This is a genomic window from Aquabacter spiritensis, assembly GCF_004346185.1.
GTDB lineage: Bacteria > Pseudomonadota > Alphaproteobacteria > Rhizobiales > Xanthobacteraceae > Aquabacter > Aquabacter spiritensis.
Genome location: NZ_SMAI01000017.1, coordinates 30,779 through 88,449, shown reverse-complemented (window position 1 = coordinate 88,449; position 57,671 = coordinate 30,779). Strand labels below are relative to the sequence as shown.

50 protein-coding genes (1 of these 50 cut by a window edge) are annotated in these 57,671 nt (G+C 67.9%); 36 read left to right on the top strand and 14 right to left on the bottom strand.

From position 1 onward, the window contains the following. The 10 genes in view from EDC64_RS20865 to EDC64_RS20820 are tightly spaced (at most 51 nt apart) and all read left to right on the top strand, a layout consistent with a single transcriptional unit that may run on beyond the window. A protein-coding gene (locus EDC64_RS20865) for a chemotaxis protein CheW (RefSeq protein ID WP_132035029.1) crosses the window boundary here: on the top strand, positions 1-940 show its 3' portion. The gene continues 581 nt to the left of window position 1, outside the view; only the last 940 of its 1,521 coding nucleotides appear in the window; its start codon lies off the left edge, out of view; the stop codon is at positions 938-940. Further along, entirely contained in the window at positions 937-2,025 is a 1,089-nt protein-coding gene (gene cheB / locus EDC64_RS20860; RefSeq protein ID WP_132035027.1) for a chemotaxis-specific protein-glutamate methyltransferase CheB, read from the top strand. The genes EDC64_RS20865 and cheB overlap by 4 nt, the downstream gene beginning before the upstream one ends. Beyond that, on the top strand, positions 2,016-2,621 hold the full coding sequence (locus EDC64_RS20855; protein WP_132035025.1) for a HEAT repeat domain-containing protein: 606 nt from the start codon (positions 2,016-2,018) through the stop codon (positions 2,619-2,621). Before cheB ends, EDC64_RS20855 begins: the two co-directional genes overlap by 10 nt. Position 2,622: 1 nt before the next feature. Continuing rightward, positions 2,623-3,471, top strand: coding sequence for a CheR family methyltransferase (locus EDC64_RS20850; protein WP_165933835.1), 849 nt, complete (start codon positions 2,623-2,625; stop codon positions 3,469-3,471). Continuing rightward, a complete protein-coding gene (locus EDC64_RS20845; RefSeq protein WP_132035021.1) occupies positions 3,464-3,853 on the top strand; it encodes a response regulator in 390 nt (129 codons plus the stop codon). Before EDC64_RS20850 ends, EDC64_RS20845 begins: the two co-directional genes overlap by 8 nt. Further along, positions 3,850-6,060 (top strand): chemotaxis protein CheA, encoded by a 2,211-nt coding sequence (locus EDC64_RS20840; protein WP_245504821.1) that lies wholly within the window; start codon positions 3,850-3,852, stop codon positions 6,058-6,060. The genes EDC64_RS20845 and EDC64_RS20840 overlap by 4 nt, the downstream gene beginning before the upstream one ends. Then, complete coding sequence (locus EDC64_RS20835; protein WP_132035018.1) at positions 6,060-6,335, top strand: hypothetical protein; 276 nt, start codon at positions 6,060-6,062, stop codon at positions 6,333-6,335. The genes EDC64_RS20840 and EDC64_RS20835 overlap by 1 nt, the downstream gene beginning before the upstream one ends. A 51-nt stretch (positions 6,336-6,386) precedes the next feature. Then, positions 6,387-6,773: a response regulator transcription factor gene (locus EDC64_RS20830; RefSeq protein WP_132035017.1), complete on the top strand. Its 387-nt coding sequence runs from the start codon at positions 6,387-6,389 to the stop codon at positions 6,771-6,773. After that, positions 6,770-7,408 carry a chemotaxis protein CheX gene (locus EDC64_RS20825; RefSeq protein ID WP_132035016.1) on the top strand — a complete coding sequence of 213 codons (639 nt, stop codon included), beginning with the start codon at positions 6,770-6,772 and terminating at the stop codon, positions 7,406-7,408. Before EDC64_RS20830 ends, EDC64_RS20825 begins: the two co-directional genes overlap by 4 nt. 4 nt (positions 7,409-7,412) lie before the next feature. Continuing rightward, complete coding sequence (locus EDC64_RS20820) at positions 7,413-9,734, top strand: PAS domain S-box protein (protein ID WP_132035015.1); 2,322 nt, start codon at positions 7,413-7,415, stop codon at positions 9,732-9,734. A gap of 13 nt (positions 9,735-9,747) precedes the next feature. Here EDC64_RS20820 and EDC64_RS20815 read toward each other — a convergent pair whose 3' ends face one another. After that, positions 9,748-10,650: a LysR family transcriptional regulator gene (locus EDC64_RS20815; protein ID WP_132035013.1), complete on the bottom strand. Its 903-nt coding sequence runs from the start codon at positions 10,648-10,650 to the stop codon at positions 9,748-9,750. A gap of 112 nt (positions 10,651-10,762) precedes the next feature. Between EDC64_RS20815 and EDC64_RS20810 the strand changes: the two genes are divergently transcribed. The 3 genes from EDC64_RS20810 to EDC64_RS20800 all read left to right on the top strand — a co-directional run bounded on the left by EDC64_RS20810 (position 10,763) and on the right by EDC64_RS20800 (position 12,443). After that, the gene (locus EDC64_RS20810; protein WP_132035011.1) at positions 10,763-11,500 is read left to right on the top strand and encodes an SDR family oxidoreductase; all 738 of its coding nucleotides are present in this window, start codon (positions 10,763-10,765) and stop codon (positions 11,498-11,500) included. An 88-nt stretch (positions 11,501-11,588) separates the two neighbouring features. Further along, positions 11,589-12,119, top strand: coding sequence for a DUF1097 domain-containing protein (locus EDC64_RS20805; RefSeq protein ID WP_132035009.1), 531 nt, complete (start codon positions 11,589-11,591; stop codon positions 12,117-12,119). Between the two features lie 108 nt (positions 12,120-12,227). Then, positions 12,228-12,443, top strand: coding sequence for a hypothetical protein (locus EDC64_RS20800; RefSeq protein WP_132035007.1), 216 nt, complete (start codon positions 12,228-12,230; stop codon positions 12,441-12,443). Between the two features lie 83 nt (positions 12,444-12,526). On the opposite strand, the gene EDC64_RS20795 is transcribed toward EDC64_RS20800, so the two are convergent. Continuing rightward, a complete protein-coding gene (locus tag EDC64_RS20795; protein WP_132035005.1) occupies positions 12,527-13,408 on the bottom strand; it encodes a LysR family transcriptional regulator in 882 nt (293 codons plus the stop codon). Positions 13,409-13,581: 173 nt separating this feature from the next. Between EDC64_RS20795 and EDC64_RS20790 the strand changes: the two genes are divergently transcribed. The 11 genes from EDC64_RS20790 (at position 13,582) to EDC64_RS20740 (ending at position 27,303) form a co-directional block, all read left to right on the top strand. After that, positions 13,582-14,562 (top strand): Bug family tripartite tricarboxylate transporter substrate binding protein, encoded by a 981-nt coding sequence (locus tag EDC64_RS20790; RefSeq protein ID WP_165933840.1) that lies wholly within the window; start codon positions 13,582-13,584, stop codon positions 14,560-14,562. A 62-nt stretch (positions 14,563-14,624) separates the two neighbouring features. Continuing rightward, positions 14,625-15,644: an FAS1-like dehydratase domain-containing protein gene (locus tag EDC64_RS20785; protein WP_132035001.1), complete on the top strand. Its 1,020-nt coding sequence runs from the start codon at positions 14,625-14,627 to the stop codon at positions 15,642-15,644. Between the two features lie 32 nt (positions 15,645-15,676). Further along, on the top strand, positions 15,677-16,882 hold the full coding sequence (locus tag EDC64_RS20780; protein ID WP_207916151.1) for a CaiB/BaiF CoA transferase family protein: 1,206 nt from the start codon (positions 15,677-15,679) through the stop codon (positions 16,880-16,882). A 308-nt stretch (positions 16,883-17,190) separates the two neighbouring features. Beyond that, positions 17,191-18,171 (top strand): TRAP transporter substrate-binding protein, encoded by a 981-nt coding sequence (locus tag EDC64_RS20775; RefSeq protein WP_132034997.1) that lies wholly within the window; start codon positions 17,191-17,193, stop codon positions 18,169-18,171. An 18-nt stretch (positions 18,172-18,189) separates the two neighbouring features. Then, positions 18,190-18,702, top strand: coding sequence for a TRAP transporter small permease (locus EDC64_RS20770; RefSeq protein WP_132034995.1), 513 nt, complete (start codon positions 18,190-18,192; stop codon positions 18,700-18,702). Positions 18,703-18,712: 10 nt separating this feature from the next. Then, positions 18,713-19,972: a TRAP transporter large permease gene (locus tag EDC64_RS20765; RefSeq protein WP_132034993.1), complete on the top strand. Its 1,260-nt coding sequence runs from the start codon at positions 18,713-18,715 to the stop codon at positions 19,970-19,972. Positions 19,973-20,170: 198 nt separating this feature from the next. Further along, complete coding sequence (locus EDC64_RS20760) at positions 20,171-21,538, top strand: aminotransferase-like domain-containing protein (protein ID WP_165933839.1); 1,368 nt, start codon at positions 20,171-20,173, stop codon at positions 21,536-21,538. Positions 21,539-21,672: 134 nt separating this feature from the next. Next, positions 21,673-22,794: a pyridoxal phosphate-dependent aminotransferase gene (locus EDC64_RS20755; protein WP_132034989.1), complete on the top strand. Its 1,122-nt coding sequence runs from the start codon at positions 21,673-21,675 to the stop codon at positions 22,792-22,794. A 23-nt stretch (positions 22,795-22,817) separates the two neighbouring features. After that, positions 22,818-24,929 carry a hydantoinase/oxoprolinase family protein gene (locus tag EDC64_RS20750; RefSeq protein ID WP_132034987.1) on the top strand — a complete coding sequence of 704 codons (2,112 nt, stop codon included), beginning with the start codon at positions 22,818-22,820 and terminating at the stop codon, positions 24,927-24,929. Beyond that, positions 24,926-26,584: a hydantoinase B/oxoprolinase family protein gene (locus EDC64_RS20745; RefSeq protein WP_132034985.1), complete on the top strand. Its 1,659-nt coding sequence runs from the start codon at positions 24,926-24,928 to the stop codon at positions 26,582-26,584. Before EDC64_RS20750 ends, EDC64_RS20745 begins: the two co-directional genes overlap by 4 nt. After that, positions 26,581-27,303, top strand: coding sequence for a maleate cis-trans isomerase family protein (locus EDC64_RS20740; protein WP_132034983.1), 723 nt, complete (start codon positions 26,581-26,583; stop codon positions 27,301-27,303). Before EDC64_RS20745 ends, EDC64_RS20740 begins: the two co-directional genes overlap by 4 nt. 27 nt (positions 27,304-27,330) lie before the next feature. Here EDC64_RS20740 and cysE read toward each other — a convergent pair whose 3' ends face one another. The 4 genes from cysE to EDC64_RS20720 form a co-directional block, all read right to left on the bottom strand. Continuing rightward, positions 27,331-28,119, bottom strand: coding sequence for a serine O-acetyltransferase (gene cysE / locus EDC64_RS20735; protein WP_132035078.1), 789 nt, complete (start codon positions 28,117-28,119; stop codon positions 27,331-27,333). 2 nt (positions 28,120-28,121) lie between these two features. Then, complete coding sequence (nifV, locus tag EDC64_RS20730) at positions 28,122-29,369, bottom strand: homocitrate synthase (RefSeq protein ID WP_132034981.1); 1,248 nt, start codon at positions 29,367-29,369, stop codon at positions 28,122-28,124. 169 nt (positions 29,370-29,538) lie between these two features. Continuing rightward, complete coding sequence (locus EDC64_RS20725) at positions 29,539-29,766, bottom strand: hypothetical protein (protein WP_132034979.1); 228 nt, start codon at positions 29,764-29,766, stop codon at positions 29,539-29,541. Positions 29,767-29,817: 51 nt separating this feature from the next. Beyond that, positions 29,818-30,675, bottom strand: a complete 858-nt coding sequence (locus tag EDC64_RS20720; RefSeq protein ID WP_132034977.1) for a hypothetical protein — start codon at positions 30,673-30,675, stop codon at positions 29,818-29,820. A gap of 581 nt (positions 30,676-31,256) precedes the next feature. Here EDC64_RS20720 and EDC64_RS20715 point away from each other — a divergent pair. The 4 genes from EDC64_RS20715 (at position 31,257) to EDC64_RS20700 (ending at position 35,246) form a co-directional block, all read left to right on the top strand. Continuing rightward, positions 31,257-31,811, top strand: coding sequence for a peroxiredoxin (locus EDC64_RS20715; RefSeq protein WP_132034976.1), 555 nt, complete (start codon positions 31,257-31,259; stop codon positions 31,809-31,811). Next, a complete protein-coding gene (gene ahpD, locus EDC64_RS20710) occupies positions 31,811-32,392 on the top strand; it encodes an alkylhydroperoxidase, AhpD family (RefSeq protein WP_132034974.1) in 582 nt (193 codons plus the stop codon). The genes EDC64_RS20715 and ahpD overlap by 1 nt, the downstream gene beginning before the upstream one ends. Positions 32,393-32,689: 297 nt before the next feature. Then, on the top strand, positions 32,690-34,444 hold the full coding sequence (gene nifA, locus EDC64_RS20705; protein WP_132034972.1) for a nif-specific transcriptional activator NifA: 1,755 nt from the start codon (positions 32,690-32,692) through the stop codon (positions 34,442-34,444). A gap of 46 nt (positions 34,445-34,490) precedes the next feature. Further along, entirely contained in the window at positions 34,491-35,246 is a 756-nt protein-coding gene (locus tag EDC64_RS20700) for a 4Fe4S-binding leucine-rich repeat protein (RefSeq protein WP_165933838.1), read from the top strand. 31 nt (positions 35,247-35,277) lie between these two features. On the opposite strand, the gene EDC64_RS20695 is transcribed toward EDC64_RS20700, so the two are convergent. From EDC64_RS20695 to EDC64_RS20670, 6 genes are all read right to left on the bottom strand, one after another. Next, positions 35,278-36,519 carry a cysteine desulfurase gene (locus tag EDC64_RS20695; protein WP_132034968.1) on the bottom strand — a complete coding sequence of 414 codons (1,242 nt, stop codon included), beginning with the start codon at positions 36,517-36,519 and terminating at the stop codon, positions 35,278-35,280. A gap of 5 nt (positions 36,520-36,524) precedes the next feature. After that, positions 36,525-37,853 carry a Fe-S cluster assembly protein SufD gene (gene sufD / locus EDC64_RS20690; RefSeq protein WP_132035075.1) on the bottom strand — a complete coding sequence of 443 codons (1,329 nt, stop codon included), beginning with the start codon at positions 37,851-37,853 and terminating at the stop codon, positions 36,525-36,527. 5 nt (positions 37,854-37,858) lie between these two features. Further along, the gene (gene sufC, locus EDC64_RS20685) at positions 37,859-38,617 is read right to left on the bottom strand and encodes a Fe-S cluster assembly ATPase SufC (RefSeq protein WP_132034966.1); all 759 of its coding nucleotides are present in this window, start codon (positions 38,615-38,617) and stop codon (positions 37,859-37,861) included. A gap of 66 nt (positions 38,618-38,683) precedes the next feature. Beyond that, a complete protein-coding gene (gene sufB, locus EDC64_RS20680) occupies positions 38,684-40,165 on the bottom strand; it encodes a Fe-S cluster assembly protein SufB (protein WP_132034964.1) in 1,482 nt (493 codons plus the stop codon). Positions 40,166-40,210: 45 nt separating this feature from the next. Further along, positions 40,211-40,405, bottom strand: coding sequence for a 4Fe-4S binding protein (locus tag EDC64_RS20675; protein WP_132034962.1), 195 nt, complete (start codon positions 40,403-40,405; stop codon positions 40,211-40,213). 188 nt (positions 40,406-40,593) lie between these two features. Further along, positions 40,594-41,037: a SufE family protein gene (locus EDC64_RS20670; RefSeq protein WP_132034960.1), complete on the bottom strand. Its 444-nt coding sequence runs from the start codon at positions 41,035-41,037 to the stop codon at positions 40,594-40,596. Between the two features lie 498 nt (positions 41,038-41,535). Here EDC64_RS20670 and nifD point away from each other — a divergent pair, with 498 nt between their 5' ends. From nifD to fdxB, 8 genes are all read left to right on the top strand, one after another. Further along, entirely contained in the window at positions 41,536-43,038 is a 1,503-nt protein-coding gene (nifD, locus tag EDC64_RS20665) for a nitrogenase molybdenum-iron protein alpha chain (protein ID WP_132034958.1), read from the top strand. Between the two features lie 77 nt (positions 43,039-43,115). Then, entirely contained in the window at positions 43,116-44,675 is a 1,560-nt protein-coding gene (nifK, locus tag EDC64_RS20660) for a nitrogenase molybdenum-iron protein subunit beta (protein ID WP_132034956.1), read from the top strand. Positions 44,676-44,818: 143 nt separating this feature from the next. After that, positions 44,819-46,495, top strand: coding sequence for a nitrogenase iron-molybdenum cofactor biosynthesis protein NifE (gene nifE / locus EDC64_RS20655; protein ID WP_132034954.1), 1,677 nt, complete (start codon positions 44,819-44,821; stop codon positions 46,493-46,495). Positions 46,496-46,500: 5 nt separating this feature from the next. Further along, complete coding sequence (nifN, locus tag EDC64_RS20650) at positions 46,501-47,874, top strand: nitrogenase iron-molybdenum cofactor biosynthesis protein NifN (protein ID WP_132034952.1); 1,374 nt, start codon at positions 46,501-46,503, stop codon at positions 47,872-47,874. A gap of 24 nt (positions 47,875-47,898) precedes the next feature. After that, the gene (nifX, locus tag EDC64_RS20645; RefSeq protein ID WP_132034950.1) at positions 47,899-48,294 is read left to right on the top strand and encodes a nitrogen fixation protein NifX; all 396 of its coding nucleotides are present in this window, start codon (positions 47,899-47,901) and stop codon (positions 48,292-48,294) included. A gap of 8 nt (positions 48,295-48,302) precedes the next feature. Then, a complete protein-coding gene (locus EDC64_RS20640) occupies positions 48,303-48,770 on the top strand; it encodes a NifX-associated nitrogen fixation protein (RefSeq protein ID WP_132034948.1) in 468 nt (155 codons plus the stop codon). A 9-nt stretch (positions 48,771-48,779) separates the two neighbouring features. Then, the gene (locus tag EDC64_RS20635; protein WP_132034946.1) at positions 48,780-48,995 is read left to right on the top strand and encodes a CCE_0567 family metalloprotein; all 216 of its coding nucleotides are present in this window, start codon (positions 48,780-48,782) and stop codon (positions 48,993-48,995) included. 11 nt (positions 48,996-49,006) lie between these two features. Continuing rightward, positions 49,007-49,291 carry a ferredoxin III, nif-specific gene (gene fdxB / locus EDC64_RS20630; RefSeq protein ID WP_132034944.1) on the top strand — a complete coding sequence of 95 codons (285 nt, stop codon included), beginning with the start codon at positions 49,007-49,009 and terminating at the stop codon, positions 49,289-49,291. A 57-nt stretch (positions 49,292-49,348) separates the two neighbouring features. Here fdxB and EDC64_RS24075 read toward each other — a convergent pair whose 3' ends face one another. Continuing rightward, entirely contained in the window at positions 49,349-54,373 is a 5,025-nt protein-coding gene (locus EDC64_RS24075) for an autotransporter domain-containing protein (RefSeq protein WP_165933837.1), read from the bottom strand. A 424-nt stretch (positions 54,374-54,797) separates the two neighbouring features. Continuing rightward, on the bottom strand, positions 54,798-57,671 hold a 2,874-nt coding region (locus tag EDC64_RS23740; RefSeq protein ID WP_132034940.1), incomplete at its 5' end, for an autotransporter outer membrane beta-barrel domain-containing protein.

The window sequence follows — 57,671 nt, the reverse complement described above, 5'->3', positions numbered from 1 at the left end:
GGACTATGCCCTGTCTCTGGCCGACGCGCGGGAAGTCGTGCCCGCGCCGAAGCATCTCACCCGCCTGCCGCACGCCGAGGCGCTGGTGCTCGGCATGATGGCCCATCGCGGCACGCTGCTGCCGCTGTTCTCCCTGCGCGGCCTGCTCGGTCTGCCCCAAAGCGAGCCGTCGGACGGCGCGAAGGTGGTGGTCACCCGCGTGCGCGGCGCGACGGTCGGCCTCCTCGTCGACCGCCTGCGCGACGTCATGCCCGTCGATCCCACCCTCCTGGAACCGATGCCGGCCGCGCTGGCGGCACGGACCGGCGGCGAGACGCGGATCGGATCGATCTATCGGGCCGAGGCGGGCCGACGCCTGATCCTCGTCCTCACGCCGGAAACCTTGTTCGGGGAGGACGTCATGCAGCGGCTGGCGATGGAGACGGGGTCCGGCCCTTCGGCGGCGGAAGCCGAGCCCGTTGCCCCGCTCCACGTCGTCGTCTTCCGGCTCGGCGACGACGAATTCGGCCTTCCCGTCGCGTGCGTCGAAGAGGTCGCGGCGGTGCCGGAGCGGCTGACGCGGGTTCCCCGGACGCCGGCTTTCCTGGAGGGCGTCGTCAATCTCCGGGGCGAGGTGCTGCCCGTCATCGACCAGCGCCGGCGCTTCGGCATGCCGGCCCTGGAGACGGCCGCCGGCCGGCGGCTCGTGGTCGTGCGCACCGCCCGCCACCGCGCCGGGCTCATCGTCGACAGCGTCGTTCAGGTGCTGCGCTCGTCGCAGGACCGCATCGCGCCGGCGCCGGATCTCGCCGGCGAGGACAACCGGTTGGTCCATGGCGTGGTCAACCTGCCGGCAGAGGGGCGGATGGTGCTGCTGCTCGACCCGCAGGAGCTCCTGACGCGAACCGAGCAGGGCCTGCTGGAGGCCTTTGCCGCCCGCAAGAAGCCGGTGCGGGGGTGATCCGGATCCTCGTGGTGGACGATTCCGCTCTGGTGCGGAAGCTGCTGGGCCAGATTCTGTCGGCGGAGCCGGACTTCGCCGTCGAATTCGCCCGCAACGGCCTCGAAGCGCTCGACCAACTGGCCGCCTTCGCCCCCGATGTCATCACCCTCGACATCCACATGCCGCAGATGGACGGCCTCGCCTGCCTCGACCGCATCATGGTGGAGCGGCCGTGCCCGGTGGTCATGGTGTCCTCCCTGACGGCGGACGGCGCCGATGCGACTTTGGAGGCGCTGCGGCTCGGGGCGGTGGATTTCGTCACCAAGCCGCGCGGCGCGGTGTCGCTGCACATCGAGACCATGGCGGCCGCGCTGATCGCCAAGGTGCGGGCCGCAGCCCAGGCGAAGCTGAGAGCCAGCCTGCGGCTGAAGGATCGCGTCCGCCACCGCATCGGCGCCCGCCCCCCGACCGGCGCGGGACGCGAACGCGCCTCCCGGCGCCCGCGCCTGTCCGCGGCCTCGGGCGACGGCCTCGTTCTGGTCGGCACCTCCACCGGCGGGCCGCCGGCGCTCGAAACCCTCCTCACCGCGCTTCCCGCCGCGTTTCCCTGGCCGATTCTGGTGGCGCAGCACATGCCGGCGACCTTCACCGGCCCGCTGTCGCGCCGCCTCGACGGCCTGTGCGCCGTGACCGTGGCGGAGGTGACGCAGCCCACGCTGCTCCGGCCCGGCCATGTCTATGTCGGACGGGGCGATGCCGACCTCGTCGTGTCGCGGCGCGCGGCGGGCCTGGTGGCGATGGCGGCGCCGTCTCAGGCGGGTTATCCTTGGCATCCGAGCACGGACCGACTGGTGCGCAGCGCGATGGACCTCCTGCCGGCCGGCCAGCTCATCGGCGTGCTGATGACCGGGATGGGGAATGACGGAGCCGAGGCGATGGCGCTGCTTCACCACGCAGGCGGCCGGACCATCGCCGAATCGGAGGAGACCGCGGTCGTGTGGGGCATGCCCGGCGAACTGGTCCGGCGCGACGGCGCGGATTTCGTCGTGCCGCTCCCCGCGATCGCCGCCTGCCTGAGAGGATTGGTGCCGGCATGCCCCTGATCCGCCGCCCGTCCCCCGCCGCGCCCGATCCGGCGGCGCCCGCCCCCGCTTTCACCGGCGGCACGGCCGAAGAGCGGTGGGCAGCGGCGCGCGCCGCCGCCGGATCCGCCGAGGCCGTACCCACCCTCGCCGCCGCTCTGGCCACGGAGCCCGACATGCGGGTCCGCGAGGCCATCTTCACCAGTCTCGCCCTCATCGATACCGACGCCAGCGTGCAGGCCGTGCTCGCGCATGTGAGGTCGGACGATGCCGGCATGCGCACCGCGGCGCTCGATGCGCTCCGCGCCATGCCCAGGCGGGCCGGCCGGCATCTGCCGGCATTGCTGCGCGATCCGGACGCCGACGTCCGGATCCTCGCCTGCGACCTTTGCCGGAGCGTCGCCCCGCCGGAGCTGCACGCCCTTCTCGGGCCGCTGCTCGAGACCGAGCCCGAGGCCAATGTCTGTGCCGCGGCGGTCGAGGTCCTCGCAGATGGCGGCGGACCCGACATCCTCCCCGCTCTGTCGCGATGCGCCGCGCGGTTCGGCGGCGACCCGTTCCTGGCCTTCTCGATCAGAATCGCCGCCGCGCGCATCGCCGCGCAAAGATGCGGCTGACGTGAAACCGTCCCAGGAAACCGACGAGGAGTTCCGCAGGCTCTGCGACTTCCTCTATCGGCGCACCGGAATGATCTTCACGGACAGCAAGCGCTATTTCGTGCAAAGGCGGATCGCCGAACGCATGGGGGCGACCGGCTCGGCCTCCTTCGCCAGCTATTTCGCGCGGCTGCGCAGCGACATCGCCGGGGAGATCGAGCAATTCATCAATGCCTTCACCGTCAACGAGACCTATTTCTACCGCGAGGACCACCAGTTTCGCTGCCTCACCGCCGACCTTCTCGCCGCGCGTCTGAAGCACAAGACGCCGGGAGAGCCGATCCGCATCTGGTCGGCGCCCTGCGCGACCGGCGAGGAGCCCTATTCGATCGCCATCTGGCTCTTGGAGAACTGGCCGCAGGTCGACGCCTATGACGTGGAGATCGTCGGGTCGGACATCGATACCGCGGTTCTCGCGGCGGCCCGCAGCGGGCGCTATGGCCGGCGGGCGCTGATGCGGTTGTCGGAAGCGGTGGTGAAAAAGTATTTCGCCCCGATCGGACCGGACGCCTGGCAGATCATCGACGAACTCCGCCAGTCCGTCGCCTTCACGCCGGTCAATCTGTCCGAACCGGGCCAGACCCGCGGCCACGGCGTCTTCGACGTGATCTTCTGCCGAAACATGCTGATCTATTTCGACGACGCATCACGCCGGGTGGCCGCAGAAAATCTGTTCGAGAACCTGGCGCCGGGCGGATATATTTGTCTCGGCCACACGGAATCGATGAGCCGCATCTCGCCTTTGTTCGACGTGTGCCGCTTTGCCGACGCCATCGTCTATCAGAAACCCGCAGGAGGTGCCCATGGCTGAGGCCGTCAGACGGCGGGTGCTGGTGGTCGACGATGCCGGTCTCGTCAGACGCTATTATCGCGAGGCGCTCGAAGCCGCCGGCTATCTCGTCGACGAGGCGCTGAACGGCCTCGAAGCGCTGGAGAAGCTCCTGCTCCAGCCGGCCGACCTCGTGGTGGTCGACGTGAACATGCCGCAGATGGACGGCTTCACCTTTCTCAAGGCGCTGCGGCGGCAGGCCGCGCCGCTGTGCGCCATTCCCGCGCTCGTCATCAGCACCGAATCCGGCCCGCAGGATTTCGCGGCGGCGCAGGCGGCGGGCGCGAATTTCTACCTCGTCAAGCCGGTCAGCCAGGCGACCCTGACGGACTATGCCGATTTGATGTGCGGGGCCGGCGCATGAACGACCTGCTCCAGCAATTCCTCGTCGAATCCCGCGAACTGGTGGCGCAGGCCACCGACGATCTGCTCGCGCTGGAGCGCACCCCCGGCGACGCCGCCCGCTTCGACAGCGCGTTCCGCGCCTTTCATACGTTGAAGGGCGCCGCCGGCATCGTCGATTTCGACGCCATGGCACGCGCGCTGCACGCCGCGGAGGACGCCCTCGCCCGGGGACGCGGCGCGCCGATGCCCCCGGCGCACGTCGGCGACTATCTCTCCTGCCTCGACCAGGTGATCCAGTGGCTCGACCATTTGGAGGCGAGCGGCGCCCCGCCTGCCGACGCCGAGGCGCGCGCCGACCTGCTCGTGCGCCGCTTCGCCGAAGCCGCGGCTACGCCTGGCGACGCGGCGGGGGACGCGGCGGACGACACCGAGGCGGACCTCTGGGTCGACGGGCTTCTCGCCGCGGCGGGCGAGGCCCGCGCGCAGGCCCGCACCGCCCTGCGGCTGCGGCCGGCCGAAGACTGTTTCTTTCGCGGCGACGATCCCCTGGCTGTGATCGAGACCCTGCCGGGCCTTTTGGTGCTGCGCCTCGAACCCGCGGGGCCTTGGCCGCCGCGCGACGAGATCGATCCCTTCGCCTGCCGCCTGGTTGTTCTGGCGCTGCTCTCCGCGCCCGAAGCGACCCTCGCCTCCCATCTTCACACCGTGCACGGGCAGATGGACGTCGTCCCCCTCTCCCCCGCCGGTCCGCAGGACACCGCGCCGTCCGCTCTGCCGGCGGCGGCGCGCGCGCTGCTGGAGGCGCAACTCGCTCTGCTGTCGGACCGTGGCGCGGAGGCGGCGGCGGGGCGCATCGCCTCGGCCGGCCGGCTGGCCGAAAACGTCCTGCGCCGCGTCGGCGCCGCCGCTGCGGCGGAGGCGGTCGCGCGCGCCGCCGCGGCGAGCGCAGCAGCGGGGGATCCCGGCCCGCTCGCCGCCGCGATCCGGCAGGCCCTCGCCGGCGCGACGCAAGCGCCGGCCGCGACCGACGCGCCGCGCGCCGCCGCGATGGCGGACACTGCCCGGACGCTGCGGGTGGACGTCGCGCGCATCGACGCTCTGGTGAAGCTCACCGGAGAAGTCACGGTGGCGAAGAATGCCGTCGGCCATATCGCCCGGCTCGCCCAGACCGGCACGGATCTCCCGGCCCTCGCCGCGCGGCTGAAGGACCAGCACGCTCTGCTGGCGCGTCTGACCGACGAACTCCAAAGCGCGGTGCTGAACCTGCGGGTGCTCCCGCTCCGCCACGTGTTCCAGCGCTTCCCGCGCCTGGTGCGGGAAATCTCGGCCGACCTCGGCAAGCCGGTCCGGCTGGTGACGGAGGGCGAGGCCACGGAGGCGGACAAGGCCGTCGTCGAAGCCGTGTTCGAGCCGCTCCTCCATGTCGTGCGCAATGCACTCGACCACGGCATCGAGCCACCCGCCCGCCGCAGCGCCGCGGGGAAGCCGGCGGTCGCGACCCTCCGCCTTCACGCCGCACGCCAGGGGGAGCGCGTGGTGATCGCGGTCGCGGATGACGGCGGGGGGATCGACCTGCCCCGCGTGCGCCGGATCGCGGCCGAGCGCGGCGTGGCCGGTGCGGAGGCGGTGGCGGCGCTGAGCGATGCTGAAGCGATCGACCTGATCTTCCGGCCGGGCTTCTCGACGGCGGAAACCGTGACCGGTCTGTCGGGCCGCGGCGTCGGAATGGATGCGGTGCGCGCGGCCCTGGCGCGGATGGGCGGAAGCGTGGCCGTGGACAGCCGCACCGGGCACGGCACGACGGTCCGCTTCACCCTGCCCTTCACCGTCATGGTCACCCGGGTCATGACGGTCGAGGCCGGCGGGCAGGCCTTCGGCATTCCCATGGACGCGGTGGTGGAGACGGTCCGGGTGCCACGCGGGCGCATCGTGCGCGTCGGGGCCGCCGCGGCGTTCACGCTGCGCGAGCGGACCGTGCCGCTGCTGTCGCTGGCGCGCGAACTCGGCGGCCCGGCGGACGGCACCGCCTCGGCGGAGGCCCAGGTCGTCGTGATCGGCACGGACGGGCAGATCGGCGGGTTCGAGGTCGACCGGCTCGGCGAGCGGCTCGACGTCGTGCTCCAGCCCATGGACGGCATCCTGACCGGCATGCGCGGCATTGCCGGCACCACTCTCCTCGGCGATGGCCGCGTGCTTCTGGTCCTGGACGTGCAGGAGATGTTGTGATGCCGGTGCGGCGCCTCGACCCCGAAACCCTCGTCCTCGAAGGGCATTGCCCGGTCGAGGATGCGGAGGCCCTGCTGCGGCTCTTGTCCGCCACGCCCGACGCCTGCGTGGACTGGCGCGGCTGCGAGAGCGCCCATGCCGCACTGGTCCAGATCCTCCTCGCCACCGGCGCACGGCGCCGGGGACCACCGGCGGGCCCGTTCCTGCGCAGCTTCGTCGATCCCGCATTGGACGCGGCCTCTCCGAATGCATCTTTGTGCCGGTCCGGGAGTTAAGCTAGAAGAACGGCCGATCCTGCCTTTCCGACCTGCCCCGCCGGAGCGTTCATGAGCTGCACCGTACTGATCGTCGACGACAGCAAGCTGGCCCGGATGTCGGTCGCCAAATCCTTGCGGTCGCTGCACCCGGACTGGACGCATCTCGAGGCGGCCAATGCCGACGACGCGCTCGCCCAGGTCCGCAAGCACAAGGTCGATCTGGCGCTGCTGGACTTCAACATGCCGGGCCGCGACGGGCTGACCCTGGCGGCCGAACTGAAGGCGATCGATCCGAGCCTGCCCTTGGCGGTGGTGTCGGCCAATCATCAGGAAGAGATCATCCGCAAAGCGCAGGAGATCGGCGCCGTCTTTCTGGCCAAGCCGCTGACGGAAAAGGTTCTCGCTGAGTATCTGAGCGGGGCCGCAAGCCGGCGGAACGCGGCGGCGAAAGAATGAAAGACGCCGCGCCGATCCTCTCCGAGCTGGAACTGGACGCCCTCACCGAACTGGTCAATCTCGGCGTCAGCCGGGCCGCCTTGAGCCTGCGCGAGATGGTCGGCGAGCAGGTGCTCCTGTCCGTGCCCACGCTGGCTCTGGTCAGCTCCGCGCAGGCGATCGAGATCCTGAAGGAGCGCGAGGACCGCGACCTCGTGGCGGTCCACCAGGCGTTCGAAGGCGACATTGCCGGCCGCGCCATGCTGATCTTTCCCATGACCAAGAGCCTGGAACTGGTGCGGGCGGTCACGGGCGGGGAATTGCCGCTCGAAGACATCATCGAGCTGGAACAGGAAGCGCTCGCCGAAACCGGCAACATTATCCTGAACAGCTGCCTCGCGACGATTGCCAACCTGCTGCGACGCAACCTGAAAATGTCCTTGCCGGAAATCCTGCGCGGCGAGAGCGGCGACTTCTTCGCCCTCGGCCCGGGATCGCAGGCCGACGACATCGTCATGTTTCTCTATATCGACTTCGCGGTTCGGGAGCGGGACATTCGCGGTTATATTGCGATGCTGATGGACATGCCGTCGCTGACGGCGCTTAAAGAACTGCTCGGAGACTTCATCGAGCGGACCGTCGGCACACCCAACTGAGACCATGACTGGATCGGGGCACACCTTTTGGGGCGACGTGGCCGACGCCCAGGACACCGGGCTGATCGTGGTCGATACCGCGCGCCACGTCGTGGTCTGGAACGCCTGGCTCGCGGCCGCGAGCGGGATCGCGTCCGCCGCCGCGATCGGCAAGCCCCTGGATGGTCTCTTTCCCGGCACCGATATGCGCTGGATCTCCTCGGCTGTCACGCAAGCCCTGGAGGCCGGCGCGTCCGCCTTCCTGACCCATACGCTCCACCCGAACCTTCTGCCGCTGCGCACCCGGGCCGGGGCCGAACTGTTCCACAACGTCACCGTTCGGCCGGTGGGGGAGCGCCCTTATGGCTGGTGCCTGATCCAGATCGCCGACATCACCATGGCGGTGCATCGCGAGCGGGTGCTCCGCGAGCGCCAGAATGCGCGCTACGACGCGGTGATGAACAGCGCCTCCGACGCGATCCTGACCCTCGATGCCGGCGGGATCATCCAGTTCGCCAATATCGCGGCGGCGAGCAAGCTCGGATACGCGGAGAATGCGCTGCTCAACCAGCCGTTCGAGCCGCTTCTGCCCGACCGCGCGGCGTGGTCGGACGCCTGGAAGACGGTGCTCGCGGACGGCACCTTCCCCCACCCGATCGAGATCGTCGTGCGGCGCCGCGACGGCTCGCTGTCTTACATGGAGGCGACCGCCTCCAAATGGCTCAGCAATTCGCGGGTGTTCGTCACCGCGATCCTGCGCGACGTCAACGAGCGGCGCGCTGCGGAAGAGGCGCTGCGACACCTCAACCAGACCCTCGAACGCCGGGTGGCGGAACGCACCGCCGACCGCGACCGCATGTGGCGGCTCTCGACCGACGTAATGATGGTCGCCCAGTTCGACGGCACCATCACCGCCATCAATCCGGCGTGGGGGCCGCTCTTCGGCTGGACCGAGGAGACATTGGTCGGGGCCGATATCGTGGACTTCGTCGCCGAGGAGGACCGGGACGGCTTCCGCGCCATTCTCGACTCCTTCTCCCAGGTGCGCACGCCGCGTCTGTTCGAATTGCGCATCCGGACCCGGACCAACGACTATCGGCGCGTCGCCTGGAGCGCGGTCGCCGCCGATGGCCGCCTTCAGGCGGTGGGCCGCGACGTGACCGCCGAGCGCGAGGCCGAGCAGGCGCTGCGCGATGCCGAGGAAGGCCTGCGGCAATCCCAGAAGATGGAGGCGATCGGTCAGCTGACCGGCGGCATCGCCCACGACTTCAACAATCTCCTGACCGGGATCATCGGCGCGCTCGACCTCGTCAACCGGCGGATCAAGGCCGGCCAGACCCACGACGTGCAGCCCTTCATGGATGCCGCCTCGGCCTCGGCGAACCGCGCGGCCGCCCTGACCCACCGGCTGCTCGCCTTCGCCCGCCGCCAGCCGCTCGATCCCAAGGCGGTGAACGCCAACGAGCTGATCCGCGGCATGGAGGACCTGTTCACGCGCTCGCTCGGCGAACAGATCCGGCTGCGGACCGATCTCGCGCCCGATCTCTGGCCCACCCTGTCCGACGCGAACCAGTTGGAGAATGCGCTCCTCAATCTCGCGATCAATGCGCGTGACGCCATGCCGGACGGCGGGGCGCTGACCATCTCCACGACGAACACCGTGGTTGCACGGGCCGAGCGGCATGGCCAGGATGTCCTCGAACCCGGGCACTATACGTTGATCGAGGTGCAGGACACCGGCGCGGGCATGGAGCCGGAGGTTCTGGCCAAGGTGTTCGAGCCGTTCTTCACCACCAAGCCGATCGGCCAGGGCACCGGGCTCGGCCTCTCGATGATCTACGGCTTCGCCAAGCAGTCGCGCGGCCATGTGCGGATCGAGAGCCAGCCCGGAGCGGGCACGCAGGTCCGTCTCTATCTGCCGCGACACAAAGGCCAATTGGCGAACGAAGCGCCGCTTATGGTCGCCCAGAGCCCGAACGGCTCCGGCGAAGCGGTCCTCCTGGTCGAGGACGACCCGGCGGTGCGCCTGCTGATCGGCGAAGTCCTGCGCGACCTCGGTTATGCCTGCATCGAGGCCGGCGATGCGCCGGCCGCGCTGCCCATCCTGGCCTCCGACATCCGCCTGGATTTGATGATCACGGATGTCGGCCTGCCGGGCATGAACGGCCGGCAATTGGCGACGCTCGCGCGCGGGCACCGGCCGAGCCTGAAGATCCTGTTCGTGACCGGCTACACCGAACGCGCCGTCGAGCAGGCGCGCTTCCTGGGACCTGGGATGGAGATGATCTCCAAGCCCTTCACGCTCGACGCCCTGGCGCAAAAGATCAATGGAATGATCGCCGGCTAGAGCAACGGCACGTTCAGGACGCCAAGCCGCGGATCAGGTCGAGGAAGGCCCGCACCTTGGCCGAGACCAGTGTCGAGCTGTGGTAAACGGCATAGAGCGGGAAGGTTTCATCGGCCCAATCCGGCAGCACATGGACCAGTCGCCCTTGGGCGATGAGATCCTGGGCATAGATTTCCAGAAGCTGGGCTACCCCGCCGCCCCCCAGACATGCGCCGAGCAGTGAACCGGTATCGTTGACAATCAGGCGGCCGGGCGCAGCAAGCGGGACGACGTCTGCGCCTCGGTGAAACTCCCATTCGAACGGACGGCCCGTGGCAGGATCGCGGATCAGCAGACACTGATGGCCGTCCCGGAGGTCTTCGGGACGCATCGGAGCACCGTGCCTCGCGACATAAGCGGGGGACGCACATGTCAGCACGCGCGTTTCCAGCAACAGGCGTGCCTTGAGCGACGACGGCTCGGGCGCGCCGAACCGGACGGCGACGTCGATCCCTTCGCCGACCAGATCACCCATGCTGTCGCGGACGCTGACCTCGACCGAAAGTTCGGGATAGCGGTCGAGAAACATGCCCAGCCGCGGCGCCAGAACATAATGCCCGAAAGTTCCATCGACATTCACCCGCAACCGGCCGCGCACCAGCGCCTTGCTCTTTCCCGCGCTGACGGCCGCGTCCTCGATGCCGGCGAGCAATGGTGCCACGGCTTCGTAGAACTGGCGCCCTTCGTCGGTGAGCGAGATCGCCCGTGCCGTGCGGTTGAAGATCCGGATGCCGACGCGATCTTCCAACCGTGCAACCGCGCGGCTGACGGCGGGTTGAGTCAGCCCCATCGCCTCCCCGGCACGCGCGAAGCTGCCCGCCGCGACCACCGCGACCACCACTCCTATCCCGCTCAGCAATCGGCTATCGAAGCTCATGAGACATACTTTTAGTCATTATTGACATGATATTTATACATTTTTTTTGGCCTCATGGAACCGCTAACTCTTGAGACAGCCGCATCGCGGCAAATCAAGAAAGGCGAATGTCATGAGCGTTAAGGACAAGGTGGCCCTGATTACGGGCTCGTCGCGCGGGATTGGCGCCGGTGTGGCGGAGCGACTCGCCAGCGACGGTTTCAAGGTCGTGGTGAACTATGCCCGTGGCGCGGCGCCCGCACGGCAGATCGCCGACAGAATCGCCGCCGCGGGTGGCGAAGCGATTACCGTCCAGGCGGATGTCGCCGATCCCGGGGCGGTGGCGACCATGTTCGACGCCGCCGAGCAGTCCTTCGGCGGCATCGATGTCGTGGTGAACAATGCAGGCGTGATGCGGCTCGCACCGATCGTCGAGTTCGCCGACGACGCCTTCGACCAGACCATCGCCATCAATCTGAAGGGAACCTTTAACGTCGCGCGTGAGGGCTGCAAGCGCCTGCGTGCGGGCGGCCGCATCATCAACCTGTCTACCAGCGTGATCGGCATGCGCCTGCCGACCTACGGCATCTACATCGCGACCAAGGCCGCGGTCGAAGGCCTCACCCAGGTGCTCGCTCAGGAAATGCGCGGCCGCAACATCACGGTGAACGCCGTGGCGCCTGGGCCGACTGCCACGGATCTGTTCCTCGAGAACAAGAGCCCGGAACTGATCGAGCGGATGGCCAAGATGACCCCGATCGAGCGGCTCGGCCAGCCCGAGGACATCGCGCATGTGGTCGCGTTTCTGGCCGGCCCGGAAGGGGCCTGGATCAACGGTCAGACGCTGCGGGCGAACGGCGGAATGTGCTGACGCTCTTGTTCAACCTCGACTGCAGTTGGCGCAGTCCGATCGCGTGATCCGGGCGTCCTGTCGACGTCGAAAACCAAGGAGAAGACCTATGTCTCATGATGAGACTTCGCGACCTGCTCCGGCTGCGGCCCATGAGAAGACAGGCTTTGGGCTTTACGCCGCGCTGACAATCGCAGCGGCCGTGATCGCCGCGTCGGCCGCTCAGTCGAGCCTGCTTCTGGCACTGCCGACCTGGGCGATGTTCATGGGGTGGATCGCCTATTTCAGCCGCCGCCCATCGGCACACGAAGGCTTGCAAAGCTTCGTCTGCGTGCTGATCGGCCTCTGCATCGGCGCGCTCACCGCGATCGTCGTCGGCGCCTTAACGCCGACCCTCGGCGACGCTGCCTTTCCCATCACGGTCTTCGGCGTCGCGCTCGTTGTCATCGCCGCCCGCGGATTGCCGATCCTGAACAACCTGCTCGGCTACTTTATCGGGCTCATCACCTTCTTCGCGTCCCACTTCGAGCCCGAAGTGGCGTCGATCGCACGGCTGGGGTGCGCAACAGCGCTCGGCTCGGTTGCCGGATGGATCGCCCAATCAGTGGAACGGAGGATTCGCGAACTCGCCCGTGCGTGACGGCCGGCCGCTTCCCAGCAAAAGTCGGGGCTTTTGCTGTGGATCGGGAGCGGCACCAACCGTGTCGCTCCCGCCTCCTTTGCTCCCAGAACCGCAGCGAAGGCGGCGATGACCCCCTCGGCCGGGAGCCTGTCATACGACGGCGCGCGCTTTGGCATCGCGCCCTCGATCCTGATGCCCGGCCACTTTGTCGACGGCATCGCGCATTTCGCCGATGCCGGGTTTCCGGCCGAAGCGACCGTGCAGGGGGAGCAAGCCATTCTCTGCGGAGAGGCCCGCGCTCGCAACGAAGAAGCGGCCCGCTCGCCTTTTCCTCAGTCCTGACCGCCGATGTCCGGGCGGCTGCCGACGCGGCCCTTCGTATCGTCGATCCCCCGCATGGCACTCTCAGGCTCCCGCCCGCCTCTTCATTGGAACAGATGGGTCTGCCCCTGCACCCGGCGCACGATGTAGCGGTGCACCGCCGCGACGCGCGGCAGTTCGCGCACGTCGTCGCGGGCGGCGATCCAATAAGTGCGATAGAAAGACCGTTCCGGCAGGATCTGCACGAGGTCCGCATAGCGCCGCGCACCATAGCCGTGGAGGACGCCGATGCCCGCGCCGGACCGAACCGCCTCAAGCTGGGCGATCACACTGGCGCACTCGAACCGTATCGGCATCAATTGCCGCAATTCCGCGGAATAATCCTGCGGCGGGCTATAGATCAGATCGCCGACATAGGTGACCAGACACCGCCCCGCGACATCGTCGAGCGTTCTGACCGGACCGAATTCCTTCAGATGCGTCTGTGACGCATAAATATTCAGGCTGCACGTCACGAGCTGCTTGGCAACGATCCGGCCGCGCGTCGGACGCACGAAGGTGATGATGATATCCGCGTCGCGATTGGCCAGCGAGAAGGTGCGGGTCAGCGGCACCACCTGCAAGGTCAGCTTCGGATGCTTGAGGGACAGGGCGCCGAGTTCCGCAGCGAGGAAATAGCTGCCGAACCCCTCCGGCGCGCCCACCCGCACGACGCCCTCCAGTTCCACCTCCGGACTGGTCAGCTCGGATTCGACCTGAAGCATGCTGGTCTCGGCCCGTTCGGCGATCGCGAGCAGCCGGTCGCCGGCGCGCGTCAGGGTGCACCCGGCCGTCCCGCGCTCAAGCAGTTTGGAATGCAGCTCCGCCTCGAGGGCGGCGATCCGCCGGCTCACCGTCGCATGGTCGAGGCCGAGCTTTCGCGCCGCGCCGAGGATCTGCCCCGAGCGGGCCACGGCCAGGAAGATCCGCACGTTGTCCCAGTTCATTGACGCCAAGTCCTGCACAGCCGGTTGGAGAATATACGCGTTGACGGTTCCGGTCAGAAAGATCCAGGGTTTCGCCAGTTCGTCGCGCCAGAGTAACGCCAAATAATCCGGAGCGACGGCTAAAAAAGAACGGCTCTCCGCCGTTCCAATAATATCGGGTGGAGGAAATGATGATGGACGAGAGCCGAATTCTTCGGCGGACTCTGGCTGCCGCCGTTCTCTGGGCATCTGCCACGACGATGGCGGGCGCGCAGAGCTTTCCGGAGCGGGAAATTCATCTCGTCGTCCCGTTCGCGGCGGGCGGAAGCACGGATTTTGTCGCACGTGCGGTCGGCCAGCGGGTGGAGAAGGAACTCGGCAAGCCCCTCGTGATCGAGAACAAGCCGGGCGCCAACACCATCATCGGCACGCGCTTCGTCGCCCAGGCCAAGCCCGACGGCTACACGCTGGTTCTGGCAACCAACGGCCATACCACCAACGGCACGATGTACCGCCAGTTGCCTTATGACGATGAGGCGGATTTCACGCCGATCATCCGGATCGGCGCCACGCCCAATGTCATTGCCGTCAATCCGAAGGTGAAGGCGACGACCTTGACGGAGCTTCTGGCCTTGGCGAAGGCGGATCCGGGCGGCCTCAAATACGCCACGGCCGGAAACGGCACGATCCAGCATCTCTCCGGCGAAATGCTGGCGCAGCGCGCCGGCGTCAAGCTCGAGCACATCGCCTATCGCGGCGGCGGACCGGCCTCGACCGACGTCATGGCCGGGCATGTCCCGATCCTCATCAGCGGGCTGCCGCCGGCCATGCCGCTGATCCAGACCCAGCGCCTGCGCCCGCTCGCCGTGACGGGTCTCGAACGCTCCCCCGCATTGCCGGACGTTCCGACCGTGGCCAGCCAAGGCTTTCCCGGCTTCGAATCGAGCTTCTGGTTCGCGATCCTCGGTCCCGCGGGGATGCCACCCGACATCGTGCGCAAACTCAACACGGCCTTCGGCGCCGCATTGAAGGATCCGGACTTCCAGAAGGTGCTGGCGCGCGAAGGCGTCACGGTGGCCGGCGGCAGTCCCGAAGACCTGCGGGCATTCATGAAGCAAGACAAGGAAAAGTGGGGTGCCGTGATCAAGAAGAGCGGCATCGAACTGATCCAGTAGAGACGAGATCAATCGTGGCGCCGCAGGCGGGGACGCCTGCGGCGCATGGAGACCGGACGCCCATGGCGCAGCCTATGAACATCGAAGCCGGACTGGCCCTCCCGCCGCTCGCGAAAGGCCCCTATACGAGCAGCCATCTGGTGCGCTGGTGCGCGGCGCAACAGAACTGGGACAAGATCCATTACGACCGCGACTTCGCGATCGGCACCGCCGGCCTGCCGGAGCGGGTGATCAACGGCGCGCTGAAGCAGCACGTGATCGTCCAGTTCCTCACGGAGGCGTTTCCGGAAGATGCCTGGATCTGGACGATACAATTCCGGTTTCTCGCCCCGGACCTGATCGGCGAAAGCCTCGAAGTGCGCGGCACCATCGCCTCGGTGGACGCGATCGGCGACCAGACGGTGGCAAGCGTCGATATCGAGATCTGGAACACGTCCCGGCAGAAGCTCACGACCTCGGGCACGGCGCGGATCGGCCTCGGCGCCGGCGGCGTTTCGCTGCCGCCGTTCCCGGCTGAATTGCGGGCGGCGCATGCCGCCCGGCCGGCGGGAGACGGGGTCCCGCAGACGATCGCCGGCTGGATCGGAACGGACTGGGAGCGCCTGTCGTCCGATTACCCCGTCGATCTCAGCCGGCTGCGGCTGTTCGCCGATGCGATCGGCAATCTGTCGCCGATCCATTTCGATCCGGTTGCCGCGGCCGCCTCGATCCATGGCCGGGTCGTCGCCCCGCCGCTTTTTCCGCTCCACGCCTTGGAGGCCCGACCGGACACGCTGGCACTCTCGGACGATCCGACGGCGATCGGCCGCGAGGGGGTCAACGAAATGGGCCGCAATCTCGGCCGGCGGCTCGGCCTGCCCGGCGCCGGCATGGTGAATGGCGGCAGCGACATCGAGATTCACGGGCGGCTTTATGCGGGCGAGACGGTGCGCGGCGTCGGCCGCCTGCTCGCGGCGGATCTGAAGTCCGGCCGCGGTGCCGAGCCGATGCTGATCACCAAGGTGCTGAACGATTATTTCACCGGCGATCGGCTGCTCGTCCGCGAGCTGCAGACGACCATCTACCGCAACATCTCTCAGTAGAGGGGAGCTTCCCATTGCTTAGGACAGGCGCATTGGCCGGCCTCACGGTGCTCGAACTCGGCTCGACGGTGGCCGGGCCGTTCTGCGGCCGCTTGCTCGCCGATTTCGGTGCCCGGGTGATCAAGATCGAGGATCCCGGCGGCGACGTCATCCGCAGTTTCGGCGAGAGCCACGAGGGGGTCTCGCTCTATGCGGCGAGCATCCTGCGCAACAAGTCGGTGGTGTCGGTGGATCTGCGCACCCCGGCCGGCCGCGACGTGGTCCGGCACCTCGCGGCCAAGGTGGATATCCTGATCGAGAATTTCCGGCCCGGAACGCTCGAGAAATGGGGGCTCGGCTATGATGCGCTCGCGGCCGCCAATCCGGGCCTGATCCTGGTGCGGATCAGCGGCTTCGGCCAGGACGGGCCCTATAGCGGGCGGCCGGGCTACGGCATCATCAGCGAGGCGATGAGCGGGCTGCGCTCCATCACGGGCGACCCGGACCGCCCGCCGGCGCGCATCGCCATGCCGATGACCGATTATCTCACCGGCCTCTATGCCGCCTTCGGCGCCATGGTCGCCCTCGCCGAGCGCGGCGCGTCGGGGCGCGGCCAGGTGGTCGATGCCGCGCTCTCGGAAAGCGCGTTCAGCCTCATGGAATCCTTCGTGCCGGCCTATGACAAGCTCGGCACCATCCCGCAGCGCCTCGGACCGCGCATGGCCGGCGCCGCGCCGAACAATCTCTACACCACCGCCGACGGCGAACACATCCACATCGCCGCCTGGGGGCAGCCTCTGTTCAAGCGGCTGTGCGCCGCCATGGGCACGCCCGCACTCGCCGACGATCCCCGCTTCCAGGACCTGCGCATCCGCGCCGGCAATGCCGACGCCCTCGACGCCATTATCGGCGCCTGGACCGGCGCCCGCGATCTGAAGACCGTGGAAAGCATTCTCGAACAGGCGGACGTGCCCGCCTCCAAGATCTACACCATCGCCGACATCTTCGAGGATCCCCATTTCCGCGCCCGCGAGGCCCTGGTGCAGGTCAGCGAGCCGGACCTCGGCGCGGTGACCTTGGCCGCCCCGGTGCCGAAGCTGAGCCGCACGCCCGGCGCGGTCGCCCATGCCGGACGCGCGCCGGGCACCGATACCGAACGGGTGCTGGCGGAGTTCGGCGACTATTCCCCGCAGCAGATCGCCAAGCTGCTCGAAGACGGCGTGGTCCACGCCGCCGCCCGGCGCCCGGATCCGGCATAAGCGCCGAAGGGGGCGTCCGAAGCGGGGGCGCCGCGGCCGGTCGCCCGCGCCGCCGATCCACCCCCCACAAGGCCCCGCGGCGACGCCCCCGGAAGCGGGGCGACGGCGGCGGGGCCGGCAGCGCGGCGGCGCTCGAGGGGGCCGCGGGGATTTGCCTGCCAAAAAATCGTGCGATGACCTATTTTTGGGCTTTGGATTTTTTCGTCTTACGTCAATTATGACCCAATCATAAGACGCTTGACGAATTGTCTGGGACAAGAGCGCGAAACAGGCGCTCCCGGCACGCCGAAACCAAAGAGGGAAACACGATGCTGAAGACGTTGAAGTCGGTCGCGCTCTGCGCGTTCCTGGCCGGTGCGACGGCGCTGCCCGCGCAGGCGGCGGACGTGGTCCTGAAGCTGGCGCACGAGGCGCCCGAGACCGCCATCAAGGGCCGCACCGCCAAGATGCTGGCCGAATTGGTCGACAAATACACCAATGGCAGCGTCAAGGTCGACGTCTTCCCCGGCGGCCAATTGGTCCCGACGGTCGAGGAAATCCGCGCCGCCGCCCGTGGCCAGGTCGACATCATCGCGCCCTATACGAGTTATTATTCCTCGATCGACAGCCTGTGGGACATCTTCTACCAGCCCATGCTGTTCAAGTCGCCGCAACAGGCGATCGACGTGTTTTCCGGCGAGATCGGCCAGTCCCTGCTGAGCAAGCTCGATTCCCGCGGCCTCAAGGGCCTCGCCATCTGGCACGACGGCCCGGTCTATGCCTTCACCCGCGGCGAGCCGGCCACCGCGCCGGACGTCCTGAAGGGCATGAAGGTCCGCGTCGCCCCCTCCAAGCCGCTGGAAGCGCTGCTCCAGAAGTCCGGCGCCGCACCGATCAGCATGCCGGCCACCGAAGTCTATCTCGCGCTCCAGCAGGGCGTCGTGAACGGTGTCGTCACCACCCCGACCTATGCCGCCCCCGCCCGCTGGGGCGAGGTGCTCACCACCATGACCCGCGGCGCGCTGTGGGGCGTCGGCGGCTACGGCCTCGCCATGAACAAGCGCAGCTGGGAGCGCCTGTCGCCCGAGCAGCAGGCCGGCGTCACCAAGGCGGTCGCCGAAGCCACCAAGTGGAACCAGTCGCAGACCCTCGAGAACATCAAGAATTCCGAGAAGGCGCTGGCCGACGGCGGCATGAAGATCGTCGATCTCACCCCCGCCCAGATCGCCGCCTGGACCGAACTCGCCAAGACAGTGTGGGCCACCCAGAGCGACGAGATCAAAGCCATGGTGGCGAAGATCCAGAAATAGTCTGGGGAGCGCACGACCATGGTGCTGCTCAAGCTTTGGGACCGTATGGAGGAACAGGTCGGCGGCCTGTTCCTCCTCGCCGCGGTGCTCCTGGTGTTCGCCCAGATCGTCCTGCGCGCCGGCTTCGGCATCGGCATCAGCGGCATCTACGAATTGGCCGCCTTCTGCTCGACCTTCAGCGTGTTCCTCACCGCGAGCCTCGGGGTGAAGCGCAACACCCATATCCGCGTCGACCTGCTCAGCAACATCGTGCCCCGCAAGGCCGCGTTCGCGCTGGAGCTGTTCGTCCAGGTGCTGATGCTCGGCGTGTTCCTGTGCCTGCTCTATTCCGGCTATCTGCTGGTCGAGGAGAGCCTGCTGCTCGGCGATCACACCACCGGCACCATCGAGGTGCCGATGTGGATCCCGCAGCTCATCATGCCCGTCGCCGGCCTGCTCCTGACGCTGCGGACCCTGCAGCGCATCTTTTTCCTGCTCCACGGCGGCATCGCGGCGGTCGCGCCCTCCGCCGCGGAACTCCCCGTCACCTGAGGACCCTGAGATGTGGCTGTCGGCCGGACTGTTTGGTGGTGGTGTCCTGCTCGGTGCGCCGGTCGCGTTCGCCCTTCTCCTGTCGGGCTTCGGCTACATGTTCTGGGCGGGGGAATATCCCTCCTCCGTGTCGTCCTTCCTCTTCACCACGCTCAATTCCAGCTCGCTGCTCTCGATCCCCTTCTTCATCCTGGCGGCGGAGATCCTGAACCAGAGCGGGGCGACACGGCGCCTCATCGACGTCATCGACGCCTGGATCGGCCACAATCGCGGCGGCATGCCGGTGGTCGCCGTCATCGCGGTGGCGTTCTTTTCGGCGATTTGCGGATCCTCCGCCGCCACCGCCGCCGCGATCGGCTCGGTGATGATCCCGGAAATGATCGCCCGGGGCTATGGCAAGCATTTCACCATCGGCCTGATCGCCTCCGCCGGCGGGCTCGGCATCCTCATTCCCCCGTCCATTCCGCTGATCGTCTACGGAATGGTCACAGAAATCTCGATCAGCCGGCTGTTCCAGGCGGCGACGCTGCCCGGTCTGCTGCTCGCCTTCATCCTGTGCGTCGTGGCCTATATCGTCGGCCGCCGCTCCGGCGTCCAGCCCTCCCCCAGGCGCGCCCTGCGTGCCCGCCTCGCGGTGACCTGGCACGCCATCGGCGTCCTGTTGATGCCCTTCATCATTCTGGGCGGGATCTATAGCGGCATCTTCACCGCGACCGAGAGCGCCGCGATCGCCTGCGTCTATGCGCTCGGCCTCGCCGTCTTCGCCTATGGCGTGCGGCTGCGCGACGTGCCGGCCATGCTGACCTCCGCCGCCGCCACCGCCGCCATGATCCTGCTGATCATCGCCGCCGCCAATCTGTTCAGCTACGCCCTGACCTCCGAGCGCGTGCCGCACGCAATGTTCGAATGGCTGATGGCGTTCGAACTGGAGCGCTGGCAATTGCTGCTGGGGCTGATGGCCTTCTTCATCCTCGCCGGCATGTTCCTCGAAGTGATCTCGGTCGTGCTGATCAGCATGCCGATCCTCCTTCCGGTCCTGACCGCGGCGGGAATCGATCCGGTGCATTTCGCCGTGCTGCTGATCGTCAATATGGAACTGGCCGTCATCACGCCGCCGATCGGGCTCAATCTCTTCGTGATTTCCGCGATCAGCGGCATGCCGGTCACCGACGTCTTCAAGGCGACGCTGCCGTTCGCTTTGGTGATCGCCGTGTTCCTCCTCGCCCTGATGTACATGCCGGGCGCGCATCTTCTGCTGGGGGGATGGTAGCCATGCGCCGCCCCCCGCAGGCTTACCAGCCCATCTCGCCTTTGTTAGATTTGCGCCGCAGCGTCGCAGGACATTCGGAGCCTCCCCCGGATGCGGTCCCCCGTGCGGCCCGGGCCTGAAGGCGGAACGACCATGGCGAAGCGGCAGGCTCCCACTCCAGAAACGTCCGACGCTCCACCGGCCGGCGATGCGGGCTGGATGCCGTCGATCGATGCCGGCAAGTCGGTCAAATACACCGCCATCGTCCAGTCCATGGAAGAGGCGATCGCCTCTGGCCGTCTGGCCGAGGGCGCCCGCCTGCCGCCGCACCGCGAACTCGCCGCACGGCTGGGCGTGACGGTGGCGACCGTGACCAAGGCGATCGCCGATCTCGCGCGACGCGGCCTCGTCGACACGCGGCGCGGCTCGGGAACCTTCGTCGTCGGCCTCGCCCCGGCCGAAGCGCCGCCGCCCGCGGCCTCGGACGCGCCGCTCGACCTCGCGGTCAACCGGCCGCTCGCCGCTCTGGCGGCACCATTCCTCAAGGACGCACTCCTCGCGCTCACCGGAGCCGAAGCGGGCGATCTGTTCGGCTATGAAATCGTCGGCGGAAACGCCGCCAACCGCGCCACCGGAATCGCCTGGCTCGCGGAACGTGGCATCGTCGCGGGCGAGAACGAGGTTCTCCTGACGCAGGGCGGCAATGACGGGCTTCTCGCCGCGCTCCAGGCGATCTGCCGGCCGGGCGAAGCGGTCGCCTGCGAAGCTTCCAACTATAGCGGCATCCGCCGGCTCGCCCAGGCGCTGGGCATCGTGCTCGTCCCGGTCGCGACCGACCGCAAAGGCATGAGCCCGGAGGGCCTGGAGCAGGCGTGCCGGACGCAGGCGATCAAAGCGGTATTGTGCACCCCGGTCACCCACAACCCGACCGCGGTCAGCATGGATCTGGCGCGGCGGGCGGAGATTGCCGGCATCGTGCGGCGGCGGGATCTTGTGCTGATAGAGGACGACATCTACGGCCATCTCGCGGGCGAGGCCGGCGAACCTTTCTTCTGCGACATGCCGGAGCGCACCATCCACGTCACCAGCATGTCCAAATGCGTCAGCGCCGGACTGCGCGTCGGCTTCCTCGCGGTGCCGCGGACGCTGGTCGGGCGGGTGCGCGATGCGCTCTACACCACCAACTGGACCGCCCCCTCACTGCACGCGGCGCTGGCCGCGCGCCTCGTGGCGGGTGGGGCGGCGCGCGATCTGGTGGAGGCGCAGCGCGCCGAGGCGCTGGTCCGCGTCGCCCGCGCCCGGCAGATTTTCGGGCCGGCGCTGGATCTCGAAGCCGACCGCGCGAGCTATCACATCTGGCTGCGTCTGCCCGACCATCTGCGCGCCGACGAGGTCAGCGCGGAATTGATGCGCGCGGGGATCCTGGTTTCGCCGGCGCATCATTTCTCGATCGCCGGAACGGCGGCCCCGAACGCGCTGCGCATCAGCCTCGGCGCGGTCGCCGACCGCGGGCTGCTCGAACAGGCGCTGACCGAAATTGCCCGGCGGATCGTCGGCGTGCAGATGGCCGTCGGCGCCATCGCTTAGCGCCCGCGTCGCTCTGGCCCTAGGATTGGAAAAAAGTGTCCTATGTTTTTGTTGCGTACAATCATAGGACATGAAATAAGATCCCATCGATTCAGGATCGCCCCTTCGGGGCCCGCAGGCAGGGAACGCGCGCCATGGTCTATCTGAGCAATCCGATCCTCGAGACCGGCGAGCCCTACACCCCCGGCTTGTCGCGGGAATATGTCGCCGCGACCTACGGCGTCCCGGTCGGCGACGTCGCCAAGCTCGGCTCGGCCGAAAACCCGCTCGGCCCGTCCCCCAAGGCGATCCTGGCGATCGCCGGCGCGCTGGCGCTCACCGAGCAGTATCCCAACTGGACCAGCGAGAAGCTGCGCACCGCGATCGCCGCCAAATACGGCTTCGATCCCGATCAGGTGGTGTGCGGCACCGGCGAGACGGAAGTGATCTCCTTCATCCTGCGCGCGTTCGCCGGGGTCGGGGAAAAGGTGCTGATGTACAAGCCCTGCTTCCCGATCTACCACCTGTTCGCCGAGAATGAGGGCCGGGTCCCGGTGTTCGTCGAGATGGGCGAGGGCTTCGATTTCCGCATCGACGATTATGTCGCGGCGGTGAAGGCGCCCGACATCCGCATCGCCTTCCTGACCAACCCGCACAGCCCGTCCGGCCGGCTCATGTCGGACGCGGACATCCGCAAGGTGTGCGCGGCGGCGGGCGATACCATCGTCGTGCTGGACGAGGCCTATATCCACTTCACCGAGACGCAGGGCGGCTTCCATCTCCTGAAGGAGTTCAAGAACCTCATCGTCCTGCGCACCTTCTCCAAGGCGTTCGGCCTCGCCGGCTTGCGCGCCGGGTTCGGCATCGCCGCCCCCGAGCTGATCCGCCCGCTCTGGGCGATCAAGCCGACCTGGAACATGGGCCACATGCAGATGGCCGGGGCCGCCGCCGCGCTCGACGACGAGGACCACCTCGCCCGCACCATTTCGCTCATCGTCGAGATGCGCGGCTATATCGCCCAGCGGCTGTCCGGCCTCACCGCCTTCCGCATGGTGCCGGGCTCGCGCTCGAACTTCTTCCTGATCGAGGTGCTCGACCCGCGGCTCGATTCCACCTCGGCCTTCGACAAGCTGCTGGAGCACGGCGTGATCGTGAAGGACGGCTCGGTCTCCTTCCTCGGCCTCGGCAAGCGCTTCCTGCGCTCCGACGTCGGCCTGAAGAAGAATATGGACCGCCTCGCCGACGCGCTGGCGGCGATCGAGCGGGACCTGGCCTGACCGACCCGGGGGGAGCGCCGGGCATGGACGGGCAAGGCCAGCAAACCCGCGGCGCCGGCCAAGGGCGGATCGGCATCGGCATCGATGTCGGCGGCACCTTCACCGACGCCATCGTCATCGACATGGACAGCGGGGCGTGCCTCGACGCGTTCAAGGTGCCCTCGAGCCCGGAGGACCCGGCGATCGCCGTGCTCCGCGCAGTCGAGCGGATCGCCGAGCGCCACGCCCTCGCCGGCGTCACCGTCTGCCACGGCACCACGGTCGGCACCAATGCTCTGATCGAGCGCAAGGGCGCCAAGACCGCGCTCGTCACCACCCGGGGCTTCCGCGACGTGCTCGAACTGCGCCGCCAGGCGCGGCCCGAGCTCTATACGTTCGACGTCCGCATCTCCGCGCCGCTGATCGCCGCCGCCGACCGCTTCGAAGTGACCGAGCGGATGGCGCCGGACGGCACCGTCGTCACGCCGTTGGAAGACGTCGCGCCGCTCGCCCGCCGCCTCGCCGCCGCCGGCTACGAGGCGGTCGCGGTCTGCTTCCTCAATTCCTACGCCGCCCCCGCCCACGAACAGGATGCCGCGCACATTCTGCGCGCCCACCTGCCGGACGCCTTCCTCAGCGTGTCGAGCGACGTCGCCCCGGAAATCCGCGAATTCGAGCGCACCAGCACGGCGGCGGTGAACGCCTATATCGGTCCGCCGGTGCGCGATTATGTCGAGCGGCTCGCGGCCGGACTGGCGGCGCGCGGCGCGGCCGGGCTGCGCATCGTCAAATCGAGCGGCGGCCTCACCGCGCCCGCCAATGCCGCGCGCTATCCCGCCCATCTCGTCGAATCCGGTCCGGCGGCGGGGCTGATGGCGAGCGCCCGGTTCGGCGCCGCGATCGGCCAGCCCAACGTGATCGCCTTCGACATGGGCGGCACGACCGCCAAAGCCGGCGTCGTGATCGGCGGGGAGCCCCGCCTCGTCAGCGAATTCTATGCCGATTGCCTGGTCGAGGGGCGGCAGGTCGGCGGCTTCCCGATCCTCTCGCCGGTCATCGACGTGGTCGAGATCGGCGCGGGCGGTGGCTCCATCGCCTGGATCGATCCGGCCGGCGTGATCAAGGTCGGCCCGCGCAGCGCCGGCGCGACGCCCGGCCCGGCCTGCTACGGCCTCGGCGGCACGCTGCCGACCGTCACCGACGCCCATGCCGTGATCGGCACGCTGCGCGCCGCGCCTCTGGCGCGCGCCGGCATCACGCTGCGGCCCGACCTCGCGCGCGCCGCGATCGAAAGCCATATTGCGGGCCCGCTCGGCTGGGACGTGGCGCGCGCCGCGCATGCCATCCTGCGGATCGCCACCGCCAATATGGCGGACATGGTGCGCCTCGCCACGGTGCGGCGCGGACTCGATCCGCGCGACTTCGTCATGGTCCCCTCCGGCGGCGCCGGGCCGCTGCACGCGGTCGCGATCGCCCGCGAGGTCGGCATGGACCGCATCGTCGTGCCGGCCCTTCCCGGCATGTTCAGCGCCCTCGGCGCGCTCCTCGCCCCGGTCCGCCACGATGCCGGACGCTCGGTGCTGCGCCCGCTCGCCGAAATGGACCGCGCCGCCCTCGACGCGGTGTTCGCGCCGCTCGCGGAGAAGATCGACGATTTGCTTTCGGCGGAGAGCCTGGACGGCCGCAGCCTCACCCGCGCGCGCTTCGCCGACGTGCGGTTCCGCGGCCAATTGTTCGAGCTGAAGCTGCCCCTCGGCCCCGCCGATGCGCCGGTGCCGGACGCATCCGCCATCGAGGCCGCGTTCCGCGCCGCCTATTTGAAGGAATACGGCTTCGACCTGCCGGACGCGGTGCCGGAACTCGTCACCGTGCGCCTCGTGGCGCAGGCCGACGGCATGGCCGGCGCGCGCGATCCCTTCCACCCCGCCGCGCGGTCCGTCGCCGCCGCGCCGCCGGACCAGGGGACCCTGCTCGCGGCCGACGGCACGCAGCAGAGCGTGCCGTTCCTCGACGCCGCCGCGACCCCGCCCGGCTTCCGCTTCGCCGGTCCCGCCGTGGTCGTGGTGCAGGGCGCCACCGTCTGGATCGACGGCCCGGCCCGCGCCGAGACCGGCCCCGACGGCAGCCTGCACATCATTCTGGAGGGCGGGCAATGACCCCGGCGCTTTCGCCTTTGTCCGGCACGACCGGCCTGATGCGCACCGATCCCGTGACCTTCGAGATCATCCGCAACGGGCTCTATGCGGTGTGCGAGGAGATGAAGACGGTCCTGATGCGGACCTCCTTCTCGCCTCTGCTCAGCCTGTCCGCCGACCTCTCCTGCGCCATCCTCGATCCGCGCGGCGACGTGGCGGCGCAGGGCAACGACATCCCGGTCCATCTCGGCGCCATGCCCTTCACCGGGCGCGCCGTGCTCGCCGCCTTCCCGCTCGACACCTGGCGCGCGGGCGACGGCGTCCTGCTCAACGATCCCTATCTCGGCGGCACCCACCTGCCCGACATGTCGCTGCTGATGCCGGTCTTCGTCGACGACGCCGTAGTGGCCTTCTCGGCGACGCGGGTGCATTGGCCGGACGTCGGCGGCATCGCGGCGGGTTCGTCCTCGATCTCGGACGAGATCCTGAAGGAAGGGCTGCGCATTCCCCCCGTCAAGATCATCGAGGCCGGCCGGCTGCGGCAGGACATGATGGATCTGATCCTCGCCAATGTCCGCGTGCCCTCCGACCGCTTCGGCGACTTCCGGGCGCAGCAGGCGGCCAATCTGCGGGGCGTGCGGCGGCTGCAGGAGCTCGGCGCGCGCTATGGCCGCGCGGCATTGGAGACGGTGCTGCGGGAATCCCAGGATTACAGCCATCTCCAGGTCCAGCACCGGCTCGCGGCGCTGCCCGATTGCGACGTCAGCGCGAGCGAACCGCTCGACGGCGACGGCTTCACCACCGATCCGGCCAGCCTGATGATCGCTGTGCGCATCCGCAAGAGAGGAACGACGTTCGACGTCGATTTCGCCGGCACCGCCCCGGCCGCGCGCGGACCGGTGAACGCGCCGTTCCCGGTGACCGCTTCGGCGGTCTATTACACCCTGATCGGGCTCGCCGGCGGCGGCATCCCGCCGAATTCCGGCGCCTATGCGGCGGCCACTGTCCACGCGCCCGAAGGCTGCCTGGTGCGCGCCCGCTATCCCTCCCCCGTGGTCGCCGCCAATACCGAGACCTCGAACCGGATCGTCGACATCCTGCTGCGGGCCCTGGGCCAGGCCTATCCCGAGCGGGTGCCGGCCGGCAGCTACGGCTCGGCCTGCGTCTATACGCTCGGCGGCCCGGACGCGGCGCGCGGGCGGCCGTTCGTGCATTACGAGACGATCGGCGGCGGCATGGGCGGGCGGTCCGGCGGCGACGGCCAGAGCGGCATGCGCGTCCATATGGGCAACACCATGAACCTTCCGGTGGAGGCCATGGAGGCGCAGATGCCGCTGCGCTTCCATGCCTATGAACTCGTCGCCGAGTCCGGCGGCGCGGGACGCTGGCGCGGCGGCGCGGGCGTGCGCAAGGTGGTCGAGGTTCTGGGCGCGGGCGTGCAGGCCTCGGTGCTCGGCGAGCGCACATCCACCGCCGCGGCCGGGATCGACGGCGGCGCGCCGGGCGGGCGCGCCAGCTTCGCCATCCGCGACGGCGCGGGCGTCGCGCGGACATTGGAATCGAAGAGCGGTCCGCACCGGCTGGCGCCGGGCGACCGGCTCGAAATGCAGACCGCGGGCGGCGGCGGCTGGGGCCGCCGGGATCCCGCCGCCGATCAGAAAGGGCATGCGTCATGACCATCCAGACCGCCGTCGCCGTGGATCGGAAGGCTTCGGCCGGCGCCCGCAAGCGCATCGGCCTCCTCGTTCCGTCCTCCAACACGGTGATGGAGAACGACCTTCATGCCGCGCTGCCGAAATCGCACTACACGATCCACACCGCGCGCATGTACCTCGTGACCTGCACGCGGGACTGCGAGATCGACATGATCGACGGCTACGCCCCGAAGGCGGCGGAGGATGTCGGCACCGCCCGGCTCGATCTTCTGGTGTTCGGCTGCACCTCGGCGGGATCATTGTTCGGCGCGGCACACGACAAGAAGGTCTGCGACGGCCTGGGGGAACGCGCCGGCAGCCCGGCGCTCGGCACCCTCTCCGCCGTCAATGAGGCGCTCGCCCGGCGCAATTTCGCGCGGATGGCGGTCCTCACGCCCTATGTGGAAGACCTGACGCGCGCGGTGGCGAGCGCCGCCACGGTTCCGGGCCGGACCATCGTCGCGGCCCACGGCATGGGCATCGAGGACAATTTCGAGCTGGCGACGCCGACGCCCGAGGACATCGTCGCCTTCGCGCGCGATCGCCTGACCGGCGTCGAGATGGACGGCCTGTTCGTGTCCTGCACCAATTTCCGCGCGGTGGAAGCCGCACCGGAATTGGAGAGGCTCTTCGGCGTTCCCGTCGTCACCAGCAATCTCGCCGTGATCGAGGCGGTGCGGCGGCGGTTCGAGACCGCGTGAGGCAGCCGGCCGCTCGCGCCGCCGCCTTCAGCCGAGCGGCGCGAGCGGCGGCGCCGCAGACCGCGGACGCGCATCGCAGCCCGGTGGCGTGTCCATGGCGAGGGACCGCTCATCGTGATGGTGCGCGAGGCGGGCCTCCAAAAACTCGATCCGGTCGAGCAGCGACATCACCGCCTCGCCCACCGGATCCGGCATCAGATGGTGTTCGAGATCGATGCGGCCGTCGCCGAGCCGGCGACGCTCGGCGAGCGGCTTCACCACGCGGCCGGGTATTCCCACCACGGTCATGCCCGGCGGCACATCCTCGATGACGACGGAATTCGCCCCGACCCGAGCCTGAGATCCGACCGTGATCGGCCCGAGAATTTTCGCCCCCGCCCCCACGAGCACGCCGTCCTGCAAGGTGGGATGGCGCTTGCCGGGCGCCCAGGACGTGCCCCCCAGGGTCACGCCGTGATAGAGCGTGACGTCGTCGCCGACTTCGGCGGTCTCGCCGATCACCACGCCCGCGCCGTGATCGATGAAGAAGCGCCGGCCGATCCGCGCCCCGGGATGGATGTCGACATTGGTCAGGAGCCGGGCGAACCAGGCGAGAAACCGCGCGAGGAAGCGCGCGCGCCCGCGCCACAGCGCATAAGCGAGGCGATGCCAGATGACCGCATGGACGCCGGGATAGGTCAGCACGATCTCGACCGTCGCCCGGGCGGCCGGATCGCGCGATTTCACGCAGGCGACATCCTCGCGGATCTGTCGCCACAGGCCCGGCGCGCCGGGCCGGGCGGCGATCGGCTCGGCCTTGGTGCGGGTCGATCCCATGATCACGACACGCCCCCGGTCACGCGCGACCGGCGCCGGCGCAGGGCGGCCTGCGTAAACGTCTCCTCGTAGAAGCGCAGCAGCACGTCGGGCGGCACCGTCGCCTTGGTGCGGCCGGCGAAGGCGCGCACCCGCTCCAGCACCGCGCGGCCGCGCGCGGCATCGACCGTGATGCCCAATTCGCCCAACGCCTTCTCCACCGCCGCACGCCCGGAATGCTTGCCCAGGACGACGGTGTGGTCGCGGCCGAACAAATGCGGATCCAGCGCCTCGTAAGTGGCGCGGTCCTTCAGGAGGCCGGCGACATGGATGCCGGATTCGTGGGTGAAGACGTCCGCGCCGACGATCGCCTTGCCGCGCGGCACCGGCCGCCGCGCCGCCTCCCCGACCAGTTCGGCGAGCGGGGCGAGGGCGTGGGGATCGATCCCGGTCTCCTCGCGCGCCGTCTGCCGCAGCGCGATGGCGACTTCCTCCAAAGCGGCATTCCCGGCCCGCTCGCCGATCCCGGCGACGGTGACGCTGGCGTGCCGCGCCCCGCCCATCACCGCGGCCAGCGTGTTGGCCGTGGCGAGCCCGAGGTCGTCATGGCCGTGGAATTCCAGCGCCAGATCGGTGGCGGCGGCGACCCGCCGCACCAGAGCATAGGTCGAGAAGGGATCAAGCACGCCGAGCGTGTCGGCGAGGCGCAGGCGGAACGCGCCGGCGGCAGAGGCCGTTTCGGCGAGCCGGCACAGGAAATCGGGATCCGCGCGCGAGGCGTCCTCGCCGCCGACCGCGACCTCGAAGCCGAGGGTGCGGGCGAGACCGACGGTGCGGCGCACCGCCTCCAGCGCCCAGGCGCGATCCTTGTTCAGCTTGCCCTTCAACTGGCGGTCGGACGTGGGGATCGACAGATTGACGATGCCGACCCCCGCCGCGGCGGCGGCGAGGAGATCGTCCTCCGTCATCCGGCACCAGGCCATCACCCGCATCGGCAGCTTCAGGGAGACGATGGACCGGATGGTTTCGATTTCCTCGTCGCCCATGGCCGGCGTCCCGGCCTCGATCTCCGGCACGCCGGCGGCCGACAGCGCCTCGGCGATCTCGATCTTCTCGCGCCGCGAAAAGGCGACGCCCGGCGCCTGTTCGCCGTCCCGCAAGGTGGTGTCGTTGAGCAGCACCGTACGCCGGACCGGCGCGCCGTCGAACCCGTGCCCGAAGGCCCGTCCGTCTTCCGGATCCCTTGCGGATGGGGGCGTCTTGGCGAGCATGGCAGGTCTCGTGGGTCCCGAGGAGGAGAAGGGTTCGGACTTGTCTAGCAAGCCGTGTGCCATGATATAATTATTTGAAAATATTATAGAAAAATGCGTTTGCCCGGCGACGTGTCGGGATGCCGTCCGATTTCGGCGCGTTCGCGACACGCCGTGTCGCGAACGCTTGTCAGGCGGACGCGATCTCGAGCTTCACGTCGGCCGGCTTCGCCCGATAGGGCGCGGACGTCACGAGGATGCGGGCGCCTGTCCCGGCACAGGCGACGGCACAGGCGGCGGACACGACCGCCGGGTGGCGGATGCGAAACACCATCCGCGCCGCGGTGCCGCCGATGCCCGGAAAACGGGTGGCGAGGTCGCCGGGCGGCGGGTCTTCGCTCAGAAGCCGGTCCGGCACACCGGGTGATCCGTCACCTATCGGCGCGGTCCCCTGCGGCGCGTGACGGCGTCAATGCGAGGAGACGGCCGCGCCCGGCGCGGCGGGCGTGCCGAGGAGTGCGACCGCATCGAGCGTCGCCTGCGCGATGCGGCGCGAGCGGTCGCCGATCCCCTGCCAGCTCGGCGGACCGTCCGTCCGCGGGTCGACCTCCAGCAACTTCAGGTCGGCCGGGACCTCGACGCCGCTGCGGACCAGACCCCGCAGCCGCCCGGCGAGCGGCGCGCGGACGGCAAGGCCGGCGCAGGTGCCGATCGGCGCGTCCCGCGCCACGTGATCGCCGATCGAAGCGGCCGTCTCCCAAAGCCCGGAGCCGGGCGCATGGGCAAAGCGCGCGCGCCCGATCCCGGCGAGCGGCTCGGAGCGGCCGTGGGCGTCGCGGGTCGTGCCGTCGCGCAGAACGCCGATGGCCTCCGGTGCGGTTTCGACCGCGACGTCGACATGGCGCCCGGCGGTGAAGCCCGGCCCGAGGCCGATGCTCATACGCGCGAACGGCCGGATGTCGACCTTCAACGCCCGCATGCGCATGCGGGCATCGACGAGGAGGTCGATCAGGCCGAGGCAGAGCAATTCGCCGAATTCGAGCCCGGTCACCATCACGCCGGCGCGGTCGGTGAAGCCGCGCAGGATCTCGACCAGATTGTCGGCGGGGCGCGCCGCCACGCCCTCAAGCGTGGCGCGTCCGTTCACGAGGGCGTCGTCGAACGCCATCTCCCGGCGCAGAACCGGCTGGGCGTGGTCGCGCGAGAGCACGATGCCGTAGCCGGCCCGGAACAGATGGACCGCCACCGCCGAGGCGATGTCGTTGGTGCCGAGCACGACCGCCGTGGGCGCGCGCTCGGAGGGGGTGAATCTGGCTTCGCCGCGCATCGTCTCTCCGCCCTTTGTCCCTGCCCCGAAGGGCCGGGATGCGATCCAGCGCGGCGCGGGGCTGCCCGGATCCTCCCGCGCCGGGTCCGGCGCATCTGGTGCTGGTCCTGCGCGGGCCCCTCGGTCCCCGCCGCACGGCCCGGCCGCCCTCGCAGACGCCGGATGGCGGCCGTGTTCCGTCCCCGCGCCGCGGGTCCGGCGGACACGGGCTCGCTCTAGCGACAATCGTGCCAACGGCCCCCAATCCCCGCCGGGACGCACGGGAATGGCGGTGCGATCAACGGCCGTGCGGCCGGCGCGCCGCCAAGGGTCGCCAAGAGTTTCCAAGAGCCGCCAAGGCCACCAAAAGCCACCATGCGCCACCATGCGCCACCATGAGCCGCGGGGGCCGCCGCGCCGGATCGGCCGTTTGCGACATTGGCGGCGGGCTGTCGTGTCGCAAACCCGACACGGCGCGCCTGTCGGAAAGCGGCTGATTGGAATCAGAAGCATTTTGCGGTGCAACAGGGATGGCATGCCGCTTGCTAGATCGGAGCCATGCGGCGCTGTGCGCCCTGCGTCCCGCGATTTCGGAGACTGACATGCTCGGTATCGGTCACCCGCTTCCCGAATTTTCCATCACCGGGGTCAAGCCCGGCTTCAATTTTCACGAAGAGAACGGGCAGCCCGCCTTCGAAGAAATCACGCATCGCAGCTTCCCCGGAAAGTGGAAGGTGATCTTCTTCTATCCCAAGGACTTCACCTTCGTCTGTCCGACCGAGATCGCGGAGTTCGCGCGCCTGTCCGGGGATTTTGCGGACCGCGACGCGGTAGTCCTCGGCGGGTCCACCGACAATGAGTTCGTGAAGCTCGCCTGGCGGCGCAACCATAAGGATCTCGACCGCCTGCCAATCTGGTCGTTCGCCGACACCAACGGCTCGCTGGTGGACGGGCTCGGCGTGCGCTCGCCGGACGGCGTCGCCTTCCGCTACACCTTCGTCGTCGACCCGGACAACGTGATCCAGCACGTCTACGCCACCAACCTCAATGTCGGCCGCAATCCGAAGGATACGCTGCGGGTGCTCGACGCGCTGCAGACCGACGAATTGTGCCCGTGCAACCGCGAGGTCGGCGGCGACGTGCTGAAGGTGGCGTGATGTCGATCGAAGCCCTGAAGACCGCGCTTCCCGCCTTCGCCAAGGACGTGAAGCTGAACCTGTCCTCGCTGTCCCGCGAGGACAGCCTCACCCTCCAGCAGCTTTACGGCCTGCTGGTCGCGTGCGGCCTCGCGACCCGCAATGCCGAGGTCGCGGACGCGCTGGAAGCCGAGGCGGCGGCGCATCTGTCCGACGCCGCGCGCGACGCCGCCAAGGCGGCAGCCTCGATCATGGCGATGAACAACATCTATTATCGCTTCACCCATCTCGCGTCGAACAAGGCCTATGAAAGCCTGCCGGCGCGGCTGCGGATGAGCGTGATCGGCAATCCCGGGGTGGCGAAGGCGGATTTCGAACTGTGGTCGCTCGCGGTCTCGGCGATGAACGGCTGCGGGCGCTGCATCGACGCCCACGAAGCGGTGCTGCGCGAGGCCGGGATCAGCGAGACGCAGATCCAGGCGGCGGTGCGGATCGCGGCCGTGATCGCCTCGACGGCGATCGCGCTCGAAGCCCGCGGGCCGATCGCCCCCGCGCCCGGTCTCGCCCGGCCACATCTTGACGCTGAACCGGCCCGAACCTGACATTTACCTCCGCGTGTTCCATGCTATGCTTTGCGAAACCACGGTCCACGACATAGAGACCGGATCTGGGAACCCGACAGGAGGCTGGTCCCTCGCAGGCCGCTCGCGGCAGGGAGCATGCCCATGACCGACTCGTACGAGGTTCGTGTTCAGCGCGCGTCCGCCCCGCGTCCCGCGACCCCGCCCGCCCGCCTTTCCCCCGCCGCGACCCCGCCCGCCCCGGTCCCGCCGGCAAACTTTCCGCCCGCCCCCCCTCCTGTGCCCGCGCCGGCGACGGCCGCACGCCCGGAAGCGAAGATGCCCACCACGTCCCGCGGCACCTCGCCGGAGATCGCCCTGATCGGCGTCTATGAAATCTCGAAGATCCTGACCGCCGCGCGCCGGCTGGAAGTCACCTTGGCGAACGTGGTCAACGTGCTCTCCTCCATGCTCCAGATGCGCCACGGCATGATCGTGATCCTCGACACCGAGGGCGGGCCGGACATGGTCGCGACCACAGGCTGGACGCCGGGCCTCGCCGGACAGATCCGCTCCCGGGTGCCGCAGAAGGCGATCGACCAGATCGTCGCCACTCAGACCCCGCTGGTGGTTCAGGACATGTCGCGCGACCCGCTGTTCCAGGGCCACGAGGACCTGTTCGCGCCGGTCGACGACGCCACCGTCTCGTTCATCGGCGTGCCGATCAAGGCCGACACCGAGGTCATGGGAACGCTGTCCATCGACCGCGTCTGGGACGGCACCGCCCGCTTCCGCTTCGACGAGGACGTCCGCTTCCTCACCATGGTCGCCAATCTGGTCGGCCAGACCGTGCGGCTGCATGCGCTGGTCGCCAGCGACCGGGACCGGCTGATCGCCCAGACCCACCGCCTGGAAAAGGCGCTGAAGGAAGAGCAGGCGCCCGCCCGCGAGACCAGCGACCCCGCCGCGATGGGGATCGTCGGCGACAGCCCGCTGGTCAAGCGCCTGATCGCCACGGTGCAGATCGTCGCGCGCTCCAATTCCACCGTCCTGCTGCGCGGCGAGAGCGGCACCGGCAAGGAATTGTTCGCCCGCGCCATCCACGAACTCTCCCCGCGCAAGGCCAAGCCCTTCGTCAAGGTGAACTGCGCCGCTTTGCCCGAGGCGGTGCTGGAATCCGAGCTGTTCGGCCACGAGAAAGGGGCCTTCACCGGCGCGCTCAACATGCGCCAGGGCCGGTTCGAACTGGCCCATGGCGGCACGCTCTTCCTCGACGAGATCGGCGAGATTTCCCCGTCCTTCCAGGCGAAGCTGCTGCGGGTGCTGCAGGAGGGCGAGTTCGAGCGGGTCGGCGGCAACCGCACGCTCAAGGTGGATGTGCGGCTGGTGTGCGCCACCAACAAGAATCTGGAGGATGCGGTCGCCAAGGGCGAATTCCGCGCCGATCTCTATTACCGCATCCACGTCGTGCCGCTGATCCTGCCCCCGCTGCGCGAACGGCCCGGCGACATACCCAAGCTCGCCCGCAGCTTTCTCGACCGCTTCAACAAGGAGAACAAGCAGTCGATGAGCCTCTCGCCGCCGGCGATCGACGTTCTGCGGAGCTGCTATTTCCCCGGCAATGTGCGCGAGCTCGAAAATTGCGTCCGCCGCACCGCCACCCTCGCCCATGAGAGCGTGATCACGCCGCACGATTTCGCCTGCGACACCGGCCAGTGCCTTTCCGCCATCCTGTGGAAGGGCAGCGCGCCCAAGGGCCCGGTTCCCATGCCGCAGGCCCAGGGACCCGCAGCCGGCGCCCCGATGCACGCTCCTCCCCTGCACGCGCCCGCCGCGCCCCCGCCGCCCGCTCAGGTCCCGCCGCGGCAGATGCCGCCGCTTCCCGTGTCGGCGACGGCCGAGATGCCCGTGACCTGCCCCGGCACCGATGCCTGCCCCGCCATCCCCGGACGCCAGTCGGAGAAGGAGCAATTGCTCCAGGCCATGGAGCGCTCCGGCTGGGTCCAGGCCAAGGCGGCGCGCCTGCTCAACCTCACCCCGCGCCAGGTCGGTTATGCCCTGCGCAAGCACGGCATCGACATCAAGCGGTTCTGATGGCCGGGCGGGGCGCGAACGAGACCGGCCCGCAGGAGCCGGCACGATGACGGCCGGCGATCTCGGCGCCCCGCTCGATTCCTGGGGCCGCCCGGCACGCTGTGCGGACTGCCCGCAGGAGGACGTTCGCCGGGACGGGCGCTGTGATCCCGACCGCGCCTGCGTCCCCGCGCGGCGCGATGCCCGCATCTCGGATCTGTTCGCGCACGACGCCCTTCTGGCCGGGCGCAGTCTGGGATCGCCGTATGCCGAGGTGCGCGCCCTCGCCGCGCGGCATGCCAGCCTGTTTCAGCTGAGCCGTCTCATGGCGGATCCCGCCGCCGAGGTCCGCGCCGTGCTTGCCGATCGCCTGCCGCCGGCCCGCGCCCGCGATCTGCGCCACGATCCCGACCGCCGCGTCCGGCGGGCGCTTGTGGAGCGCCTGGACGGCGGCGACCTCGTCGCTTTTCTGGGCGACGCCGATCCCGACATAAGGTGCGCCGCCGCCCGCCGCGCCCCGGCCCCGGCCCTGGTGCGGGCGCTCGGCGATTCCGACGGCGCGGTGCGGCAGGAAGTGGCCCGCCGCGTCGGCCTCGGCCATCTGGCGACGATGGCCGGCGATCCCGATCCGGCGGTCCGCCTCCTCGTCGCCGAGCGGTTGCCGGCCGAACGTCTGACCGTGCTGGTGCGCGATCCGGACCTGCGCGTGCGCCTCGCCGTGTGCGCCCGCATCGCGCATTTCTATCTCGACGAATTGCTGGAAGATCCCGCCGCCGACGTGCGCGCGCTGGCGCTGCGCCGTCTGATCGAAGAGGTGCGGTGAAGCGCGGCGCGCGCCGGCCGGGCGCCCGGAATCAGGCGAAGAAAGCTTGCGCCTTGGTCAAGGCCCGCACCAGCGCGTCCACCTCGTCCATCGTGTTGTAGAGGCCGAAGGAGGCGCGGCAGGTCGAGGACACGCCGAACCGCGCGAGGAGCGGCATGGCGCAATGCGTCCCGGCCCGCACGGCGATGCCGGACCGGTCGATGACCGTCGCGACGTCGTGCGCATGGGCGTTCTGTATCTCGAACGAGACGATCGGCCCCTTGCCTTCGGCGGCGCCGAGGATGCGCACCGAATTCAGCTCCCGCAGCCGCGCCTCGGCATAAGCGCGCAGGGCGTTTTCATGGGCGCGGATCCGCGCCTTGCCGATCGTGCCGATATAATCGAGCGCGGCGCCGAGGCCGATCGCCTCGACGATCGCCGGGGTGCCGGCCTCGAACCGGTGCGGCGGGGTGCCGTAAGCGACGTCCGCGCAGGTCACTTCGCGGATCATCTCCCCCCCGCCAAGAAACGGCGGCATTTCGGCCAGGAGGTCATATTTGCCGTAGAGCGCGCCGATCCCGGTCGGCCCGTAGAGCTTGTGGCCGGTCACGACATAGAAATCGCAATCCAGGTCGCGCACGTCGACATCGAGATGGACGCTGCCCTGCGCGCCGTCGACCAGGACCGGAATGCCGCGGGCATGGGCGATCTGGACCACCTCCTTGACCGGCACGACGGTGCCGAGCACGTTCGACATCTGCGTCACCGCGACCATTTTGGTGCGCTCGGTCAGCAGCGCCTCGAACGCATCCAGCAGGAAATTGCCCTGCTCGTCCACCGGTGCCCATTTGATGACGGCCCCGGTCTGCGCGCGCAGGAAATGCCAGGGCACGATGTTGGCGTGATGCTCGAGGATCGAGAGCACGATCTCGTCGCCCGGCCCGATGCGGGCCCGCCCGAAGGTCTGCGCCACGAGATTGATCGCCTCGGTCGCGCCGCGCGTGAACACGATTTCTTCGGAGCGCCCGGCATTGAGGAAGCGCGCGACGGTGTCGCGTGCGCCCTCATAGCCCTCTGTGGCGGCATTGGCGAGATAATGCAGGCCGCGATGAACGTTGCTGTATTCGCTGCGATAGGCTTGCGTCATGCGGTCCAGCACCGCCGCCGGCTTCTGGGCCGAGGCGGCATTGTCGAGATAGACCAGGGGCTTGCCGTGGACCGACATAGACAGGATCGGGAAATCCTCGCGCACGCGCATGACATCGTAGCCGCCGTTGCGGATCGCCTCGTGCATCGCGCTCATCCCCGTGCCCGCAGCCACGCCGCCGTGGCCTTCGTCAGCGCCTCCCGGATGCCGTCGTCCGCCACCGCGTCGATCACCTCGCCGACGAAAGCCTGGATCAGGAGGGCTTCGGCCTCGGGCGCGGGAATGCCGCGCGCCATCAGGTAGAATTTGAGCTGTTCGTCGAGTGCGCCCACGGTCGCACCGTGGCCGCATTGGACGTCGTCGGCGAAGATCTCAAGCTCCGGCTTGCTGTGCGCCTCGGCCGCCTCGGACAGAAGCAGCGCCCGCGCCATCATCCGGGCGTCGGTCTGCTGCGCCGCCTGCCGGACCGTGATCCGCCCCTGGAAGGCCGACCGCGCCGCGCCGTCGACCACCGCCTTGAAGGTTTCCCGGCTCTCGCTGCCGGGCGCGGCATGCGCGATCACGAGGGTCGTGTCGGCATGCTGGCGGCCGCCGAGAAGGCTGGCGCCGGACATCGCTGCGCGGGTGTCCGCACCCGCCAGCGTGACGAAGGCCTGGCTGCGCACCAGGCCGCCGCCGCAGGTGAGCGAGACGGCGTTGACCGCCGCGCGCGCGCCGATTTCCGCGACCGCCGTGCCGACATGCAGCGCCGCGTCGCCCTCCCCGATCAGGCGGACATGATCGAGGCGCGCATCGTCGCCGACCCGCAGATCGAGCACGGCATTGACTTGATAATCGGAGCCGTCCGGCCCTTCGAAGGTTTCGAGGAGCGTGGCGCTGCCCCCCGCGCCGATTTCGAACGCCGAGCGCGTGAACATGGCGGCCGGCACGCCGGCCGTGACGCGGAATGCGAGATGGATCGGCCGGGCGAGGCGCGTCCCCGGCGCGAGGCGGATCTGGACGCCGTCGCCCGCGAGCGCGGCATTGAGCGCGAGCATCGGCTCGCCTTCGGGGACGACCGATCCCGGACCCGGGGCGAGGTCGGCCACGTCGGCGGCGAGCAAGTCGCGCATGGCGCGGATTTCGAGCCCCGGCTCGAGGTCCGAGAGGTCCGACTGGTCCGCGACGAACACGCCGTCGACCACCAGGAGGCGGCGGAAGCCGAGGCCCGAGAACAGGCCGGTGGCCTGTCCCGCCTGCGCGCGCGCCACAGCGTCCGGGGCAGCGGCGAGCGGCTTGGCATCGCGCATCAAGCGCCGCAAATCGGTATATTTCCACGCCTCCAGCCGGCGGTGCGGCAGCCCGGCCGCGGCGAAGGCCTGGAACGCGGCGGCCCGCGCCGCCGCGATCCTGCGCCCGCCCGGCAGGCGCGGCCCGGCGCTGGCGAAGACGGCGCCGAGATCCTGCTCGGCCTTGGTCCGAATGGCGGGGATCGCGTTCATGATCGTCACGCCGCCTCGCTCTGATATTGCGCGTAGCCCCGCGCTTCGAGCTGCAAAGCGAGGTCCTTGCCGCCGGTCTCGACGATCCGCCCGGACGCCAGAACATGGACGACGTCCGGCACGATATGATCGAGCAGCCGCTGGTAATGGGTGATCACGATCATCCCCCGGTCCGGGGCGCGCAGCTGGTTGACCCCGTTCGCGACCACTTTCAGCGCGTCGATGTCGAGCCCGGAATCGGTCTCGTCCAGCACGCACAGGGCCGGTTCCAGCAGCGCCATCTGCAAGGTCTCGTTGCGCTTCTTCTCGCCGCCGGAGAACCCGACATTGAGCGGCCGGCGCAGCATCTCGGCATCGATGTTGAGCGTCTTTGCGATCTCCCGCACCCGTTTCAGCAGATCCGGGGAGGAGAGTTCCGGCTCGCCCCGCTGGCGACGCTGGGCATTGAGGGCTGCGCGCAGAAAGGTCAGGGTGGCGACGCCGGGGATCTCCAGCGGATATTGAAACGCGAGGAACAGCCCCTTCGCCGCGCGCTCATCGGCGGCCATGGCGGTGAGGTCCTCGCCCTTGAACCAGATTTCCCCGCCGGTGATCGTATAGCCGGGCTTGCCCGCCAGCACATAGGACAAGGTCGATTTTCCGGCCCCGTTCGGCCCCATGATGGCATGCACCTCGCCCGCGGCGACCGTCAGGTCGAGGCCGTCGAGGATTTCCCGGCCGCCGATCTCGGCGCGCAGGTTCCGGATTTCGAGAAGGGCCGTCATCGCACATTCCTTGTCTGTTCGGTGGACGTCGCCGCGGAAGGGGGCGGGCGGTTCCGCACGCCCCGCCTAACCCACGCTGCCTTCGAGGGAGATCGAGATCAGCTTCTGCGCCTCGACCGCGAACTCCATCGGCAGGTGCTGCAGGACCTCCTTGACGAAGCCGTTGACCACGAGGCCCACGGCCTCTTCCTGCGACAGCCCGCGCTGGACGCAGTAAAACAGGACGTCCTCCGAGATCTTCGACGTCGTCGCCTCGTGCTCGAACACCGCCGAGGGGGTCTTGGCCTCGATATAGGGCACGGTGTGCGCCCCGCACCGGTCGCCGATCAGGAGCGAATCGCAGGCCGTGAAGTTGCGCGCGCCGACCGCCTTGCGGTGGGCGGAGACGAGGCCGCGATAGGTGTTCTGCGACACCCCGGCGGCGATCCCCTTGGAGATGATCCGGCTCGACGTGTTCTTGCCGAGATGGATCATCTTGGTGCCGCTGTCCACCTGCTGGTGGCCGTTGGAGATGGCGATGGAATAGAATTCGCCGCTGGAATTCTCGCCCCGCAGGATGCAGCTCGGATACTTCCAGGTGATCGCCGAGCCGGTCTCGACCTGGGTCCAGGAAATCTTGGCATTGCGGCCGCGGCAATCGCCCCGCTTGGTGACGAAATTATAGATCCCTCCGACGCCGTCGGCATTGCCGGGATACCAATTTTGCACCGTCGAATACTTGATCTCCGCATCGTCCAGCGCCACCAATTCCACCACGGCGGCATGGAGCTGGTTCTCGTCGCGCTGCGGGGCGGTGCAGCCTTCGAGATAGCTCACATAGGCCCCCTTCTCGGCGATGATGAGGGTGCGCTCGAACTGTCCCGTGTTGCGCTCGTTGATGCGGAAATAGGTCGACAGCTCCATCGGGCAGCGCACGCCCTCGGGCACGAAGACGAAGGAGCCGTCGGAAAACACCGCCGAATTCAGCGTCGCGTAATAATTGTCGGAGATCGGCACCACCGAGCCGAGATAGGCCCGTATCAAGTCGGGATACGCGCGGATCGCTTCGGAGATCGGCATGAAGATGACGCCGGCCGCCTCCAATTCCTTGCGGAAGGTGGTGGCCACCGAGACGCTGTCGAACACCGCGTCCACCGCGATCCGCCGCTCCCCCTCCGGGCGCGCGACCCCGGCGAGAATCTCCTGTTCCCGCAAGGGGATGCCGAGCTTTTCGTAGGTCTTGAGGATCTCCGGATCGACCTCGTCGAGGGAAGCGAGCGCGGGCTTTTTCTTCGGCGCGGCATAATAATGGAGATCCTGAAAGTCGATCTCCGGATGCGCGACCCGCGCCCAGCCCGGCGGCGTCATGGTGAGCCACCGTTTATAGGCCTCGAGCCGCCAGTTCAACATCCAGTCCGGCTCATCTTTCTTCGCAGAGATGAAGCGAACGATCTCTTCCGAGAGGCCTTTCGGCGCTTTCTCGGACTCTATATCGGTGACGAAACCGTATTTATACTGGTCGGATTCGATGCGGCGCACCTGATCGACGGTCTCTTGCACGGCAGCCATTCGTCGGCCCTCGCCTTCTCGGGTCCTGCATCATCCTGCGAACGCTCACGCCGGCACGCACGTCTTGTCGACGGGGCAGACCGCGGCGCATTGCGGCGTGTCGAAGCTGCCCTCGCACTCGGTGCATTTCTTCGGATCGATGATGTACATGTCGTTCTTCAGCCTGATGGCTGCGTTCGGACATTCGAATTCGCAAGCTCCACACACCGTGCATTGCGAGGCGATGATCTTATAGGCCATCAACGTCACTCCCGAGCGCGCGTGCGATGTCCGGACGACATCTCGCGCATCGCCCTCGCAAGCTCCATGCCAGACGTTTCTTCTTTGATTTATTTGGATATTTCCAAAGTGTCGGGCAAGGATGTGTCATGCCTCCGACAGTGTGTCGCGAGCGCGACAGGCCGATGTCCGACGTCGCCCGCCCCCACTCAGACGGGCGCCGCAAGGACCGCCCGCGCGTCCGCGCGGACGCGCGCCACCATGGACCGGAAGCCGTTCGACCGCTGCGGCGTCAGATGCGCCTCCAGTCCCAGCCGCTCGAACACGGCGGCCGGATCGGCGGCGAGGATCGCCTGCGGCGACCGGCCGGACACCAGCGCCACCAGCACAGCCACGAGCCCGCGCACGATCTGCGCATCGCTGTCTCCGGTGACCATCAGAACCGGGCCGGGCGCCAAGCTGATGGCGAGCCAGACCTGGCTGACGCAGCCCGGCACCTTGTTCTCAGGACGGCGCACCGCCTCCGCCATCGGCGCGAGGGTCCGGCCCAGCTCGATCAGATAGCGGTAGCGGTCCTCCCACTCCTCGAGAAGGGCGAAATTCTCGATGATCTCCTCGATGCCTGGAAGTCCGTCGGGGGCGGCGTCGCTCATGATGCGTCAACCTTGCATTTACCGGCGCGCGCGGCAGCGGATGGGGGGTTCGGCGCGGCGGCCTCGAGGCTGCAAAGCAAGTGTCGTACCGAGGGCGATCGGCGCCGGACCGCCCGGACCGCTTCGCGGGACACCACCCTGCACCATGTTTCATTTCGAACAGCCCCGTTGGAAGAAGTCGTATGCCGCCCAGCGATGTCGGATTTGAAACAACACCAAGGTGGTTGCCGAATTTTTTATAAGACTTTGTTTTTGTTTTATTTTCTCGACGCCCAAGCACTGGCACAGGAGTTGCAAATCCTGTTTGCACGAGGCGTAGGATTGCTGGCGCCGCGTGCTTGCTCCGAACGAAGACCTGGCTCTGCACCGCACCCTGCGGCACCGGATCCAGCCCTCGAAATCGGGCATCGCCATCGGTGGTGTCGGCAATCGTTCGGAGGAAGTCCGCCGTGTCGTCACCACGACGCGTCGCCTTCACCGGTCAGCGAGGATAGCGAAATGAGCCTGGCACAGACGCAGAGCATTGAGGACATCAAAGCTCGCAACAAGGACTTGATCAACGAAGTCCTGCAGATCTACCCGGACAAGACCGCGAAGCGGCGCGCCAAGCACCTCAACGTGCATGAAGCGGGCAAGTCCGATTGCGGCGTGAAATCGAACCTGAAGTCGGTTCCCGGCGTGATGACCATTCGGGGCTGCGCCTATGCCGGCTCGAAGGGAGTTGTCTGGGGCCCGATCAAGGACATGATCCATATCAGCCACGGCCCGGTCGGCTGCGGTCAGTATTCCTGGGCCGCACGCCGCAATTATTACATCGGGACGACGGGTATCGACACCTTCGTTACGATGCAGTTCACGTCGGACTTCCAGGAAAAGGACATCGTCTTCGGCGGCGACAAGAAGCTCGCCAAGATCATGGACGAAATCCAGGAACTTTTCCCCCTGAACAACGGCATCACGGTCCAGTCGGAATGCCCCATCGGCCTGATCGGTGACGACATCGAGGCGGTCTCCAAGGCGAAATCCAAGGAATATGACGGCAAGACCATCGTGCCCGTGCGGTGCGAGGGCTTCCGCGGCGTCTCCCAATCGCTCGGCCACCATATCGCCAACGACGCGATCCGCGACTGGGTGTTCGACAAGATCCCGGCCGATGCGACGCCCCGCTTCGAACCCACCGATTACGACGTTGCGATCATCGGCGACTACAATATCGGCGGCGACGCATGGTCCTCGCGCATCCTGCTGGAGGAGATGGGGCTGCGCGTGATCGCGCAATGGTCGGGCGACGGCAGCCTGGCGGAACTCGAGGCGACGCCCAAGGCGAAGCTCAACGTGCTCCATTGCTACCGGTCGATGAATTACATCTCGCGCCACATGGAAGAGAAGTATGGGATTCCGTGGTGCGAATATAATTTCTTCGGCCCTTCGAAGATCGCGGAATCGCTGCGCAAGATCGCCAGCTTCTTCGACGACAAGATCAAGGATGGTGCCGAGCAGGTGATCGCCAAGTACCAGCCGTTGATGGATGCGGTGATCGCCAAATACCGGCCGCGCCTCGAAGGCAAGACGGTGATGCTCTTCGTCGGCGGCCTGCGCCCGCGTCACGTCATCGGCGCCTATGAGGACCTCGGAATGGAGGTCGTCGGCACCGGCTACGAATTCGGCCACAACGACGACTACCAGCGCACCGCGCAGCATTACGTCAAGGACGGAACGCTGATCTATGACGACGTGACCGGCTACGAATTCGAGAAGTTCGTGGAGAAGATCCAGCCGGATCTGGTCGGGTCGGGGATCAAGGAAAAGTACGTCTTCCAGAAGATGGGCGTGCCGTTCCGCCAGATGCATTCCTGGGACTATTCCGGCCCCTATCACGGCTATGACGGGTTCGCGATCTTCGCACGCGACATGGACATGGCCATCAATGCGCCGATCTGGAAGATGGCCAGGGCGCCCTGGAAAGCCGTGCCCAAGCCCACCCTGATGGCCGCCGAATAACCCTGAAACCGCCCCGGCCCGCCGGCATCGGCGGGCCGGGGCGGGGCATCGGATCCACCATTCAAGAGGACATCGCCATGACCCAGAATGCCGACCACGTGCTCGACCATTTCGAGCTGTTCCGCGGCCCGGAATACCAGCAGATGCTGGCGAACAAGAAAAAGATGTTCGAGAACCCGCGCGATCCCGCCGAAGTGGAACGCGTTCGGGAATGGGCCAAGACGCCGGAATACCGCGAGAAGAACTTCGCCCGCGAGGCGCTCACCGTGAACCCGGCCAAGGCCTGCCAACCGCTGGGCGCGGTGTTCGCGGCGGTCGGGTTCGAGAGCACGATCCCCTTCGTGCACGGCTCGCAGGGCTGCGTCGCCTATTACCGCAGCCATTTCTCCCGCCATTTCAAGGAGCCCTCCTCCTGCGTCTCCTCATCCATGACCGAGGATGCGGCGGTGTTCGGCGGCCTCAACAACATGATCGACGGGCTCGCCAATACTTATGCGATGTACAAGCCGAAGATGATCGCTGTCTCCACGACCTGCATGGCCGAGGTGATCGGCGACGACCTCAACGCCTTCATCAAGACCGCCAAGGAGAAGGGCTCGGTGCCCGCCGAATTCGACGTGCCCTTCGCCCATACTCCGGCCTTCGTCGGCAGCCACGTCACCGGCTACGACAACGTCATGAAGGGCATCCTCGAACATTTCTGGGACGGCAAGGCGCGCACCGCACCGGTGCTGGAGCGGGTGCCGAACGAGAGCATCAACTTCATCGGCGGGTTCGACGGCTACACGGTCGGCAACCTGCGCGAGATCAAGCGCCTGTTCGAGACGATGGGCGTCGACTACACGATCCTCGGCGACAACAGCGATGTGTTCGACACGCCGACAGACGGCGAGTTCCGCATGTATGACGGCGGCACCACGCTGGTCGAGGCGGCCGAGGCGCTCCATGCCAAGGCCACCATCTCGATGCAGGAATTCAGCACCGAGAAGACCCTGCCTTTCATCGCCGCACACGGGCAGCAGGTGGTCGCCTTCAACCATCCGATCGGCGTTGCCGGCACCGACGCCTTCCTGATGGCGGTCTCGCGCCTGACCGGAAAGGAAATACCCGAGGAACTGGCCCGCGAACGCGGTCGCCTGGTCGACGCGATCGCGGATTCGAGCGCCCATATCCATGGCAAGAAATTCGCGCTCTATGGCGATCCGGACCTTTGCCTGGGCCTCGCCGCCTTCCTTCTGGAACTCGGCGCCGAGCCGACCCATGTGCTCGCCACGAACGGCACCAAAGGCTGGGCGGAGAAGGTGCAGGCGCTGTTCGACTCGTCGCCCTTCGGCCAGAACTGCCACGTCTATCCCGGCAAGGATCTGTGGCACATGCGCTCGCTGCTGTTCACCGACCCGGTCGACTTCCTGATCGGCAATACTTACGGCAAGTATCTCGAACGCGACACGGGCACCCCCCTGATCCGCATCGGCTTTCCGGTGTTCGACCGGCATCACCACCATCGCCGGCCTGTCTGGGGCTATCAGGGCGGCATGAATGTGCTGATCACGATCCTGGATAAGATCTTCGACGAGATCGATCGGAACACGAACGTCCCGGCGAAGACCGATTACAGCTTCGACATCATCCGCTGAGGCTCCCTCCGGCGGGCGCGATGCGCCCGCCTCCTCCCCGGTCGGCCCGGTCTCCCGGAGCTCCGGACCGCGGCGGGGGCCGCACCAGACGCACGCCCGGCATAATCATCGGCCGTGCCTCGTTCCTTGGACAGGAGAGACGAATGGCTTCGGTGTCCGCCACCATCCAGGACGTGTTCAATGAGCCGGGCTGCGGCAAGAATGCCAACAAGTCCGAGGCCGAACGCAAGAAGGGCTGCACCAAGCAACTCCAGCCCGGAGGCGCCGCCGGCGGATGCGCGTTCGACGGCGCCAAGATCGCGCTCCAGCCGCTGACCGACGTCGCCCATTTGATTCATGGCCCGATCGCGTGCGAGGGCAATTCCTGGGACAATCGCGGCGCCAAGTCCTCCGGCTCGACCATCTGGCGCACCGGCTTCACCACCGACATCAACGAGACCGACGTGGTGTTCGGCGGCGAGAAGCGCCTCTACAAGGCGATCCGCGAGATCATCGAGAAATACGATCCCCCCGCGGTCTTCGTCTATCAGACCTGCGTGCCGGCGATGATCGGCGACGACATCAATGCGGTGTGCAAAGCGGCGAAGGAGAAGTTCGGCAAGCCGGTCATCCCGGTCAATTCGCCCGGTTTCGTGGGGCCGAAAAACCTCGGCAACAAGCTCGCGGGCGAGGCCCTGCTCGAGCATGTCATCGGCACCGAAGAGCCCGAATACACGACCCCCTACGACTTGAACATCATCGGCGAATACAATCTGGCCGGCGAGTTATGGCAGATCAAGCCGCTGTTCGATGAACTTGGGATCCGGATCTTCGCCTCCATCTCCGGGGATGGACGCTACAAGGAGGTCGCCTATTCCCACCGTGCCAAGGCGGCGATGATGGTCTGCTCCAAGGCCATGATCAACGTGGCCCGCAAGATGGAGGAGCGTTACGGCATCCCGTTCTTCGAGGGCTCATTCTACGGCATCGAGGATTCCAGCGAGTCCCTCCGCGAGATCGCCCGTCTGCTCATCGCGCGCGGCGCCCCCGCCGATCTGATGGCGCGCACCGAGGCGGTGATCGCGCGCGAGGAGGCGAAAGCCTATGCGGCGATTGAAACATACAAGCCACGGTTCAAGGGCAAGAAGGTCTTGCTCATCACCGGGGGCGTGAAGTCCTGGTCGGTCGTCGCAGCGCTTCAGGAGGCCGGCCTCGAACTGGTCGGCACCAGCGTCAAGAAATCCACCAAGGAGGACAAGGAGCGCATCAAGGAATTGATGGGCCAGGACGCCCACATGATCGAGGATATGACGCCGCGCGAAATGTACAAGATGTTGAAGGACGCGAAGGCGGACATCATGCTTTCCGGTGGCCGCTCGCAATTCATCGCGCTGAAGGCGGCGATGCCTTGGCTCGACATCAACCAGGAACGCCACCACGCTTATATGGGCTATGTGGGCATGGTGAAGCTGGTCGCGGAGATCGACAAGGCGCTCTACAATCCGGTCTGGGCGCAGGTCCGCAAGGCCGCTCCCTGGGATCTGCCGGGGGAGACATGGCAGGCGAAGGCCATGGCCCAGATGGATGCGGAGGCTGCGGCACTGGCGGCCGATCCGGCCGCAGCGGAGGCCGCACGGCGGGCGAAGAAAATCTGCCACTGCAAATCGGTCGATCTCGGCACCATTGAGGACGCGGTCCGCGCGCAAACTCTCACCGACGTCGCAGGCGTGCGCAGCCAGACCGGCGCGTCGGGTGGATGCGGCGCCTGCAGCGAGCGGATCGCCGACGTTCTGGCCGCGGCGCACGTGCCGGCCGCTCCGATCCTCCAGGCGGCGGAGTAGCGCGGATGGCCATCGTCACCCTCGGAAAGAAGGCCTGTGCGGTCAATCCGCTCAAGATGAGCCAGCCGATCGGCGGCGCCCTCGCCTTCATGGGCCTCAGGGGCGCGATGCCGCTGCTGCACGGCTCGCAGGGCTGTACCTCGTTCGGGCTCGTCCTTTTTGTGCGCCATTTCAAGGAGGCGATCCCGCTCCAGACCACGGCGATGAGCGAGGTTGCCACCGTGCTCGGCGGCTATGACAATGTCGAGCAGGCAATCCTCAACATCCATAAGCGGACCAATCCGGAAATCATCGGCATCTGCTCGACCGGCGTCACCGAAACCAAGGGCGACGACGTCGAAGGCTATATCCGGCAAATCCGCAAAGCACATCCGCACCTCGCCGATCTGCCCCTGGTCTATGTTTCGACCCCGGATTTCAAGGATGCGTTCCAGGACGGCTGGGAGAAAACCGTCGCGCGCCTGGTCGAGGTCCTGGTGGAGACGCCAAGGAGCGCGGCGCGGCGCGATCCCAAACGCGTCAATCTGCTGCCGGGATGCCATCTGACGCCGGGCGACATCGAGGAATTGCGGACCATTTTCGACGATTTCGGGCTCGAAGCCTCGATCCTTCCGGACCTCGGCGGATCGCTCGATGGACACATCCCGGCCGAGTTCACACCGACCACGATCGGCGGCATCGGGGTCGAGGAGGTGGCGACGATGGGGCAGTCCGCCTGGACCATCGCCGTCGGGGCGCAGATGCGTCGCGCCGCGGAGGCGCTGGAGCAGAAAGCCGGCGTCCCGTTCCGGCTGTTCGAACGGCTCTGCGGGCTCGCCGCCAACGACGATTTTATTCAATTCCTGAGCGAGATCAGCGGCCGGCCGGTGCCGCTGAAATATCGCCGCCAGCGTGGGCAACTGGTCGATGCCATGCTCGACGCCCATTTCCATATCGGCGGGCGCAAGCTCGCCATCGGCGCAGAGCCGGACCTGCTGTTCGATCTCTCCAGCATGCTCCACGACATGGGCGCGCACGTCGAGGTCGCCGTCACCACCACCCAGTCACCGGTCCTGGCGCGGGTGGAGGCGGCGGAGGTGCTGATCGGCGATCTGGAGGATTTGGAGAGGCGCGCGAAGGATCGCGGCTGCGACCTGCTCGTCACCCATTCGCACGGCCGGCAGGCCGCCGGACGGCTGCGCATCCCCTTCTATCGCACCGGCATGCCGATGTTCGACCGTCTCGGGGCGGGGCACCAGCTTCAGGTCGGCTATCGCGGGACGCGCGACACGATCTTCACCATCGCCAACCTGATCATCGCCGACCACGAGGCGCATCACGAGGCCACGCCCGACACCTGGCGCCCGAAGGCCGAAGGCGGCACGCCCGCAATGCACTGATCCGGGGCAGAAAAGGAAAATTCCATGAAGATCGCATTCGCCACACAGGATCTGAAACGGGTCGATGCGCATTTCGGCTGGGCCAAAAATATCGCGATCTACGAAGTGGGTCCGGATGGGCACCGCTTCCTGGAGGCGGTGCAGTTCGACGGCGACCTGAAGGAAGACGGGAACGAGGACAAGCTCGCCCCGAAGCTCGATGCCATCCGGGACTGCGCCATCCTCTATGTCGCCGCCATCGGCGGCTCCGGTGCGGCCCGCGTCGTGGCGAGCAATATCCACCCCATGAAGGTCAACCAGCCGGAGGAGATCACGGACCTCCTCGAAAAGCTGGAAGCCGTCCTGAAAGGCACCCCGCCCCCGTGGCTGCGCAAAGCCCTCGCCAAGGGCCAGGAGCGCACGCTCGATTTCGACGAATGAGGACGACCATGGTTGACGCAGCCGAAGACCTCGAGACAAACCCCGCAGACGCACCCTTCATCAAGGAATTGATCAAGGTGTGGCGGGCACAGGACAGCCACGGCGCCTGGGACGGCAAGTCCGACCTCGATTTGTTGGAGCCCTATATCCTCGACAAAGAGAAGCGCCGCGCGCTGCCGATCATGGGCGACCCCGATCCGGAGACGATCTGGCGCCTGGAGCTGTATTTCAATGCCATCGCCCTCTCGATCGAGCGGGCGACCGGAATCATGGTCTCGCCGATGCTCAAGATGAGCCATGAGGGCTTTGGCCGGATGGTGCTGATCGGCGGGCGCCTGGTCGTCGTGAACAAGCAATTGCGCGACGTCCACCGCTTCGGCTTCGACACGCTCGGCAAGCTGGCCGAGGAAGGCGAGAAGCACGTCAAGGCAGGCATCGCCATGATCGCGGCGTTCGAGCCGGTCGCCAAATATTGAGGTGCGCCCATGTCCAATCCTGATTCGACCGACCTCGAAGCCCTGAAGGCCGAGATCAAGAAGCTGTCCGCCAAGGCGACGCAGGCCAAGATGGATCTGCACGATCTGTCCGAAGAACTGCCGATCAGCTGGGAGACCATTCCGAGCGTCGCGCAGCGCGCCCACGACGCCTATGCCGAGCTTGAGCGCAAGCGCGCTTTGCTGAAGACCCTCGAAACCGCGTGACGGAGCGCCCCATGTCGAACGCCACCCGCGACGGCCGGCTCTGGCGGCCCGACTTCCTGGTCGCCATCGATGCCCGAAAATGCATCGGCTGCGGCCGCTGCTTCAAGGTGTGCGGCCGCGACGTCATGACCCTCAAGGGGCTCAACGAGGAGGGCGAACTCGTCGCGCTCGACGACGACGAGGACGACGAGATCGAAAAGAAGGTCATGGTCATGAACGACGCAGGCGCCTGCATCGGCTGCGGCGCCTGCGCCCGCGTCTGCCCAACCAATTGCCAGACCCACGCGCCTGCCTGAAAGCCCTTTGGTTTGAAGGGCTTTCCGCCGGTGTATCGGACCGCGTGGCGCCGGCCTTCAGAATTTCAGCGCGAACTGGGCTGTGAAGGCGTTCTGGGAGGCGGTGGCGGCGAGCTGCCCGCTATAGGTCACGCCGAGGCTCGCCACATCCGACAATGCGAAGGATAAACCCGCCCCCAGGAGCAGCGCATCCTCGGCGATCGGCACGCCGGAGACCTGGAACGGCGTCGTCCCCCCCGCGAACAGCATGGTCGCGACCGGCGTCGTGTCGCCGAACGCGTGCTGCCAGCCCAGGGTCACGCTCGGCGTCAGAGTGCGTCCATACAGCTGAAGCGCGGTCGCCGCCCGGATCCCGAGGGTCGAATAGAGCGTGCTCATCCCTTCGAGATCGACCGACAGTGCCGCCGCAGAGCCCCCGCCCTCGAACAGCGAGCCGCCCGAGACGTTGACGTATGCGAGGCCCGCGAACGGCTCGAGCGCGATGGCGCCGATCGCGACGTCGTAGCCCACCTCGCCGAACACCTGCGTCGTGCCGCTCGTATAGCCGCCCTCCGTCGCCCCAGCGAAGCCCGCAAAGGCCACCGCACGCGTCATCGACACGTCGTGCCACGTATAGGAGACCCCGCCGCGCAGCGCCCACGCCCCGAACTGCGCGCCCGCATAGGCGCCGAGGTCGTAATTGTCGATCGACCCCGACGAGGCCCGGTCCGTCACGTCGAACTGCGACTGGCTGAACCCGCCGAACAGGCCCGCCCGCGCATGGGGCGCCAGCGCCACGTCCGCGCCGATCAGGAACCCGCCCAGCGAATTGGTGATGCTGGCCGCATTCCCGTTCGAGAAGGAATTGCCCCAGCCGCCATAGCCCTGCGCCCACAAGGTCGGCGTCAACCCGCCGCCGAGAGTGGCCGTCTGCGGCGCCCCGGCCTGCGCCGCATAGCCGAGCGCCCCCGCCTCCGGCGCCGTCACCGACGCGCGAAGCCGCGAGCCCACCGCCTCGCGCACATAGACCGATTGCTGCTGGATCACCGTGTCCACCGACGCATAGGCCTCGCCCGACAGCGCGTTGAGCGCCCCGGGGATGGTGGCCGCCGACTGGGTCAGCAGCGCGTCGAACACGCCATTGCCGAGCCCCAGCGCCTGCGCCCCCACCGCCGTCGAAAGCTGGTTCGGCGTCTGCGCATAGGTCGCGAACAGCGGCGCCACCTGCGCTTCATAAGCCAGCGTCAGATAGACATTCTGCGCGTCATAGCTCAGCGAAGGGGTCAGGAAGGCATAATCGCTCGTTACCGAACCGAACGTGCCCGCCACCGTGCCGGTCGTCGTCACGATCGCATACGTGGCGTTCGCCGCATACACGCCGCGCTCCGCCACCACTTGAACAGAGGCACCGGACGACAGCGTCACCGATCCGCTCGCCGTGATCAGATCGTGCGCGCCGGCCGGCGTCACATCCACCCGATAGACCGCGCCGTCATTGAAGGCGACGCTGCCCGCGACACTGATCGTGCCGGGCGAATTGCCAGGCGCGGCGATGCCGCCGCCATTCACCACCAGCCCGCCGATCTGGCCATTGCCGTTGATCAGGCCGCCGCTTCCCACCGTGAAGACCGAGCCGCTCTGCGAGCCGCTCTCCAAAGTGAGCGTCGCGTTCGAGACCGAGATCGGGCCGCTATAGGCGCCGGGCGTTTCGAACAGGACCGTGCCGCCGCCCGTGAAGGTCACCGTGCCGGACCCCGATATGGTGCCCGGGAAGCTGTAGGTGTCGGAGCGGTTGAAGACGAGGCTCGCATTGTTCACCACATCGCCGGTGATCGAGCCCGTCGTGCCGCCATTGCCGAGCTGGAGCGTGCCGGCGCTGATTGTGGTGAGGCCGCTATAGGTGTTCTCGCCGGTGAGGACGAGCGTGCCGGTTCCGGTCTTGGTGAGCGTGCCCTCGCCCGAAATGACGCCCGACAGGGTCAGGACGGTGCCGTCCGCCACCTGGAACGTGCCGCCGCCGGAGCTCAAGGCTTTGTTCAGGCTCGGCGGCGTGCCGAGCGCGATGGCGCGGGCGCTGGTGAAGCTCGCGGTGGTCGAGAGCGTCCCGCCGGCCAGCGTGAGGCCACCCGATGCCGCGCCGAGATTGGCGTCGCTCGACACTTCCAGCGTCGCGCCGCGCACCAGTGTGCCGCCGGCATAGCTGTTGTTGCCCGTGAGCACGATCGTGCCCTGGCCGATGACCTCAAGCTGCCCCGCGCCGGTAATCGGGGCGGAGATGGTGGCCGTGACCTCGCTGCCATAGGCCCAGAGCCGGCCGGTTTCGGCGATCACCAATTCCCCGCCGGCGCCCGCCGCCAGGACGAAGTCAGACGTCATGAATTCCAGCGTGCCGATGGCTTGCGATCCGACGACCGTGACGGTGCCGCCCGTGCCGTCGAAAATGCCCGTGCCACCCGCCCAGGCCCCCGCCGAGGTGCCGGAGGAGGTGAGCCACACATTCGACGCCGTCCATTCCCCCGATCCGCCCCGGTCCGTCCCGTTCGCGCTCCAATATTGCAGCTCTCCCGGACCGGGACCCGACCCGCCCGTCACCTCCAGATCGACATTGGTCGCGCCGATCACAAGCGTGCCGGTATAGGTTTCCGGCATGGTTCCCAGCACGAGGCCGTTGTTGACGAACGAGCCCGGCGTGGAGAAGATGCGATAGAGGCCGTCCCCGAAGTTCGTCCCCGCCGTCACGTTCAGCGTGCCGTTGGTCGTGAGAATAAATTGCGACTGGAACACCGCTGTCTCGGATGGCGCATCCAGCGTCACATTCACGATGGAACCGCTCTCCAGAATCAGGGCCCCCATCGAAAGGCTGTTGCCCTGCGCCCCCTCGAGCGTGCCGCCTTCCCGTATGAAGACCGTGTTCGCCGAGCCGGCGCCGCTGAGCGTGCCGCCGCTATTGACGCTGACGCCGCCTCCAGCAATCGTGCTCTGCAGCTGAAGCGTGCCCCCGTCGACATTCAAGAAACCGTATATGCCGGCCGCATTGCCGCTGATCACCAATGTGCCGTCGCCGGCCTTGGTGAAATCAGAATTCGAAGACACCGTGCCGGTCAGCGTCGCGGTCTGCCCCGACGCGACGGACAAGGTGCCGCCGTCGAAGACGATGCTCCGCGCAGTGCTCGACGTTTCGGTCAGGCTCAATTGCCCGCCGGCGATGCGCAGGCTGCTCACTTCGCTTCCGAGCGAGGCGAAGTCGGAGATGGAGAGGGCGCCTTCGGTGATCTCCCAGTTCATCACGGTGCTGGCGGCGGTCCCCGTGAGTGTCCAGGTGCTGGTCCCGGTCTTCTCCAGATATTGGAAGCCCGAGAGCATGTCCGCATTCACGTCGACGAAGAAGGTGCCGGCGTTCGTGCCGCCCAGCCTGAATGTGTCCCCCAGCCCATTGACAACGCTGCCCAACAACAGGGGGATGTCCCCCGTCGCCGACGCCTCGAACGTCACGGAATTTTGAGAGCCATAGAAAGTGATCGCCGCGGCGCCCACACCGTCGCCCCTGTAACCGCCAGAGACGGTCGATGCGCCTTGGAGCACGATATCAGTGTTGGGGGCGAAGCTGACGATGCCGCTGCCGCCGGACCCCGGATTGGTCGCGTCGTAGCCGCCATTGCCACCCGCGACGGTGACACCGTCGGCAATTGTCAGGGTGTGCGACGCCATGCTGAAATCGATCAAGATGCCGGTGCCGCCATTGCCGCCAAAGCCGCCCGGCTGCTGCGGATTGCCGCCGTTTCCTCCGGCTACATTCGCGTTCACGGTGATATCGAACGCCTGAGTTTCCGAGGCCAGAGTCATGCCGGCCCCGCCCCCTCCGGCAAAAAAGAAAGGCCAAAGAGCGCCTCCGTCCCCGCCAATCGCCGTGCCGGTATTACCGCCGTGGCCGCCTGTGACAGCGGCATCGATGACGAGAGCCACGCGGCCAGAGATTGCGGACGAGTTCACAGACAGACCCATCCCCCCCTCGCCCCCGTCGCCCCCGTTGTTCCCGTTGTCCAGCGTGTCGCCGTTCCCGCCGACCCCGCCATTGCCCCCGGCGATCGACGTGCCCGTTAGGCTGATCCGTGTCACGGCGTCGGACGAAATCACCAGATGGGCACCGAAGCCGCCGTTGCCACCTAGCCCGCCGAGCCTGCCCGCCGCGGTACTTTCGCCTCCGGTGCCGCCAATGCCGCCGTTGAGGCCCGTGAGGGTCAGCTCGAGATTCTCGGTCAGATCGGCATAGAAGGCCGTCCCGCCACTGCCGCCTGCGCCGCCCGACTGTGCGATTCCGCCGGTGCCGCCGGTGCCGCCATTGAGTGTGTCGACGGTCAGGCTCAAGGCTGAGACGCCAACAAGCGCGAGACCCCCGCCGGCGACGCCGCCCATGCCGCCAACAGAGCCTGCGCCATTGCCGCTCCCGCCGTTCCCGCCATTTCCACCCGTGCGCGTGCCGGTTATCGCGAACGTGGTGGTGGAGGGAAGGCTAGACGTGATGGAGAGCGCATATCCCCCGCCGCCACCACCGCCGCCGCCGGCGCTGGCGGCAAGAACCTGGTAGCCATTGCCGCCGTTTCCGCCCGAGCCGCCCGTGGTGATGGTGATCGATGCCGAATCTTCCAGCGAACCGGTGAAGGCATGGGCCGCGCCACCCCCGCCCCCGCCGCCGCCCGGATTCCCGCCGCCGCCGCCGCTCGGAGATGGGCCGATCGCGCTCTCTCCGTCCTGCCCGTTCAGGACAGAGGCCGTGGTGCTGCTGAAGATGCCGCCCGCCCCGCCGAATGCCTGGTTGAATTCGGCCGTGCCTCCGCCGCCCCCGGAAGAGCCGCCGCCCCCGCCGCCGCCGCCGCCATATGTCAGGACATTGGCATTCCGTCCGGCGCCTCCCGCTACTCCCAGGTATCCCAAGCCGCCCCCGCCGCCGCCTGGGCCGCCGCCGGCACCTCCGTAGGGATAGGCCTCGGCCCAGGCCGGGGCGAGCGCGCCGCTCATGCAGAGCGCGACGCTCGACAGAAGAAGAAGCCGCCGCAAAGTGCGGCGTGTGGGCTGAACCGACACAACCAGCTTCGAGACGCGCATTTCCCCCCCATTCGCGATGTCGCGGCGGCTGTAAGATACCGTTGGGGAATTTCTAAATGACGGATAAACAACCACTCAAGCCCGAATCCATCGCTGAGGCTCGCGTCCTTCCAGGTGTTACTTTCGCGCAACGCAACCTTGGCCGGACCGCGTGCGCGGGAAGGCCGGATCGCACTCTGCCGCGCCGCTCGGACCTCTCAGCAAGGGCCGAACTGAATGCGCAATAAGGCACGGAACCTGCGGTGAGAATGGTCTCAAGACAGAATTCGGTCCTCGTCGCCCTGCCATGCCGACTCGACCGTGCCGGTCGGGCGCCAGGTCGATCCGGCAGCGGCCGATTCGCCGGGTTTTGGACGCGCTCGGCCGCCCGTCTCTCCCGGGTGCACGGGTGGCGGACGCAGCGCGCCCGCCACGGCGCAGGTCTTCAGAATTTCAGCGCGAACTGGGCGGTGAAGGCGTTCTGGGAGGCGGTGGCGGCGAGCTGCCCGCTATAGGTCACGCCGAGGCTGGCGACATTCGAGAGCGCATAAGACAGGCTCGCCCCGAGCAGGAGCGCGTCCTCCGCGATCGGCACGCCCGACACCTGGAACGGCGTCGTCCCCCCCGCGAACAGCATGGTGGCGACCGGCGTCGTGTCGCCGAACGCGTGCTGCCAGCCCAGGGTCACGCTCGGCGTCAGAGTGCGTCCATACAGCTGAAGCGAGGTCGCCGCCCGGATCCCGAGGGTCGAATAGAGCGTGCTCATCCCTTCGAGATCCACCGACAAGGCCGCCGCAGAGCCGCCGCCCTCGAACAGCGAGCCACCCGAGACGTTGACGTATGCGAGGCCCGCGAACGGCTCGAGCGCGATGGCGCCGATTGCGACGTCGTAGCCCACCTCGCCGAACACCTGCGTCGTGCCGCTCGTATAGCCGCCCTCCGTCGCCCCAGCGAAGCCCGCAAAGGCCACCGCACGCGTCATCGACACGTCGTGCCACGTATAGGAGACCCCGCCGCGCAGCGCCCACGCCCCGAACTGCGCGCCGGCATAGGCGCCGAGGTCGTAATTGTCGATCGACCCCGACGAGGCCCGGTCCGTCACGTCGAACTGCGACTGGCTGAACCCGCCGAACAGGCCCGCCCGCGCATGGGGCGCCAGCGCCACGTCCGCGCCGATCAGGAACCCGCCCAGCGAATTGGTGATGCTCGCCGCATTCCCGTTCGAGAAGGAATTGCCCCAGCCGCCATAGCCCTGCGCCCACAAGGTCGGCGTCAACCCGCCGCCGAGAGTGGCCGTCTGCGGCGCCCCGGCCTGCGCCGCATAGCCGAGCGCCCCCGCCTCCGGCGCCGTCACCGACGCGCGAAGCCGCGAGCCCACCGCCTCGCGCACATAGACCGATTGCTGCTGGATCACCGTGTCCACCGACGCATAGGCCTCGCCCGACAGCGCGTTCAGCGCCCCGGGCACAGCGGCGTCCGGCAGCCAATAAATGGCGTCGAACACCGGATTGCCCTGGTCCAATGCCTGCGCCGCGACGGCCGTCGTCGCCTGGTTCGGCGTCCGAGCGAAGTCGATGAACTCCATCCCTGTATAGACCAGCGTCAGATAGACGTTCTGCGCGTCATAGCTCAAGGCGGGTTCGAGGAAAGCGAAGTCCGAGGTCACCGTTCCGAAGGTGCCCGTCACTCCGGCGGTCGTGGTGATGATGGCATAGGTGGTTTGCGCGGCGAACCGGCCCCGCTCCGCTGCCACGGCCACGCCGGCCCCCGAGGAGAGCGTCACGGCACCCGTTGCAACAATGAGATCGTGCGCACCGGCCGGCGTCACGTCGACGACATAGGTCGCGCCGGCATTGAAGGTCACTGGGCCGGACACGGTCAGCGTGCCCGGCGAATAGCCCGGCGCGATGACGCTGCCCGAATTGGCGGTGAGCGATCCGATGGTCGCGCTGCCGCCGAGCCGTCCGCCCGCATTCACGGTGAAGGCGGATCCGCTCACCGTTCCCGCCTTCAGCTCCACGGACGATGCATTCACGGTCACCGGCCCGTTATAGGGCGCGGAGAAGATCACCTGCCCGCCGCCCATGAAGACGACGTCGCCGGTCCCGGTGATGGCGCCGGAGAAGACGTAATCGTCGGAGCGGTTGAAGACGAGGTGCGCATTGTTCACCACGTCGCCGACTACCGCCCCGACCGCGCCGCCGTCGCCAATCTGAAGCGTGCCGGCGCTGATCAGCGTCCCGCCGGTATAAGTATTGGCGCCGGTAAGGACGAGACGGCCCTCCCCGGCTTTGGTGAGCCCGCCCGCGCCCGATACGATGCCGGACAGGGTGACGGTCGCCTCGGCGCCGACGGCGACGGTCCCTCCGCCCGCCCCGTCGACGGCCAACAGCGTGACCGGGGCAGAGGTCGCGAACGTGGACTTCGTGGCGAATTCCGCGGAGCCTCTCAGGGTCAGGCCGCCGCTGCCCAAGGCTGCAACCGAATTGACGACCAAGGCGCCGTTATTGACCACGGTGCCGCCGCTGTGCGTGTTTGTGCCGGTCAGAGAGAGCGACCCGGTCCCATCCATCAATACGCTGCCGCTGCCCGTGATGTCGCCTGCGAAGGTGACGGCGTCGGAGCGGTTGAAGACCAGCGTGCCATTGTCGACCACGTTGCCCACAAGGGTGCCCGATGTCCCGCCAGTGCCGACTTCGAGCCGTCCGCCGGCGATGGTCGTGCCGCCGGTGAAGCTGTTTTCGCCGGTGAGGATGAGGCTGCCGGCGCCGGCATGGATCAGGCTTCCGCCGCCGGAGACGGCACCCGCGAAAGTCGTCGTATCGGACCGATCGAAGATCAGGACGCCGGAGTTCGCCACGTCGCCCGCGATCGAACCGGCTGTGCCGCCGTCGCCGATCTGCAGCGTGCCGCCGGAAAGGGTCGTGCCGCCGCTATAGGTGTTGGTGCCGGTCAAAGTGAGGGTGCCGGCCCCGGTCTTCACCAAAGCGAGCGTCGCCGGGGCGGCGCGCGCGGGCGGCGCCGTGCCTTGATCGACCAGCGTGCCGGAGAACACCGTGTCCGCGTCATTGGCGCCCACAGTGAGGGTCACGTCGCCCCGGTAGGCGGAAACGCTGCCGCTGCCCGCGAGCGAGCCGATCGTCTCGTCGTCCCACAGAATGAGCCCGCCCGCGGCACCGATCGAAACCGCCACGCTGTCGGCGATTGCGGCACCGCCGCGCAGCAGAATGTTTCCGTCCAGAACCTGCAGCGGTCCGGTGAAAGTGTTGGTCCCGCCCAGAAGCTGCTGGCCGGCGCCGGTCTTGATGAGACCGCCGGT

Bases quoted from the DNA above. Each gene is read 5' to 3' on its own strand.
- EDC64_RS20855 (WP_132035025.1), top strand. From the start codon at position 2,016: ATGCCCCTGATCCGCCGCCCGTCCCCCGCCGCGCCCGATCCGGCGGCG.
- EDC64_RS20845 (WP_132035021.1), top strand. From the start codon at position 3,464: ATGGCTGAGGCCGTCAGACGGCGGGTGCTGGTGGTCGACGATGCCGGT.
- EDC64_RS20840 (WP_245504821.1), top strand. From the start codon at position 3,850: ATGAACGACCTGCTCCAGCAATTCCTCGTCGAATCCCGCGAACTGGTG.
- EDC64_RS20835 (WP_132035018.1), top strand. From the start codon at position 6,060: ATGCCGGTGCGGCGCCTCGACCCCGAAACCCTCGTCCTCGAAGGGCAT.
- EDC64_RS20830 (WP_132035017.1), top strand. From the start codon at position 6,387: ATGAGCTGCACCGTACTGATCGTCGACGACAGCAAGCTGGCCCGGATG.
- EDC64_RS20825 (WP_132035016.1), top strand. From the start codon at position 6,770: ATGAAAGACGCCGCGCCGATCCTCTCCGAGCTGGAACTGGACGCCCTC.
- EDC64_RS20820 (WP_132035015.1), top strand. From the start codon at position 7,413: ATGACTGGATCGGGGCACACCTTTTGGGGCGACGTGGCCGACGCCCAG.
- EDC64_RS20815 (WP_132035013.1), bottom strand. From the start codon at position 10,650: ATGAGCTTCGATAGCCGATTGCTGAGCGGGATAGGAGTGGTGGTCGCG.
- EDC64_RS20810 (WP_132035011.1), top strand. From the start codon at position 10,763: ATGAGCGTTAAGGACAAGGTGGCCCTGATTACGGGCTCGTCGCGCGGG.
- EDC64_RS20805 (WP_132035009.1), top strand. From the start codon at position 11,589: ATGTCTCATGATGAGACTTCGCGACCTGCTCCGGCTGCGGCCCATGAG.
- EDC64_RS20800 (WP_132035007.1), top strand. From the start codon at position 12,228: ATGACCCCCTCGGCCGGGAGCCTGTCATACGACGGCGCGCGCTTTGGC.
- EDC64_RS20795 (WP_132035005.1), bottom strand. From the start codon at position 13,408: ATGAACTGGGACAACGTGCGGATCTTCCTGGCCGTGGCCCGCTCGGGG.
- EDC64_RS20790 (WP_165933840.1), top strand. From the start codon at position 13,582: ATGGACGAGAGCCGAATTCTTCGGCGGACTCTGGCTGCCGCCGTTCTC.
- EDC64_RS20785 (WP_132035001.1), top strand. From the start codon at position 14,625: ATGGCGCAGCCTATGAACATCGAAGCCGGACTGGCCCTCCCGCCGCTC.
- EDC64_RS20775 (WP_132034997.1), top strand. From the start codon at position 17,191: ATGCTGAAGACGTTGAAGTCGGTCGCGCTCTGCGCGTTCCTGGCCGGT.
- EDC64_RS20770 (WP_132034995.1), top strand. From the start codon at position 18,190: ATGGTGCTGCTCAAGCTTTGGGACCGTATGGAGGAACAGGTCGGCGGC.
- EDC64_RS20765 (WP_132034993.1), top strand. From the start codon at position 18,713: ATGTGGCTGTCGGCCGGACTGTTTGGTGGTGGTGTCCTGCTCGGTGCG.
- EDC64_RS20760 (WP_165933839.1), top strand. From the start codon at position 20,171: ATGCCGTCGATCGATGCCGGCAAGTCGGTCAAATACACCGCCATCGTC.
- EDC64_RS20755 (WP_132034989.1), top strand. From the start codon at position 21,673: ATGGTCTATCTGAGCAATCCGATCCTCGAGACCGGCGAGCCCTACACC.
- EDC64_RS20750 (WP_132034987.1), top strand. From the start codon at position 22,818: ATGGACGGGCAAGGCCAGCAAACCCGCGGCGCCGGCCAAGGGCGGATC.
- EDC64_RS20745 (WP_132034985.1), top strand. From the start codon at position 24,926: ATGACCCCGGCGCTTTCGCCTTTGTCCGGCACGACCGGCCTGATGCGC.
- EDC64_RS20740 (WP_132034983.1), top strand. From the start codon at position 26,581: ATGACCATCCAGACCGCCGTCGCCGTGGATCGGAAGGCTTCGGCCGGC.
- cysE (WP_132035078.1), bottom strand. From the start codon at position 28,119: ATGGGATCGACCCGCACCAAGGCCGAGCCGATCGCCGCCCGGCCCGGC.
- nifV (WP_132034981.1), bottom strand. From the start codon at position 29,369: ATGCTCGCCAAGACGCCCCCATCCGCAAGGGATCCGGAAGACGGACGG.
- EDC64_RS20720 (WP_132034977.1), bottom strand. From the start codon at position 30,675: ATGCGCGGCGAAGCCAGATTCACCCCCTCCGAGCGCGCGCCCACGGCG.
- EDC64_RS20715 (WP_132034976.1), top strand. From the start codon at position 31,257: ATGCTCGGTATCGGTCACCCGCTTCCCGAATTTTCCATCACCGGGGTC.
- ahpD (WP_132034974.1), top strand. From the start codon at position 31,811: ATGTCGATCGAAGCCCTGAAGACCGCGCTTCCCGCCTTCGCCAAGGAC.
- nifA (WP_132034972.1), top strand. From the start codon at position 32,690: ATGCCCACCACGTCCCGCGGCACCTCGCCGGAGATCGCCCTGATCGGC.
- EDC64_RS20700 (WP_165933838.1), top strand. From the start codon at position 34,491: ATGACGGCCGGCGATCTCGGCGCCCCGCTCGATTCCTGGGGCCGCCCG.
- EDC64_RS20695 (WP_132034968.1), bottom strand. From the start codon at position 36,519: ATGCACGAGGCGATCCGCAACGGCGGCTACGATGTCATGCGCGTGCGC.
- sufD (WP_132035075.1), bottom strand. From the start codon at position 37,853: ATGAACGCGATCCCCGCCATTCGGACCAAGGCCGAGCAGGATCTCGGC.
- sufC (WP_132034966.1), bottom strand. From the start codon at position 38,617: ATGACGGCCCTTCTCGAAATCCGGAACCTGCGCGCCGAGATCGGCGGC.
- sufB (WP_132034964.1), bottom strand. From the start codon at position 40,165: ATGGCTGCCGTGCAAGAGACCGTCGATCAGGTGCGCCGCATCGAATCC.
- EDC64_RS20675 (WP_132034962.1), bottom strand. From the start codon at position 40,405: ATGGCCTATAAGATCATCGCCTCGCAATGCACGGTGTGTGGAGCTTGC.
- EDC64_RS20670 (WP_132034960.1), bottom strand. From the start codon at position 41,037: ATGAGCGACGCCGCCCCCGACGGACTTCCAGGCATCGAGGAGATCATC.
- nifD (WP_132034958.1), top strand. From the start codon at position 41,536: ATGAGCCTGGCACAGACGCAGAGCATTGAGGACATCAAAGCTCGCAAC.
- nifK (WP_132034956.1), top strand. From the start codon at position 43,116: ATGACCCAGAATGCCGACCACGTGCTCGACCATTTCGAGCTGTTCCGC.
- nifE (WP_132034954.1), top strand. From the start codon at position 44,819: ATGGCTTCGGTGTCCGCCACCATCCAGGACGTGTTCAATGAGCCGGGC.
- nifN (WP_132034952.1), top strand. From the start codon at position 46,501: ATGGCCATCGTCACCCTCGGAAAGAAGGCCTGTGCGGTCAATCCGCTC.
- nifX (WP_132034950.1), top strand. From the start codon at position 47,899: ATGAAGATCGCATTCGCCACACAGGATCTGAAACGGGTCGATGCGCAT.
- EDC64_RS20640 (WP_132034948.1), top strand. From the start codon at position 48,303: ATGGTTGACGCAGCCGAAGACCTCGAGACAAACCCCGCAGACGCACCC.
- EDC64_RS20635 (WP_132034946.1), top strand. From the start codon at position 48,780: ATGTCCAATCCTGATTCGACCGACCTCGAAGCCCTGAAGGCCGAGATC.
- fdxB (WP_132034944.1), top strand. From the start codon at position 49,007: ATGTCGAACGCCACCCGCGACGGCCGGCTCTGGCGGCCCGACTTCCTG.
- EDC64_RS24075 (WP_165933837.1), bottom strand. From the start codon at position 54,373: ATGCGCGTCTCGAAGCTGGTTGTGTCGGTTCAGCCCACACGCCGCACT.